General features: G+C 65.0%; 46 protein-coding genes and 1 pseudogene. 15 read left to right on the forward strand and 32 right to left on the reverse strand.

Translation table 11 applies throughout. From position 1 onward, the window contains the following. The 4 genes and pseudogenes from ARC78_RS13890 to ARC78_RS13905 all read right to left on the reverse strand — a co-directional run. Positions 1-928 (reverse strand): annotated as a pseudogene (locus ARC78_RS13890) (endonuclease); the annotation flags it as partial. 12 nt (positions 929-940) lie between these two features. After that, complete coding sequence (locus tag ARC78_RS13895; RefSeq protein WP_199398921.1) at positions 941-2461, reverse strand: ATP-binding protein; 1521 nt, start codon at positions 2459-2461, stop codon at positions 941-943. After that, positions 2458-4461: a sigma-70 family RNA polymerase sigma factor gene (locus tag ARC78_RS13900; protein ID WP_054657533.1), complete on the reverse strand. Its 2004-nt coding sequence runs from the start codon at positions 4459-4461 to the stop codon at positions 2458-2460. The genes ARC78_RS13895 and ARC78_RS13900 overlap by 4 nt, the downstream gene beginning before the upstream one ends. Before the next feature lie 90 nt (positions 4462-4551). Next, on the reverse strand, positions 4552-6192 hold the full coding sequence (locus tag ARC78_RS13905; protein WP_083468385.1) for a DNA cytosine methyltransferase: 1641 nt from the start codon (positions 6190-6192) through the stop codon (positions 4552-4554). Here ARC78_RS13905 and ARC78_RS13910 point away from each other — a divergent pair. Next, on the forward strand, positions 6191-6637 hold the full coding sequence (locus ARC78_RS13910) for a very short patch repair endonuclease (RefSeq protein WP_241772751.1): 447 nt from the start codon (positions 6191-6193) through the stop codon (positions 6635-6637). The two genes, ARC78_RS13905 and ARC78_RS13910, sit on opposite strands and share 2 nt — an antisense overlap. A 325-nt stretch (positions 6638-6962) precedes the next feature. Here ARC78_RS13910 and ARC78_RS13915 read toward each other — a convergent pair whose 3' ends face one another. Then, entirely contained in the window at positions 6963-10526 is a 3564-nt protein-coding gene (locus ARC78_RS13915) for a methylmalonyl-CoA mutase family protein (RefSeq protein WP_057506513.1), read from the reverse strand. 208 nt (positions 10527-10734) lie between these two features. Between ARC78_RS13915 and ARC78_RS13920 the strand changes: the two genes are divergently transcribed. From ARC78_RS13920 to ARC78_RS13940, 5 genes are all read left to right on the forward strand, one after another. Further along, positions 10735-11385 (forward strand): winged helix-turn-helix domain-containing protein, encoded by a 651-nt coding sequence (locus tag ARC78_RS13920; protein ID WP_054657526.1) that lies wholly within the window; start codon positions 10735-10737, stop codon positions 11383-11385. Positions 11386-11388: 3 nt separating this feature from the next. After that, positions 11389-11916: a GTP-binding protein gene (locus tag ARC78_RS13925; protein WP_054657524.1), complete on the forward strand. Its 528-nt coding sequence runs from the start codon at positions 11389-11391 to the stop codon at positions 11914-11916. Further along, on the forward strand, positions 11913-12380 hold the full coding sequence (locus ARC78_RS13930; protein WP_054657522.1) for a roadblock/LC7 domain-containing protein: 468 nt from the start codon (positions 11913-11915) through the stop codon (positions 12378-12380). Before ARC78_RS13925 ends, ARC78_RS13930 begins: the two co-directional genes overlap by 4 nt. A gap of 12 nt (positions 12381-12392) precedes the next feature. Further along, positions 12393-12797, forward strand: coding sequence for a hypothetical protein (locus tag ARC78_RS13935; protein ID WP_054657520.1), 405 nt, complete (start codon positions 12393-12395; stop codon positions 12795-12797). 194 nt (positions 12798-12991) lie between these two features. After that, positions 12992-14089 (forward strand): Glu/Leu/Phe/Val dehydrogenase dimerization domain-containing protein, encoded by a 1098-nt coding sequence (locus ARC78_RS13940; RefSeq protein WP_054657518.1) that lies wholly within the window; start codon positions 12992-12994, stop codon positions 14087-14089. 69 nt (positions 14090-14158) lie between these two features. Here the strand turns inward: ARC78_RS13940 and ARC78_RS13945 are convergent, their stop codons facing one another. Beyond that, positions 14159-17023: a S8 family serine peptidase gene (locus ARC78_RS13945; RefSeq protein WP_057506514.1), complete on the reverse strand. Its 2865-nt coding sequence runs from the start codon at positions 17021-17023 to the stop codon at positions 14159-14161. Positions 17024-17205: 182 nt separating this feature from the next. Here ARC78_RS13945 and ARC78_RS13950 point away from each other — a divergent pair, with 182 nt between their 5' ends. The 4 genes from ARC78_RS13950 to ARC78_RS13965 all read left to right on the forward strand — a co-directional run bounded on the left by ARC78_RS13950 (position 17206) and on the right by ARC78_RS13965 (position 21246). After that, positions 17206-18381, forward strand: a complete 1176-nt coding sequence (locus ARC78_RS13950) for a thiolase family protein (protein WP_054660672.1) — start codon at positions 17206-17208, stop codon at positions 18379-18381. 121 nt (positions 18382-18502) lie between these two features. Continuing rightward, complete coding sequence (locus tag ARC78_RS13955) at positions 18503-18844, forward strand: hypothetical protein (protein ID WP_057506515.1); 342 nt, start codon at positions 18503-18505, stop codon at positions 18842-18844. A 147-nt stretch (positions 18845-18991) separates the two neighbouring features. Further along, positions 18992-19387 (forward strand): hypothetical protein, encoded by a 396-nt coding sequence (locus tag ARC78_RS13960; protein ID WP_057506516.1) that lies wholly within the window; start codon positions 18992-18994, stop codon positions 19385-19387. 161 nt (positions 19388-19548) lie between these two features. Beyond that, the gene (locus ARC78_RS13965) at positions 19549-21246 is read left to right on the forward strand and encodes a diguanylate cyclase (protein WP_057506517.1); all 1698 of its coding nucleotides are present in this window, start codon (positions 19549-19551) and stop codon (positions 21244-21246) included. Here the strand turns inward: ARC78_RS13965 and ARC78_RS13970 are convergent, their stop codons facing one another. From ARC78_RS13970 to rlmD, 9 genes are all read right to left on the reverse strand, one after another. Beyond that, positions 21247-22887, reverse strand: coding sequence for an acyl-CoA dehydrogenase family protein (locus ARC78_RS13970; protein ID WP_057506518.1), 1641 nt, complete (start codon positions 22885-22887; stop codon positions 21247-21249). A gap of 57 nt (positions 22888-22944) precedes the next feature. Further along, on the reverse strand, positions 22945-24189 hold the full coding sequence (locus ARC78_RS13975; RefSeq protein WP_083468477.1) for an FAD-dependent oxidoreductase: 1245 nt from the start codon (positions 24187-24189) through the stop codon (positions 22945-22947). 79 nt (positions 24190-24268) lie between these two features. Beyond that, positions 24269-24475 carry a transcription antiterminator/RNA stability regulator CspE gene (cspE, locus tag ARC78_RS13980; RefSeq protein ID WP_057506519.1) on the reverse strand — a complete coding sequence of 69 codons (207 nt, stop codon included), beginning with the start codon at positions 24473-24475 and terminating at the stop codon, positions 24269-24271. A 90-nt stretch (positions 24476-24565) separates the two neighbouring features. Further along, positions 24566-25312, reverse strand: coding sequence for an S-methyl-5'-thioinosine phosphorylase (locus ARC78_RS13985; RefSeq protein WP_054659154.1), 747 nt, complete (start codon positions 25310-25312; stop codon positions 24566-24568). A 127-nt stretch (positions 25313-25439) separates the two neighbouring features. After that, the gene (locus ARC78_RS13990; RefSeq protein ID WP_054659156.1) at positions 25440-25991 is read right to left on the reverse strand and encodes a hypoxanthine-guanine phosphoribosyltransferase; all 552 of its coding nucleotides are present in this window, start codon (positions 25989-25991) and stop codon (positions 25440-25442) included. Next, on the reverse strand, positions 25991-26998 hold the full coding sequence (gene nagZ / locus ARC78_RS13995; protein WP_054659158.1) for a beta-N-acetylhexosaminidase: 1008 nt from the start codon (positions 26996-26998) through the stop codon (positions 25991-25993). Before nagZ ends, ARC78_RS13990 begins: the two co-directional genes overlap by 1 nt. Positions 26999-27077: 79 nt before the next feature. Beyond that, entirely contained in the window at positions 27078-27773 is a 696-nt protein-coding gene (locus ARC78_RS14000; protein ID WP_057506520.1) for a DsbA family oxidoreductase, read from the reverse strand. A 24-nt stretch (positions 27774-27797) separates the two neighbouring features. Continuing rightward, positions 27798-28301, reverse strand: coding sequence for a CYTH domain-containing protein (locus ARC78_RS14005; protein WP_054658665.1), 504 nt, complete (start codon positions 28299-28301; stop codon positions 27798-27800). 3 nt (positions 28302-28304) lie between these two features. Continuing rightward, the gene (gene rlmD / locus ARC78_RS14010; RefSeq protein ID WP_054658663.1) at positions 28305-29645 is read right to left on the reverse strand and encodes a 23S rRNA (uracil(1939)-C(5))-methyltransferase RlmD; all 1341 of its coding nucleotides are present in this window, start codon (positions 29643-29645) and stop codon (positions 28305-28307) included. A gap of 125 nt (positions 29646-29770) precedes the next feature. On the opposite strand from rlmD, the gene ARC78_RS14015 reads away from it, so the two are divergent. Next, a complete protein-coding gene (locus ARC78_RS14015; RefSeq protein WP_054658661.1) occupies positions 29771-30487 on the forward strand; it encodes an Hpt domain-containing response regulator in 717 nt (238 codons plus the stop codon). Between the two features lie 6 nt (positions 30488-30493). Here ARC78_RS14015 and recO read toward each other — a convergent pair whose 3' ends face one another. The 9 genes from recO to rpoE form a co-directional block, all read right to left on the reverse strand. Beyond that, a complete protein-coding gene (gene recO, locus ARC78_RS14020) occupies positions 30494-31219 on the reverse strand; it encodes a DNA repair protein RecO (RefSeq protein WP_057506521.1) in 726 nt (241 codons plus the stop codon). 33 nt (positions 31220-31252) lie between these two features. Then, complete coding sequence (gene era / locus ARC78_RS14025) at positions 31253-32155, reverse strand: GTPase Era (RefSeq protein ID WP_054658659.1); 903 nt, start codon at positions 32153-32155, stop codon at positions 31253-31255. Beyond that, positions 32152-32829 carry a ribonuclease III gene (rnc, locus tag ARC78_RS14030; protein ID WP_057506522.1) on the reverse strand — a complete coding sequence of 226 codons (678 nt, stop codon included), beginning with the start codon at positions 32827-32829 and terminating at the stop codon, positions 32152-32154. The genes era and rnc overlap by 4 nt, the downstream gene beginning before the upstream one ends. Continuing rightward, positions 32819-33196 carry a DUF4845 domain-containing protein gene (locus ARC78_RS14035; protein WP_089153148.1) on the reverse strand — a complete coding sequence of 126 codons (378 nt, stop codon included), beginning with the start codon at positions 33194-33196 and terminating at the stop codon, positions 32819-32821. Before ARC78_RS14035 ends, rnc begins: the two co-directional genes overlap by 11 nt. A gap of 44 nt (positions 33197-33240) precedes the next feature. Next, complete coding sequence (gene lepB, locus ARC78_RS14040) at positions 33241-34044, reverse strand: signal peptidase I (protein WP_057506523.1); 804 nt, start codon at positions 34042-34044, stop codon at positions 33241-33243. A 46-nt stretch (positions 34045-34090) separates the two neighbouring features. Continuing rightward, positions 34091-35884 carry a translation elongation factor 4 gene (gene lepA / locus ARC78_RS14045; RefSeq protein ID WP_054658655.1) on the reverse strand — a complete coding sequence of 598 codons (1794 nt, stop codon included), beginning with the start codon at positions 35882-35884 and terminating at the stop codon, positions 34091-34093. Between the two features lie 161 nt (positions 35885-36045). After that, positions 36046-37563: a DegQ family serine endoprotease gene (locus tag ARC78_RS14050; protein ID WP_057506524.1), complete on the reverse strand. Its 1518-nt coding sequence runs from the start codon at positions 37561-37563 to the stop codon at positions 36046-36048. Positions 37564-37689: 126 nt separating this feature from the next. Next, the gene (locus ARC78_RS14055) at positions 37690-38592 is read right to left on the reverse strand and encodes a sigma-E factor negative regulatory protein (RefSeq protein ID WP_096144983.1); all 903 of its coding nucleotides are present in this window, start codon (positions 38590-38592) and stop codon (positions 37690-37692) included. After that, complete coding sequence (gene rpoE / locus ARC78_RS14060; RefSeq protein WP_054660742.1) at positions 38589-39209, reverse strand: RNA polymerase sigma factor RpoE; 621 nt, start codon at positions 39207-39209, stop codon at positions 38589-38591. Before rpoE ends, ARC78_RS14055 begins: the two co-directional genes overlap by 4 nt. A gap of 239 nt (positions 39210-39448) precedes the next feature. Between rpoE and ARC78_RS14065 the strand changes: the two genes are divergently transcribed. Further along, complete coding sequence (locus ARC78_RS14065) at positions 39449-41512, forward strand: 3-hydroxyacyl-CoA dehydrogenase NAD-binding domain-containing protein (RefSeq protein WP_057506525.1); 2064 nt, start codon at positions 39449-39451, stop codon at positions 41510-41512. A 168-nt stretch (positions 41513-41680) separates the two neighbouring features. Here the strand turns inward: ARC78_RS14065 and ARC78_RS14070 are convergent, their stop codons facing one another. From ARC78_RS14070 to ARC78_RS14085, 4 genes are all read right to left on the reverse strand, one after another. Then, positions 41681-42676: a cation diffusion facilitator family transporter gene (locus ARC78_RS14070; RefSeq protein ID WP_054658482.1), complete on the reverse strand. Its 996-nt coding sequence runs from the start codon at positions 42674-42676 to the stop codon at positions 41681-41683. Positions 42677-42753: 77 nt separating this feature from the next. Further along, positions 42754-43569, reverse strand: coding sequence for a thiol:disulfide interchange protein DsbG (gene dsbG, locus ARC78_RS14075; RefSeq protein ID WP_241772750.1), 816 nt, complete (start codon positions 43567-43569; stop codon positions 42754-42756). A gap of 22 nt (positions 43570-43591) precedes the next feature. After that, positions 43592-44389 (reverse strand): TlpA disulfide reductase family protein, encoded by a 798-nt coding sequence (locus tag ARC78_RS14080; protein WP_054658478.1) that lies wholly within the window; start codon positions 44387-44389, stop codon positions 43592-43594. Positions 44390-45277: 888 nt separating this feature from the next. Continuing rightward, entirely contained in the window at positions 45278-47212 is a 1935-nt protein-coding gene (locus ARC78_RS14085) for a DEAD/DEAH box helicase (RefSeq protein ID WP_054658476.1), read from the reverse strand. Positions 47213-47387: 175 nt separating this feature from the next. Here ARC78_RS14085 and ARC78_RS14090 point away from each other — a divergent pair, with 175 nt between their 5' ends. Further along, positions 47388-47609: an RNA-binding S4 domain-containing protein gene (locus tag ARC78_RS14090; RefSeq protein ID WP_054658474.1), complete on the forward strand. Its 222-nt coding sequence runs from the start codon at positions 47388-47390 to the stop codon at positions 47607-47609. Between the two features lie 15 nt (positions 47610-47624). On the opposite strand, the gene ubiM is transcribed toward ARC78_RS14090, so the two are convergent. The 4 genes from ubiM to ARC78_RS14110 all read right to left on the reverse strand — a co-directional run bounded on the left by ubiM (position 47625) and on the right by ARC78_RS14110 (position 51048). Next, positions 47625-48806 (reverse strand): 5-demethoxyubiquinol-8 5-hydroxylase UbiM, encoded by a 1182-nt coding sequence (gene ubiM / locus ARC78_RS14095; RefSeq protein ID WP_054658471.1) that lies wholly within the window; start codon positions 48804-48806, stop codon positions 47625-47627. Between the two features lie 67 nt (positions 48807-48873). Then, entirely contained in the window at positions 48874-49266 is a 393-nt protein-coding gene (locus ARC78_RS14100) for an MAPEG family protein (protein ID WP_054658469.1), read from the reverse strand. Between the two features lie 68 nt (positions 49267-49334). Continuing rightward, positions 49335-49868, reverse strand: a complete 534-nt coding sequence (locus ARC78_RS14105; RefSeq protein ID WP_096144984.1) for a DUF4019 domain-containing protein — start codon at positions 49866-49868, stop codon at positions 49335-49337. Between the two features lie 67 nt (positions 49869-49935). Beyond that, positions 49936-51048 carry a COG3904 family protein gene (locus tag ARC78_RS14110; RefSeq protein ID WP_054660740.1) on the reverse strand — a complete coding sequence of 371 codons (1113 nt, stop codon included), beginning with the start codon at positions 51046-51048 and terminating at the stop codon, positions 49936-49938. A 166-nt stretch (positions 51049-51214) separates the two neighbouring features. Here ARC78_RS14110 and ARC78_RS14115 point away from each other — a divergent pair, with 166 nt between their 5' ends. Both ARC78_RS14115 and ARC78_RS14120 read left to right on the forward strand, forming a co-directional pair. After that, a complete protein-coding gene (locus ARC78_RS14115) occupies positions 51215-52714 on the forward strand; it encodes a DNA-3-methyladenine glycosylase 2 (protein WP_057506526.1) in 1500 nt (499 codons plus the stop codon). Further along, positions 52711-53223, forward strand: a complete 513-nt coding sequence (locus tag ARC78_RS14120; RefSeq protein ID WP_054661004.1) for a methylated-DNA--[protein]-cysteine S-methyltransferase — start codon at positions 52711-52713, stop codon at positions 53221-53223. Before ARC78_RS14115 ends, ARC78_RS14120 begins: the two co-directional genes overlap by 4 nt. Positions 53224-53460: the final 237 nt, after the last annotated feature.

Consider the following 53460-nt stretch of genomic DNA (forward strand, 5'->3'; position numbering starts at 1 on the left):
GGTTTTGCGGGGGGATTACCTCATCATCGATAATCAGAAGAGGCAGCTTCGTGACTCGCTTCCTGACCAAAGGAAGCTTCCGGTCGTCCAAGATGGGCATTGATTCCGAATCCTGAATCGATTGATCTGCCACATGGTTCTGGATCCATGTAAGCAATCGAGCTAGTACCGACTTGTTTTTCTTGACAACAAACAGCCACGGCCGTTGCTCTGGCGATATGGAAAGCTGCTTGGCTGCACGACCACCAAAATCACCGGCGTTGGCCCGCGTGGTGGCACAGTTGGGCTTGATGGACATATCGGTATCGATGAGACCAACACCCACTCGTCGCAATATACCACTTTCGTTAGTGGCTTCGTACCCAAGAAAACCTTCTTCCAATCGAATTTGCGTTTGCGAACGTAGATTGTTGTGCAGTCCAGCCAGGACAATGATCACCTTGTATTGAGCGTCCGCGGCCTTGCATACCAAACCGGTGTAGCTTGCTGTCTTGCCTGATTGCACATGACCAACAACAAGGCCGCGTCGGCTCCAACTTCCCGACCGGCTGGGATCCTCAAGCATTCCCAGGATCTTATCCGTCGACTTGTCAAGCTTGTCAGCTATATCCCAAGAGAGATCATTTTCGACGAGCTCGCGATAGCGCTGCCAATAGCGCCAATCCTTTTTCCTAGCAGCATCAAGCCATGGCTCATGCCCCGTATCGTCATTGAGGCTGATGTCCTCACCAATCCAGATGCTGAATCTGCGGATCAATTCGTCAGTCACACTGTCCCGATCAAGACCCACCGACCATTTTGGATTCAGCATCAGGGCAATGTCGATCTTCTCGTGGATCAACGCCGAAGTGATGCCACCCTTGTCCTCCTCCTCTTGAAGAAGCATCTGGACAAATCGAATCGTCTTGCTTTCATTTGAGTCGCTCATGCGTATCCCCGGTTACATTCCATTGATTTCAGCAGGCAGCCCATGGACCAGATCGGCATGCAAATCGAAAGGCTCGGTCTTCAACAGCTTCTTTTTGGCCATCTCCGGTGACATCCCGGATTTGAGCACCAAGGTTCGGTACAGCCCCAAGAGGATCTTCTTGACGGATTCATCCGCCTCCCCTGTAAAACCGCCTTTTGCATGCTCACCTGATTCGGCTGCCTCAAGCCAGATTCGTTGGACAGGAATGGTCTCCTCCAACACCCGGAGCAATACTTCGACCCGCTCCCCCAATCCTCCGCCTTCATCCAATAATGACTTTATTACCGGATGGTTCCGATCGACGCGATACCGGCGACCGGATGCGAGCTCTTTGGACATCCACACCGATGCCAGATCCTCGACTCTTCCCGTTGACGAGTTGGATTGGGCACGATGCAGGAATACCTTCCTGGCTCTGTCCCGGGCATCTTCTGCCAATCGGGTCAATTGTTCCCTGAGTATTACAGGGGGATGCGCAGAGGACTTGCGAACGTCGATTTTCCAGTCGGCGTCGGTACTGTTTGGAATATCCAGTCGGATACGTGCGAGCCGATGTGCTTCATCCTTGGACCAGGACCTTCCGCGCCCCAAACCGAGCCAGCTTCCTGCGACCAGAAGCCTACGCCCCCTGTAGACATAGAAGCCCTGCTGTGAGGACCACCCCTCCGGACCACCTGCATCGAGATATGCCTTTTCGCCAAGACGATCCTTGTGGGGCAACACGAATGTCTGGGCAGTAACCTTCCAGCTTCCGCTACCCATCGGAGCTTCAGGAGATCGCCATGTGGCGGCATTCGCAGACAGGAACGGGTCCCATGGCTTCAGCGGACGATCGTTGATAAACAGCTCGAACCGGCCTCCACTTTGATCGAGGAATCTGTGGAACACCATCGACAGATGTGCTTCCACCCTGTCCACCAGATCATGGAAGTCCTGTTCCTTGTACGCCGGAGAAACTATTCGATCCAGCACTTCCCATAGGACAACCGTTCCACTCTCCTTGGCCCCTGACTGGGCCAACTTGGATTCCGAGCCCTCGTGTGCCCCCTCCAAAAGATGCCAGTTGCCCTGCGGATCATTGGCAAGAACATCAAGATCCCATCGCAGACAACTGGCGCTGCCAGTCTTGGTGCTTCCAACGGTGAGCCGCCTTGCCTGGGAGAACGATGCCGTCTTGAGGCCGAGCCCAAATCTCCCCAAATCGGAAGTCGAACGGTGATGAAGCGGATTCCTGTCTCCTAGCTTCATCGCGCTTTCAAGCTCAGCATCCGTCATACCGCACCCATCATCGGCAATCGTGATCCAGCTATCCAATCCAGACCAATGGAAATGGATAAAGACCCTTCCCGCCCCGGCGGAAATGCTGTTATCCACCAGGTCTGCCAGCGCAGTTTCGGTTGTATAGCCAAGGCCACGAAGTGCCTCAACCATCGCCGCCGCCTTGGGAGGTGCATCACGAAATCTCGCCGATCCTGATTGACCCACAGTCATTGGACTTCTGCTCCTACATATCCTCTCAATACCGCAATGATTCTTTGCGGGTGACGCAAGGCACTTAGTGCTTTATTTTCGATCTGACGTATCCGCTCTCTCGTGACGCCATACATCTGCCCGACTTCCTCAAGAGTCATCTCGGAACCATCCAAAAACCCGAATCGGTGCCGAATGACGCCGGCCTGCCTACCTTGAAGTTCATCGATGCCTGACTGGACGATCCGCTCCATCTCTGCTCGTTCCGCGAATGCAAAAGGATCAGCCGCCTCGTCGACAAACGACATCACAGCATCATGGTCTGAAAGTGAATCGCCCCATAGGGAGGCATCATCCACTATCGAGAAGACCTTCCGGATTTCAATTTCCGAGTATCCAGATGCACTCGACAGCTCGGAGATGGGCATTTCGCGCGGGGAATCGAAACCAGCCACCCGCGCCGACTTTGCGACCTTCCACAGTCGTTCCGTCATGTGCACTGGCACCCGAATGAGCCTTCCCTTGTCCGCGATCGAACGGGTTACGGCCTGCTTCAACCACCAGGTTGCATAGGTTGAAAACTTGTACCCGCGATGAAAATCAAATTTTTCGATAGCCCTTAGCAACCCCAGAAAAGCATCTTGGATACGATCCATCTGAGGAAGACTCGACCATCCGTACTTTGCAGAGACCGAAATAGCCAATCGCAGATTGGCCATGAACATCTCACGTTCCAAGCGGACCCCACGCTGAACGATATCGTTCAATTGGCAATTGTCGCTTCCGAGGGCAACTAGCGTGCCGTGTATTACCTTGATGCCAAGCAACGTCAGTTCCAGTTGCTCAAGCGTATCCATAGCCCTCTTGGAACACTCGACATCCCCCTTGTCCGAACATGAAAGGGCGGCTGTTTCCAACAGCGATGTGAACTTCGTTGCAACAAGGGCGTTGTCGCCCTCGCCCCCAACTTCATCCACACCCATACGGCTAATATTGCCAACTAGATAAGGGTTAGCGGCAATCATCCTCTTCAGCTCAAGAAGAGCAGCAACCACCTTGTCGTCACTTGAGATGACCCGGATCGCATCATTTACTGCCAATGAAATCAGCAGTCCGAGCCGCTCCTCGCCATCGCGGTCGAGCAAAACAGAATTCTCCACATCCCGGATCAAGTGAGAGAATGGATCATTCGTCTTGGCGGACAGGTCTCGCAAATACGCCCAATATTCTTCGGAAACATCATCCGGCTCGAATTTCTCGTCGACCAATGGGGCAAAAAGCCACTCGCCCCCCCCCTCATCGTGGAAGACCCCCAAATCACCCATCAACTGTTGCAGGTGTTGAGCGATTTCCTTTTCAGAATTTCCCCCTGCGTCCAGAGAAATCGCTTCGATCTGATTCTGCTCGTAGTAGCCGAGCTCCTCGGCCCGACCAATCAGCGTGGCAAGCAGAGACTGGATATCGTCCCTTTGCAGTTCGATGACTGTGGCCAAGCCACTTGGGTTTGGCAAATCAATTTTGATGTCTTCCCAACTGCCATCTTGGCTCGGGGCCTTGAACTTCAACGATTCTTTTTGCGCTTCGATGACCTGGGATCGGAGCGCTCCATCGTCCATCGGTGCCAAAACAACGGCATCCTCTTCCCATTCACCGAAAAAATCGGAATCCGACTCAGCATCTGGAGTGCAGCCGATGAGCGTCTCTTGCTCTTGCTCTCGCTCCGGTGCAGCGAGCTCTAGGAGCTCAACCACCTTTTGCCTGCCCGCAAGCCTCGCTGCATCAATCGCTGATGACCCGGAATCATCCTTTGCATTCCGGTCCGCGCCATGCTCAAGAAGCAACCGGCACAACTCAAGGTGCCCCTCCTGCGCCGCAAACATCAAGGGAGTGCGCCCGCGTTGGTCCACGGAATTAACGTCCCTACCATCCGCAAGATGGCTGGAAACCCATTCGACATCGCCCCGCTGTATGGCAGCTCGAAACAGGGGGTGCAAGACAGACTTGGGCACTGCTACCCACATCAGCAGCCACCTCCGGATCCGAAAATGGAAATCGAAACTTCCAGCTTCATATGCACAGAAGACCGATCCATGACTCCCCCAAGCCCTGTATCACTTCCTTAGAATCGACCAGACAACTTTGGCGATCTGCCGAGCCACCAAGGGCGGGACCGCATTGCCGACCTGTACGTATTGCTGGGTCCGGTTTCCGAGGAACAAGTAGTCGTCAGGAAAGGATTGCAGACGCGCAGCCTCGCGCACGGTCAGGCTTCTACACTGCCTGTAATCCCAATGAATGAAAGCATGACCATCCTTTGACAGGTGGCTGGTCACCGTATTGGACGGTCTGCCCTGAATCTGCACGCGGAACCGATCAGCAAAAGCGCCCGAATCCCAGTTTTCATGCTCTGGAGCCAGCTTCTTTGGGAACTCGCTGCTCGATGGCGAACAATGCATCGCTTTCGCATAGGCAGCACAGAACATGTAACGCCCGAGATCCGATTGCATGTGACCACGCGTCTCATGATTGAGAACAACAGTCTGCTTCCCTCTCAATCGGTCGGCATACTCGCTTGATGTGTTTCCATACTCGGTTGAACGGCGACCGAGGGTGTGTGCAGGACTGAGCTTCTTCAACCTCTCTGCCACGTCCGGCAGCGAACTACCCAAAGCACGAATCACACGATCTCGCTCGGACAACATGGCTTTGCGCCACTTCTCTTCATCATCTATCTGCCGGCTGAGGCCGCTACGCAGTTTTGGCAGACCAGCCAAGGCATTCTCCACGGATACCCGCTCCTTGACCACATCCAACCCTGGAAGCGTGGCAATCCCTGCGTGCATCAAGTCCTCGCGCACTCCCATGATGATCACCCGATGCCTCGCCTGGGCGGCACCATGATCCTCACAGCGAATAATGAATGCGCTCGGATCCTTTGCGACCAGTTCGCTTGATCGCTCCTGCCCCTCTCCTACGTGGATCGGAAGAAGCACGTATTTTCTGTCGCTTTTCCCTTCCTGTTTTGACCTTTGCAGGGCTGCTGCAGGATTGGACAGGTCGCGCATGATGGCCGAGAACATTTCCTTATTTCCGACCTTTGAGGTTAGTATCCCCTTCACGTTCTCCATGATGAAGATGGCGGGGGAGAAATCAGCCAGGATGCGGAGATACTGTTTGTAAAGAAAATGCTTCTTGTCGCCTTTGGTAAGAAAGCCATCCACATTCATCTGGCGGGAGCGACCAACAAGGGAATAGGCTTGGCAAGGAGGACCGCCGATCAGGATCATTTCATCGTAGTTGTCCCGCACCTTGCTGATGCGATCAAACAGGAGTTGATTGTCCTTCTCTTCTCCCAAAGTCAGGTTGAGCGCCTCCTCTTCAGCCTCCTTCCAAAGATCCTGCCAAGGCCCTACACCGAAATGGATCGCAGGTGGACTTGCATCACCCTTGGCAACTTCAGCCAAATAGTCGTAGTACGCTTGAGGGACGCCCCCCTCTTTCCTGACGAGCAATCGATAGAACGCCCTTAGCCGAAGCGTCGAGTGCGCCGATTTCTCCATTTCTGCGGATACAGCCAGTTCGAATGGATATGTCCCCGCATCCTTGTCGGTGCGGAAACTGCTGAATCCTTCACCCAGCCCACCTGGGCCGGCAAAGATGTCGATTACACCAATTGACTTGCGTGTTGCAGACAAAACGGGATTTCCTGAAATGGTTGATGTAATGGATGCCGGCACGCGCTCTGCGCTCATGTCACGGATCCAGGCCAAGAACACCAAGCCGGAACTGATCGTTCGGCGGCAGCTGTGGCGGTACGGCTATCGCTTCCACCTTCATGGCAGGAAGCTCCCCGGGAAACCAGATATCGTCCTGCCCAAATGGAAAGCAGTCGTCTTCGTGCATGGATGTTTCTGGCATCGGCACGAAGGGTGTCCGCACTTCCGCCTGCCCAAGACGAGAACACAATTCTGGGATGACAAGCTCAGGCGTAACAGGGAAAGAGATACTGCCGCTGTGGTGGCACTTGGAGAAATGCACTGGAGGGTCGCGATCGTCTGGGAGTGTTCGATCAGAGCCAATCATATCGCGGCAGTCGAGCAACTCTCCACCTGGCTTCGAGCCGGAAGCGGAAGCATGCAAATTGAAGTACTTGATGGCGTGATGGTTCAAGAACCAATCCCGACTGCCACCGGCTGAAACATGAAGCCGCTTGGAACCCATCATCCTGCCCCGCACCTTTTTTCGAAAGCGACCTTGGTCGAAGCACGTCTCAATGTCTGCGACTCGCCCCCTAGACCTGCTCATTTTAGTCACAATTCAAGGGATATCTCTTCGGCACAACTTGATTCTGTAACTTCAGATAGCCTTGGTGAAATCGACAGTTGCAGGAAAATGGCGAAACGCGAAAAAAAAGAAGGGCTGGGCTTTACAGCCCAGCCCTTCTTTTTCAACAGGCGTTCAAAGTCAAGAGTCGAACCTATATTTTTCCACGGGCGGCAAATTTCAAGTCTGCGGCCACAACTCACATATTCCGCCGATATTCCCCACCGACGTCATACAGCGCGTGGCTGATCTGACCGAGGCTATGGGTTTTGACCGCTTCGATCAACGCTTCGAAGACATTCTTACGGTCGCGGGCGGTTTTCTGCAGGTAGGCAAGGCCGTGGCCGTCGTGGATTTCACCGGCTGAGTCGCCCTGCCCGACTTCGTGGGCGTGCGAGGTTTCGCCCTTGGGGGCCAGTGCGTTGCGGTTGCGCTGCCAGGTGTGGACGTTTTCGATCTGCTGGCCCTTTTCTTCTTCGGTCGAGCGGATCAGTTCGATTTCGGTGGCCACTTCGCCGGCGTGTTCCTTGGGCAGGAACATGTTGACGCCGACCAGCGGCAGGCTGCCGTCGTGCTTCTTGTGTTCGTAGTAGAGCGACTCTTCCTGGATCTTGCCGCGCTGGTACATGGTGTCCATGGCGCCGAGCACGCCGCCGCGCTCGCTGATGGCTTCGAACTCCTTGTAGACGGCTTCCTCGACGATATCGGTGAGCTGATCGACGATGAAGCTGCCCTGCCAGGGGTTCTCGCAGAAGTTCAGCCCCAGCTCCTTGTTGATGATCATCTGGATAGCCACCGCGCGGCGCACGCTCTCTTCGGTGGGCGTGGTGATGGCCTCGTCGTAGGCGTTGGTGTGCAGGCTGTTGCAGTTGTCGAACAGCGCATACAGCGCCTGCAAGGTGGTGCGGATGTCGTTGAACTGGATTTCCTGCGCGTGCAGGGAACGGCCCGAGGTCTGGATGTGGTACTTCATCATCTGGCTGCGTTCGTTGGCGCCGTAGCGCTCACGCATGGCGCGTGCCCAAATACGGCGGGCGACGCGGCCGATGACGGTGTATTCCGGGTCCATGCCGTTGGAGAAGAAGAACGACAGGTTGGGCGCGAAGTCGTCGATGTGCATGCCACGGGCGAGGTAGTACTCGACGATGGTGAAACCGTTGGACAGGGTGAAAGCCAGCTGGCTGATCGGGTTCGCGCCGGCTTCGGCGATGTGATAGCCGGAGATGGACACCGAGTAGAAGTTGCGCACCTTGTTATCGACAAAGTACTGCTGGATGTCGCCCATCATGCGCAGCGCGAACTCGGTGGAGAAGATGCAGGTGTTCTGCGCCTGGTCTTCCTTGAGGATGTCGGCCTGCACGGTGCCGCGCACGGTGGACAGGGTTTGCGCCTTGATGCGGGCGTAGGTGTCGGCATCGACCAGCTGGTCGCCGGTGACGCCCAGCAGCGCCAGGCCCAGGCCGTTGTTGGTGGGCGGCAGTTCGCCGTGGTACTGCGGACGGGTGCGGCCTTCGAAGATTTTCGCGATCTTCGTCTCGGCTTCGGCCCAGCGCGCGGGATCTTCCTTCAGGTATTTCTCGACCTGCTGGTCGATGGCGGTGTTCATGAACATCGCCAGGATCATCGGCGCCGGGCCGTTGATGGTCATCGACACCGAGGTGGTGGGCGCGCACAGGTCGAAGCCGGAGTACAGCTTCTTCATGTCATCCAGGGTGGGGACGTTGACGCCGGAGTTGCCGATCTTGCCGTAGATGTCCGGGCGCGGCGCCGGGTCTTCGCCGTACAGGGTGACGGAATCGAAGGCGGTGGACAGGCGCGCGGCGGGCTGGCCGACACTCAGGTAATGGAAGCGGCGGTTGGTGCGCTCGGGCGTGCCTTCACCGGCAAACATGCGGATGGGATCTTCGCCGGCACGGCGGTACGGGTAGACGCCGCCGGTGTACGGGTAGGAGCCGGGCAGGTTTTCCTTCTGCAGGAACACCAGCAGCTCGCCCCAGCTGCGGTAGGTGGGCGCGGCGATCTTGGGGATGCGCTGGTGGGACAGCGATTCGCGGTAGTTCTCCACACGGATGGCCTTGCCGCGCACCTGGTATTCGGTGACGTCATCGGTGATGGATTTCAGCCGTGCCGGCCATTCGCGCAGCAGCCGCAGCGCTTCGGAATCCAGTGACTGCACCGCATCGTTGTAGCGCTGGCGCAGGGTGCGCAGGCTGGTATCGGCGTTGGCGTCGGTAAGCGCGTCGGCCGGGAACAGATCCAGCGCGGCCGGCAGTGCGGCATCGCCCAGTTCCTTGAGCGCCTGCCAGCAGCTCTGCGCGCGCTCGGCGATTTCGGCCTGCGAGTCGATGCGGGCGTTGATGCTTCGGCCCTGCTCGGCGATCTCGGCCAGGTAGCGCACGCGGCTGCCGGGAATCAGCACGGTGGCGCGTGGTTCCTTGAGCGTGGTGTCGATGCGGGGAATAAAACCGGGGTCAGAGTCCGGTTTTTCAGAAACAGGACTCTGACCCCGGTTTTTCTTCTCGTTCAACAGCCGGCACAGGTTGGCGAACATCCAGCTGATGCCAGGATCGTTGAACTGGCTGGCGATGGTCGGATAGACCGGCACGTCCTCGTCTTTCATGGTGAAAGCGACGCGGTTGCGCTTCCACTGCTTGCGCACATCACGCAGCGCGTCTTCGGCGCCGCGCTTGTCGTACTTGTTGAGCACCACCAGCTCGGCGTAATCGAGCATGTCGATCTTTTCCAGCTGGCTGGGCGCGCCGAAATCGCTGGTCATCACATACATCGGGAAATCGACCAGATCGACGATTTCCGAATCGCTCTGGCCGATGCCGGCGGTTTCGACGATGACCAGATCAAAATGCTGCGACTTCAGAAAGCCGATGCAGTCGCGCAGCACGGTGTTGATGGCCGCGTGCTGGCGGCGGGTGGCCATCGAGCGCATGTACACGCGCGGTGAGCGCAGCGAGTTCATGCGGATGCGGTCGCCCAGCAGCGCGCCACCGGTGCGGCGGCGGGTGGGATCGACCGAGATCACCGCGATGCGCATGGCCGGGAAGTTGGCCAGGAAGCGGTTGAGCAGTTCATCGGTGACCGAGGACTTGCCGGCGCCGCCGGTGCCGGTGATGCCGATGACCGGCGTCTTGCCGGAGGCGAGCTGCCACTGCTTGCGCAGGTGCGCCAGCTCGGCCTCGCTGTAGTTGCCGTCTTCCAGCTGCGAGAGCACGCGGCCGATGCCGATCTCGTCGCCCTGGGCCGGGGCCTCGTCCACCGCATCGCGGGCGTGGGCATCGCGTGCGCTGCCGGCACGGGCGACCACGTCCTCGATCATCTCCACCAGCCCCATCTTCATGCCGTCGTTGGGATGGTAGATGCGCTCCACACCATAGGCCTGCAGCTCGCGGATCTCTTCCGGGGTGATGGTGCCGCCACCGCCGCCGAACACCTTGATGTGGCCGGCGCCGCGCTCCTTGAGCATGTCCACCATGTACTTGAAGTACTCCACGTGGCCGCCCTGGTAGGACGACAGCGCGATGGCGTCGGCATCTTCCTGCAGTGCGGCCCGTACCACGTCCTCGACACTGCGGTTGTGGCCCAGGTGGATGACCTCCGCGCCCTGCGCCTGGATCAGCCGGCGCATGATGTTGATGGCCGCATCGTGGCCATCGAACAGGCTGGCGGCGGTGACAAAGCGCAGGGGGGTGCGGCCCGGATCGAGCATGGGGGGCTGGACCTGCGGAACGTGGGGGGCGGGAGTACTCATGGGCCGTACGACATCCTGTTTCTGTTGAAACCGATGATAGAACCGGGGGCGTGAGAGGTCAGGTTGCAGCGCAGCGTGACCTTTGCGGTTTTTGCAGGCGCCGGCCGCGCTTGCGCCTGCCCCCGGGGTTCCCCCGATTTGCGGCCCTGGGAGTGCGTGATAACTATCTGCCCCGAAGAACATCTGCCTTCGGGGGAGCAGGCATCGCATGTCACGTTCTACGGCAACACTGCAACTGGCTTCACTGGACGACTACCACCAGCAACTGGTGCGCATGCTGTTGCAGATTCTGGAGCCCCGCCTGCACCACCGTTGGCAGACCCTGGCCGGCGGCGACGCCGACGCCTATCTGGTCGATACCGGGTGCAGCGCCGGGCAGCAGCAGTTGGGGCAGCTGCTGGCCGGGCAACGCGGTGGTTGCGTGATCACCCTGGGCGAGGACACCACCACGGGCGTGTTCTGGCAGCTGCCCAAGCCGCTGCGACTGAATGGGTTGCTGACCGCGCTCAATGCGTTCTCCAGCCAGGCCCCGGTGACGCCCGCCGTCGTGGCGCCCGCCGTCGCGGCCGGCAGCTGCCGGTACCGGCTGATCGAATGGCCGGCGCTGGAGCGCGGCATGGACCACCCCGATGAACTGCGTCTGCTGTCGGTGCTGTCACGCCGTGCGCTGTCGTGCGCGGAGATCGCGAACATGCTGGACCTGTCGGCCAGCCGCGTGACCGCGATCGTGCAGCGGCTGGACGCGGACGGGCTGCTGTCGCGCGAGGCGGCAACACCGGTGATCACAGCGGTTCCTGCGACACCGCCGCCGCGTGACCGCGGCCTGATCTCGCTGCTGCGCCGCCGCTTCGGTCTGTAAGCCATGCACCCTCACAAATTCCTGTTCGTCGGCGCGCCCGGCGCCGGCAAGACCACGGCCATCGCCGCGGTCAGCGACATCGCCCCGCTGTGCACCGATGTGCCCTCCTCCGAGGAGGACCGGCAGACCACGGTAGCGCTGGATTTCGGCGAGACCCGGCTGGGCGAGGACCTGCGCTTGGGCCTGTACGGCGTGCCGGGGCAGCAGCGGTTCGAGTTCCTGTGGCCGGTGCTGGCGCCGGGCACGCTGGGCGTGCTGTTGCTGCTGGACGCGCGCGATGCGCCCGACGGCGAGCGCGTCCAGTGGCTGCTGCAGCGCTGCGGCGAACATCTTTCCCATGCCGAACTGGTGGTGGGCATCACCCATGGCGATCTGCCCGGTGCCCATCCGCCCGCACGTTTCATCCCCCCGCTGGCCGCCTGCGGGATCGACGCCCCGGTGCTGGCCGTGGATACCCGCGTGCCCACGCAGGTGCAGTCGCTGCTGCGCGTGCTGGTGGCCCGCATCGAATCCCAGGCCCTGCTGTCATGACACTGCTTCCTCCTGTCTCCTCGCGTCCTGCGTTCTCCGCCCCCGCCCTGCCCACCGCCGCCTGCCAGCAGCTGTTGCAGGAATTCCTGGACGGCCCCTGCGACGTGCGTGCGGCCCTGGTGGCCACGGCCGATGGCCGCCTGATCGCCGTGGCCAGCCGCATCGAGTTCGAGCCCTCGCGCATTGCCGCCATCGGCGGTTCGATGCTGGCGCTGTCTGAAGCCTGCGCCCGCGAACTGGGCCACGGCACCTGCCGCAACAGCCTGATCGACTGCGAGCTGGGGATGACCGTGATCCTGCGCGTGGGCGCACCGCAGGGCGGCTGGGCGCTGACCACCATCGGTACGCGCGGCAGCAGCCTGGGCCTGCTGTTCAACCATTCCAAACAGCTGGCCGAACAGCTGGCGGTCGTCGCCGCGCAATCGCACTCCCTCACCCCACGCGTTTCCCTCCCTCTTGCCTAAGGAAGTCACCCGATGAGCCTCTCCCAGACCTGCCAGACCATCCTCGAAAAAGTGGACGACGGTTTGGCCTGTGCCCTGATCGACCTGGAGTCCGGCCTGCTGCTGGGTATCCACAACCGCGCCACCCACCTCACCGAGGCCTATCTGGACGCGGTGGCCGCCGCCTCGGTGGAGATGTTCCGCGGCCGCAACGTGCGGGTGGTGGAAGACATGATTTCCCAGCATCGCGGCGACGAATCGATGCGGATGATCCAGGAGATCCAGATGTCCACCGAACGCACCTATCACTTCATGAGCGTGCTGCCGGAAAAGAAGCACATGCTGGCGATGCTGATCACCGGGCGGCGTACCAATCTGGGTATGGGCTGGGCCACGCTGCGCGCCGGCCTGCCGGAGCTGTCGCGTTACTGCCCCTGAGGTGACAGGCCGCCCCGGCCACCGCGGCCGGGGCGGCCTCCCGGAAGGCCCGTAGACATCGCTTCGGAGGGAATGCTTTAGAATGGCGCCCGCGACCAAGTCACTCACCCCGACGACGTCGCATTTTTGTTTTATGGACCGCCATTTGGCTGCACGATCACGGACGTTGCCGCAGTAGCGCAATCGGAGCTTCCATGCTTTTCGAAACCCTCGAGACCTCTGGCCACGAACAGGTCGTGTTCTGCCACAACCGCGACGCCGGCCTGAAGGCCATCATCGCGATCCACAACACCACGCTCGGCCCGGCACTGGGTGGCGTGCGCATGCGCCCCTATGCCAGCTCCGACGATGCGCTGCGTGATGTGCTGCGACTCAGCCGCACCATGACCTACAAGAACGCGCTGGCCGGCTTGAATGTGGGCGGCGGCAAGGCGGTGATCATCGGCGACCCGAAGGTCGACAAGAGCGAGGTGCTGTTGCGCGCGTTCGGCCGCCAGGTCGAGGCGCTGGGCGGGCGTTACATCACCGCCGAAGACGTGGGCACCGACGTCAACGACATGGAGAACATCTACCTGGAAACCGGTTTCGTGACCGGTGTGCACCAGGCCCATGGCGGTTCCGGCGATCCGGCGCCGTTCACCGCCTACGGCGCGCTGCAGGCGCTGATGGCCTCGCTCAACCGCAAGTTCGGCCATGAGGAAGTGGGCAAGGTCAGCATCGCGGTGCAGGGCCTGGGCCATATCGGCATGGAGCTGGTGAAGCTGCTGCGCGAGCGCGGCGCCAAGCTCTACGTGACCGACCTGGACCCGGTGCTGGTGCAGCGCGCGGTGACCGAATACGGCTGCGAGGCGGTCAAGCCCGATGCGATCTACGACGTGGCCGCCGACGTGTTCGCGCCGTGCGCGATGGAAGGTGGCATCGGCCTGGAGACGCTGGATCGGCTCAAGGCCAAGGTGATCTGCGGCACCGCCAACAACCAGCTGGCCAGCCATGCGGTGGGCGATGAACTGTTCAAGCGTGGCGTGCTGTGGGCGCCGGACTACGCGGTCAATGCCGGCGGCGTGATGAATGTGGCGCTGGAGATCGACGGTTACAACCGCGAGCGGGCGATGCGGCAGATCCGCAGCATCTATCACAACCTGGGCAAGATCTTCGACCAGTCCGAGCGCGAGGGCATCTCGCCACAGCGCGCGGCCGACCGCATCGCCGAAGCCCGGATCGAGGCTATTGGCAAGCTGAAGATGCCGATGGGCCGGGCGACGCCACGCATGAACCGCCTGCGCGGCGAGTAGAGCGTGGGCTGATACGGAAAAAGGCGGGCGAGCGATCGCCCGCCTTTTTTGTTGCCCGTTACAGCAACCTCAGAACGCCTGCTGCAGGCGCAGCGACAGCTGCCGGTTGTCGCCGCGCGGGCCGAAGCGCTGGTCATAGCCCCACGACAGCCGGGCGTTGCGCGTCAGCCAGGTGTCAACCGACACCCCGAACAGGCCGCCCGAGCGCGCCGGCTGCAGGCCGTCCAGCGGCGCCCAGGCATCGACCCCGGTAAAGCCGGTGCGCAGGCTCAGGCCCTCGCTCGACACCGCCTGCTGCCATTCGACGTAGCCATTGAGTGCCAAGCCACGCCACTGGTGCTGGCCGCGCAGCCCGGCCAGGGCCTGCGTGCGCTGGCTGCTCCAGTCATTGGCGCGCAGGCCGAACCCGTAGCCGCCCTGCTCGTGGAAGGCATCGCTGTCGATGCGGGTGTATTCGGCCCCCAGATAGGGGGTCAGCGTGGCCGCGCCGTGGCCGAAGCGATAGCCGGCCTCGACGCTGCCGGACAGGAAGCGGCCGCCATAGCGGGCCTGCACGCCGGCGCGTTCGCCACCGAGCAGTAGGCCGCGGTCCAGTTCGCGCTGGTACTGGCCGAAGCCGGCCTGGCCCAGCACATAGGCGCTGTCGTGGTGCCAGCCGGCATAGAGCTGGCTCTGGGTCTGGCGGTCACGGCTGCGGTCCTGCGCGATGCCGGCGGTGGTGTTGGCGCGGGTTTCACCGAAGGCGAAGCCCAGCACCGCGTTGCCGCCCAGTGACGCCTCGCGCCCCAGCATCCAGCCACCGACGCTGTAGTCGCTGCCCAGATAACCGCCCTGCCCGCCATTGCCGAGCGAGCGCATCCACGCCCCGCCGGTTGCCGCAGCGCCGGCCTGCTCGTCGAACTGCGCCGACAGCGCGCGACGGTTCATGTCGATGCTGTCGAAGGTCATCGCCGTGGCGGTGGCATGGGCTTCGCCGGAGATGCTGCGCAGCGTGGCCGCGGCGGCCTGCTCGCTGGGACTGTGCTGGATCGCGCCGGCGCCACGGATGACCCCGTCGGCGATCGGCCCGGTCCCGCGGCCCTGCTGGGCATCGATCTGCTGGAAGGCCGATTCCACGCGCAAGGCCGCACCCAGCGCCTGCGGGGTGATGCTGCGCATCGACAAGGCCGCGGCGGTGACATCCAGCCGGCTGATATCCAGCCATGCCTGGTTCGCGCTGTAGCCCGGCACAGCGGTCAGCAGCACGCCCGGTGCCGAGGTCAGTGCATCGAAGGTGCCGCTCAGTCCGCCATCGGCGGTCAGCACGTACTCGCGCGCCTGATGCACATAACCACTACGCACCCCGAGCACGTGCAGGCCGCCACCCTGCAGCGTGGCCTGGCCCTTGACCAGCAGCTGGCCATAGCCGACGGTCAGGTCCAGCCGGCCGCCGGCCTGCTGGGTGTAATCGCCTTCGATGCGGATACCGCCCTGCGCCGCACCGGCGCTGTCGATTTCCACGATGCCGGCGTTGCTCAGGTTCTTCCCCAGCCATGCGGTGCCGGCCAGGCGACCGCCGTTCTCGACGATGACGTCGGAGGCGCGCAGATCGCCGGCCACCGCCAGCGTGCCCTGCTGGACGCGGGTGGTGCCGGTGTAATCCAGAGGCAGACCCGCGTGCCCCAGCACCAGGCTGCCGCTGCCGCGTTTGATCAGGCCACCGCTGCCGGTGATGGGGTTGCTCCAGGTCGAGCTGCCGGCCAGGTTGACGGTGACATCGCCCCAGTCGAACTTGCCCGGGCCATTGACCGCCTTGCCCACGTTCAACAGCCCATAGCCGAACACCGCGTCGGGCCCGGCCTCACCCAGGTCGGTGGCGGTGCCCAGCAGGGTCTGTCGCACCAGATCGTTGTTGAAATACGGGAAGGCCTGCCACACCAGCGCCGCCGCCCCGGACACCAGCGGCGCCGCATACGAGGTGCCGCTGCCGTAGAAGTACTGCAGGTTGCCGGCGGTGCTTTGGTGGCCGATGAACAGCGCGGTGCCCGGCGCCACCAGACAGTAGCTCTTCGCCACGCCGCAGGCGTTGGAGTAGTAAGCCAGCTTGTCCGGATTGGCCGTATCCACCGCCGCCACCGCCAGCCAGCCGCGCTCCAGGTCGGCCGCCGGCAGCGTGCCATTGGTGCCGGCCTTGCTCGGCAGCGCCGCCATGTCGGAAGGATTGGACCGCGATTCGTTGCCGGTGGCGAACACCACCAGACCGTCGTTGCTGGTGATGAAGGGCCGGTACTCGGCGGCGATCGGCGCGGTGGCGGAAGTGCGGGTCCAGTACAGCCCGCCCCAGGAGTTGTTCATGATGCGCGCGCCGGCGCGGATCAGGTCGTCGTGGATCGGCGCCAGCCCCAGTGCGCCGGTGACCTCGTTGCCCTGGCCGGAGCCGTCATCGACCGGCGCCTTGTCGGCGATGATCCGCGCCGACACGATCTGCGCGCCCGGTGCGATACCCCCGGGCCACTGTCCAGCCGCCGCACCGGCGGCCAGCTGCGCCACCGTGGTGCCATGCCCGACCACGTCGTCGATATTGGCGTTGTTCTTGGCCGGGTCCAGATAGAAATAGTTGGCGACCACGCGCCCGGCCAGCGTCGGGTGGTTGCGCATCACCCCCGAATCGATCACGCCGATCCGGTAGCCGGCACCGGTCAGCCCCATCGCCTGCGCGGCCTTGGCATTGGTCAGGGCCAGATGCGCGTCCATCGCCGGTTGCGGCGTGGGCGGTGGCGGCGCAGGAGGTGTGGGCGGTGGCGGAGTTGTCGGTGGCGGGGTTGTCGGCGGTGGCGCGCTAGGCGGCGGCGATACCGGGGGCGTGGGCTTGGTCCCACCGCCCCCTCCGCAGGCGCCCAGCACCAACGCCAGCGCGCTGGCCAACACATTGCGTCCCCACACCTTGCTGTTCATTCCCAGCCCCACTCCCCAGTTGGTTGCTATTGCCAATTCAGGTCTTGCCGGCCGCCGGCCGCGCGATGGCGAACATCTATACTGCAACGACAATCCGCTGTCTCCCGGGATGTGCCGTTGGTCCAATGGGCGGACATCCGGAGACATTCGATAATTGCCGCAAGGTATAACCGAGATTGCCCATGTCCGACATCGTCATCGCCGCCGCCAAGCGCACCGCTATTGGCTCCTTCCTTGGCCAGTTCAACGGCGTCCCCACCCCGACCCTCGGCGCGACCGCCATCAGCGCCGCGATGGCGCAGTCCGGCATCCCCGCCGCCGATGTCTGCGAAGTGATCATGGGCTGCGTGCTGCCGGCCAACCTGGGCCAGGCACCCGCCCGCCAGGCTTCGCTGGCCGCCGGTCTGCCGACCAGCGCCGGCGCCACCACCCTCAACAAGGTGTGCGGCTCGGGCATGAAGGCGATCATGCTCGGCCATGACCTGATCAAGGCCGGCTCGGCCAGCATCGTGGTCGCCGGCGGCATGGAATCGATGTCCAACGCCCCGCACATGCTGCCGAACTCGCGCACCGGCAACCGCTACGGCAACTTCCAGGCCGTGGATCACATGGCCTGGGACGGTCTGACCAATCCCTACGACGGCCAGTCGATGGGCGTGTTCGCCGAAGCGGCCGTGGCAAAGTTCAGCTTCAGCCGCGAAGAGCAGGACGCCTACGCGATCGAATCGGTCAAGCGCGCCCAGACCGCACAGGCCAGCGGTGCGTTCAACGACGAGATCGTCGCGGTGAAGGTCGCCACCCGCAAGGGTGACGTTGAATTCGACCAGGACGAACAGCCGGGCAAGTCGGACGTCGCCAAGATCCCGACCCTGCGTCCGGCATTCAAGAAGGACGGCAGCGTCACCGCCGCCAGTTCCTCGAGCATTTCCGACGGTGCCGCCGCCGTGGTGCTGCTGTCGGCCGACGACGCCGCCAGGCGGGGTGTGCAGCCGCTGGCCCGCATCGCCGCACATGCCACCTTCTCGCAGGAACCGGAGTGGTTCACCACCGCCCCGATCGGCGCGATCGGCAAAGTGCTGGAAAAAGCCGGCTGGGATATCGCCGAGGTGGACCTGTTCGAGATCAACGAGGCATTCGCCGTTGTGGCCATGGCGCCGATCCGCGAACTGGGCATTCCGCATGCCAAGGTCAACGTCAATGGCGGGGCCTGTGCGCTCGGTCATCCGATCGGTGCATCGGGTGCGCGTCTGGTGGTTACGCTGGTAAACGCCTTGCGCACGCGCGGCCTCAAGCGTGGCGTCGCATCGCTTTGCATTGGTGGTGGCGAAGCAACCGCTATCGCCATCGAATTGATCTGATTGGAAAATTTCAGACTTTCGCAAATATGAATGCGGAGTCGCTTGACAGCCCAAATGGGATTGTCATCATGTTCCCGGCGCGCAATGGCGCGTTGCCTAATTTCACGACGAGGATTCACAAATGAGCATCAACAAGCTGCTGATCGCTATGACCCTGGGCCTGGCTCTGGCTGCCTGCTCGAAGCAGGAACAGGCTGCTGACGCTGCTGCCGACGCAAACCAGGCTGCTGCTGAAGCCCAGGTCGCTGCTGACCAGGCTGCTGCTGCTGGCGACGCCACCGCTGACGCTGCCCAGGCTGCTGCTGACACCGCCGCCCCCGCTGCCGACACCGCCGGTGCCGCCGCTGCCGACGCCGCTGGCGCCGCCACCGACGCTGCTGCCGACGCTGCTGCCGACACCGCCAAGGCTGCTGAAGACGTGGCTGCCCAGGCCAAGGACGCTGCTGAAGAAGCCAAGAAGTAATAACTTCTTCTTCAAAGCGAGTCTGAAAAAAGCCGCTGGTTCGCCAGCGGCTTTTTTTTGCCTGGCGTTCCGGTGCGGATGCATTGACACAATCTGAATCCGCGCTCGCCTAGGCTGACTGCGTCATCCCCGACACAGGAGAGCGCAATGAAGATTCTTGTTCCGCTGCTGGCAGGCAGTCTGGTGCTGGCACTGGCAGCCTGCAACGATCCCAACGCAGAGCAGGCCAAGCGCGAGGCCGCCGCGGCGGCGGATCACGCGGCCGATGCCGCGCGCAGCGCCGGCGAATCGGCTGCGCAAGCAGCGGACAACGCCGCCGACCGCGCCGCCGCCGCTACCCGCGAAGCGGCCGCCGAGTCGAAACAGGCCCTGGATAAAGCCGCCGATGCCACCGCAAGGGCGGCCGATGACGCCAGCATGGCCGCCAAGGAAGCCGCCGCAGATGCTACGGCCGCCACGGCCGAGGCCGCCAAGAAGGCGGCCGACCACGCCGAGGAAGTGGCCAAGGACGCGCGCGAGAAGGCCAACGAGGCCAAGCATTGATAGACTGGCCACGCGTCCATTCCTTCTGGAATGGCGCGTGGCCACCTTGCTGCACGCACCTTCGCTCCACCTGCCGGATACCACGGTATCCGGGCCTGGACCGGTTCGCCGCCTAGTGGATGCCCTGTCGATCCACTTCTTATTTCCCGGTCTAGGTAGCAATGCAGCACAGTAAAGGCAGCAAAGTTGCGCTGGCATTTTCCGCACTGGTTTTCATCGGCATCGGCATTGGCGTTTTTGTCGGCGCACGGCATTTCATCGCCGATGCGGCGCTGGTGGCGCACACCCATGAAGTTATCGGCCGGATCGACGAGATCCAGGCACGCGTGCTGGATGCCGAGTCGGCCGAGCGCGGCTATCTGCTGACCGGCAGCGAAGCGTATCTGCTCGATTACCAGATCAGCGTCGAACGGGTCCCGGTACTGCTGTCGAACCTGATCAAGGCGGTGGCCGACAATCCCCCGCAGGCCCAAAGCGCCCGCACGCTTGAAGCGTTGGTGCAGCGGCGGCTGTCGCAGATCCAGCGCGTGGTGGACATCTACGACCAGCAGGGCCTGGAACCGGCGCGGGCGGCGATCACCCAGAACGCGTTCCGCACCACCAGCGCGATCCGTGAGCAGGCACTGACCATGGTGAACGTGGAGCAGGCGATGCTGGTGCAGCGTGCGGCCAGCTCCCGCCGCAGTGCCGACCTGCTGCTGGGCCTGGCCCTGGCCGGCATTCCGTTCGGCCTGATCGTGGTGGTGTCGGTCTACGGCATCCTGCTTTCGGAATTGAACCGGCGCAGCCGCGCGGAGCAGCGCGCCGCCAGCGCCAGCCTGCAATTGAGTGCCAACCTGGAACAGATGGAACGCGCCAGCACCGACCTGCAGACGCTGGGCCGCTACACGGGCCTGCTGCAGAGCTGCGCCAATCCGGAGGAGGCACTGGAAATCACCGCGCGCACGCTGGAAGCGCTGCTGCCTGACACTGCCGGTTCGGTCTACCTGCTGCGCGCCTCCAATGATCGTGCCGAGAGTATCGTCAGCTGGGGTACCCCGCAGGTGGAGACCGCCGCGTTCCTGGCGCCGGGCGACTGCTGGGCGATCCGCCGCGGCCAGCCCCATCTGGCTGACGATCTGCGCCGCGACGCCAACTGCCCGCACATCGCCCGGCCGGCGGCAAGCGAGTGCGTCGCCACGGCCTGCATTCCGATGTCGGCGCAGGGCGCCCAGATCGGCTTCCTGTTCCTGTGTGGGCCAGGCCCCGGGCCGCTGCCGCGCCTGGCCATCGCCGAATCGGCCATGGAACAGCTGTCGCTGGCATTGAGCAACCTGCGCCTGCGCGAATCGCTGCGGCTGCAGTCCATCCGCGATCCGCTGACCGGGCTGTACAACCGGCGCTATCTGGAAGAATCCCTGACCCGCGAACTGGCCCGTTGCGGACGCCGCGCGCTGCCACTGTCGGTGCTGATGCTGGACGTGGACCACTTCAAGAATTTCAACGACACCCAGGGCCACAGCGGCGGTGATGCCCTGCTGGCGTCACTGGGGCAACTGTTCTCCTCGCGCCTGCGTGGCGAGGACATCGCCTGCCGCTATGGTGGCGAGGAATTCACCCTGATCCTGCCCGAAGCCGATGGCGTGGCCGCCGAGCGGCATGCCGAAGAACTGCGACTGGCGGTGTCCCAGCTGTCGGTGCCGTTCAATGGCAAAACCCTGCCGCCGATCACCATCTCGCTGGGGGTGGCCACGTATCCGGAAGACGGCGTGGCCGGCCTGACGCTGCTGCGCAAGGCCGATGCGGCCTTGTACCGGGCCAAGCGCACCGGCCGCAACCAGGTGGTGCGCTTTGATGGACACCTGGATGGCGCGGGCTGATCAGTCTGCAGGCAAGGCCCGGGCCAGTATCCCGGCAATGGGCAGGTGCGCGGGCAAGGCCCCGTAGCACGGCATCGACACGCCGGCGCCCCAGCGGGTTTCAATGAATGCCGCCGCGAACGGGCTGCCCGCGCGCAGCAACGCGGCCGCTTGCAACAGCGTAGCCAGCATGGCCGACAGCTGCCGCGCGACGCCCTCGCCGGGCAGCGCTTCGACCAGCATCGAACGGACACGCTGCACCGCGCTGTCATAGCCGGCATGGCGTCCCTGCCCCTGCGCCAGTTCGTGCAGCAGCGCCGACCGCGTCGCCGGCTCCCGGCCCAACGCACGCAGGACATCCAGGCATTGCAGGTTGCCGCTGCCCTCCCAGATCGAGTTGAGCGGCGCCTGGCGGTACAGCCGCGGCAGCATCGACTCCTCGACATAGCCCGCGCCGCCCAGGCACTCCTGTGCCTCGTTGATGAAACCCGGCGCGCGCTTGCAGATCCAGAATTTGCCCAGCGCCGTGGCGATGCGCGCCAACGCCGCCTCGGCGGGATCGTGCCCGGCGGCATCCACCGCCCCGGCCACCCGCAGCGCGAAGGTGGTAGCCGCCTCCGATTCCAGCGCCAGATCGGCCAGCACATTGGCCATCAACGGATGCTCGACCAGCCGTTTGCCGAAGCTGCGCCGGTGCCGGGCGTGATGCAGCGCCTGCGCGAGCGCCATGCGCATCTGCGCCGCCGAGCCGAGCATGCAATCCAGCCGTGTCAGCATCACCATCTCGATGATGGTGGCCACGCCGCGTCCCTCACCGCCCACCCGCTGTGCCCACGCGCCGCAGAACTCGACCTCGCTGGAAGCATTGGCCCAGTCACCAAGCTTGTCCTTCAGCCGCATCAGGCGGAAATCGTTGCGCCGCCCGCAGGGCAGCCGGCGTGGCATCAGGAAGCAGCTCAGGCCGCCCGGCGCCTGCGCCAGCACCAGCCAGCCATCGGACATCGGCGCGGAGAAGAACCACTTGTGGCCGACCAGCCGGTACTCGCCGTCGGTCGCCAACGCAGTGGCACGGGTGGTGTTGCTGCGCACGTCCGAGCCGCCCTGCTTCTCGGTCATGCCCATGCCCAGGGTGATGCCGGCCTTGTCACTGACCGGCACATCACGCGGATCGTAGAACGGCGCGGCCGCCTTGGCGGCCCAGTCGGCCAGCGCCGACACCTGCCGCAGTACCGGCACCGCGGCGTGGGTCATCGTCAGCGGACAACTGGTGCCGGCTTCGGCCTGGTGATGCAGATAGCTCAACGCCGCACGCGCCACGTGCGCGCCGGGCTGGGGCGAATGCCAGGACAGCCCCGCCACGCCCTGGGTCTTGGCCACGTCCATCAGCCGGTGATAGGCCGGATGGAACTCGACATGGTCGATCCGATGTCCCTGCGCATCATGCGTACGCAACCGCGGCCGCTGGCCATTGGCATCGAACCCCAGCCGGTACAGCTCACCGCCGGCCAGCGCCCCATAGCCGTCCAGTACCCCGGCAAACGGCGCGGCGCCCTCGCGGGCCACCGCTTCGCGCAACGCCGCATCATCGCGCCAGAGATTGCGCCCTTCGAACGGCGGCGGCTGGTTCTGGACCACGTGGGTCTCAAACGGTGGCGTAGCCATGGCGATGCCCGGGTGACAGTGTCGGCCCGATTCTGCCGCAACGCCGGGGCCGCCGGGTTACGCGGCCGGTTTTCCCGCCGACAGCGCCAGCGCCTGGATGAAGTCCGGCGCCAGCGGCAGCTTGCCGAACAGGCCTTGCTGGGTTCCGCTCAATACCCGCAGCATGTGGCCGCGACCGCCCGGTAGCCGCCCCATCGGCTGGAACAGCACGTCACGGGTGCGGGCCACCCAATCGCGGTCGGACTGGAAGATCGGCGTCAGCCAGCGGCTCCAGAACTGGTACAGCCAGGCGTGCGCCTTGCGCTGGGCCTGGTAGCGGGCCAGCGCGGCATCCACGCCGTGCTCCGCACGCAGCGCATCGCGCAGCGCCACCGCATCGAGCAGGGCCATGTTCACCCCCTGCCCCAGCTGCGGACTCATCGAATGCGCCGCATCACCGGCCAGCACCAGCCGGCCGCGGTACCAGCGCTCCATTACCGCATCGCGATAGCTGGCCCGTGCCAGCTGGGACTGCATCGTGACATGCTGCAAGCGCTCGCGCGCCTCCGGCCACAGCGTGCCGATCTCTTCCAGCCACGGTTCCAGCCCGGCCTGTTCCCAGGCCGGGAACTGCTCGCGCGGCAGGCTCCAGAAGAAACTCAGCCGTGGCTCGGCATCGCCCGGACGGGTGCCCACCGGCAGCAACCCGATCATCTTGCGCGCGGCCACATAGCGCTGGCGCAGCTCATCGCCATGCGGCCAGCCGCCGCGCGGCAACAGGCACCACAGCGCGCCCCACGGATAGACGCGATCCAGCCGGGTGCCCTGCACCTGCGCGCGCAGTGCCGAGGCCGCACCGTCGGTGGCGATCACCAGATCGAATGGGCCATGCCAGCGGCCGTGGTGGTCCTGCACCCGCCGCAGCGAGTCGTCGATCGCGGTGATGCGGCTGTCGACATGCAACGCCTCGCGCCCGGCCCACGCGGCATCCAGCAGCGAGAACAACGCGCCGCGCTGCATGCCGATGCCACACAGGCGTGCATCCAGCCCGGCGTAGCGCATGTCCATCACCGCGCGTCCGCAGGGCGTCTCGCCATACAGGCGGCGCACCACCGCGCCATGTTCCAGCACCTGCGGCAGCAGCTGCATCTGCCACAGCGCCTGCAATCCGCTGGGCTGCAGCAGGAAGCCTGCGCCTACCGGTCCGGGCGCGGCCGCCTGCTCGAACACCTGCACCCGGTGCCCATCGCGGGTGAGCAACACCGCCAGCGCCTGCCCGGCCGTGCCATAACCGACGATGGCGATATCCAACGCTTTACGCATTTCCGTCCTTGTCATCGCCAGCGTGGGCGACTAAAAAAAAACCCCGCCGCAGCGGGGTTTTCCAGCGCAACCGGGTGAATCACTCGGCCGGCGTGATATTCGAAGCCTGGGCACCCTTCGGGCCCTGGGTCACGTCATAGCTGACGCGCTGGCCTTCCTGCAGGCTGCGGAAGCCCTTGGAATTGATCGCGGAGAAATGCGCGAAGACGTCGGCGCTGCCGTCCTCCGGTGAGATGAAGCCAAATCCCTTGGCGTCGTTGAACCACTTGACGGTACCGTTCGGCATGGTGATGCGAGACCTTGTTCGATGAATGGATTGATGCACGCTGAATGAAGCGCACAAACGGAGTATGCAAACCTTAAGGCGGGATGACAATCACCCCCGGGCCAATTCACCCACCAAAGTCGGCAAACCCGCCGAGGCGGCTTCAACGTTGGCCAGCACTTCGGCCATGGTGATTTCCTCGGCCTCGCCGCAACCTGCCGCCCAGTTAGCGACAATGGCCAGGCAGGCGTATTCCAGCCCCAGCTCGCGGGCCAGGCCGGCCTCGGGCATACCGGTCATGCCGACCAGATCGCAGCCATCACGGCGCATCCGCGCGATTTCGGCGTTGGTTTCCAGGCGCGGTCCCTGGGTGGCGCCGTAGCAGCCGCCGTCCTGCATCACCACACCCGTGGCCTTGGCCGCCGCCAGCACCCGGGCACGGAACGAAGGCGTGTACGGATGGCCGAAATCCACGTGCAGCACGTCGCTGCCGTCCTCTTCGCACAGCGTGGAAATACGGCCCCAGGTGTAGTCGATCAGCTGGTCCGGGCAGGCCAGCACGCGCGGCCCGAAGTTGTCGGTGATCCCGCCGACGGTGTTCAACGCCAGCACTCGCGTGGCCCCGAGCTGCTTGAGCGCGGCCAGGTTGGCGCGGTAGTTGATCCTGTGCGGCGGGATCGAATGGCCCTCGCCGTGACGGGCCAGAAATGCCACGCGCTGGCCGTTCAACAGGCCGACCCGGACCGGGCCGGACGGCGCGCCGTAGGCGGTCTGCACCTCGTGGCTGCGCACCTCATCCAGTGCGGCCAGCGTGTAGACACCGGTGCCGCCGATCACCGCCAGGGCGATATGTTCCATGCTTGTTTCCTGATGCATTTCAATCATGACGTCTGGCGCGGCGATGGCGGCCAGACGTCATCTCCGGCAGCGCCACTGCGCCCCTTCCTCGCACGGCGGGCACCCGGGGCGCCCGCACAGCGCGGTCTTATTCCTTCATCGCGTAGATGGCCGGCAGCGGACGCAGCGCTTCGCTGACGTCCATGCCGAAACCGAACACGAAACGGTCCGGCAGTTCGATCCCGGCATAATCGGCCTTGACGTCCGACAGGCAGCGGTCGTGCTTCTTCACCGTCAGCACGGCGATGCGCACGTCGGTGGCGCCCTGCTCGATGCACCACTGGCGCACGCCCTGCAGGGTGAAGCCTTCATCGAGGATGTCATCGACCAGCAGCACGCGACGGCCGAACAGGGCGCTGACCGGGCGGTGCTTCCACACCAGCTCGCCGCCATTCTCGCCGTGATAGCGCGAGGCCTGCATGTAATCGAACTGGGCGTCCTGGCCGCGTGCGCCCAGCTCCAGCGCGAGCTGGCCGGCGAACGGCAGCGCGCCATTCATGATCGACAGGAACACCGGGACTTCGCCCTTGTAGTCGCGGGCGATGGCATCGGCAATGGCGGCGATGGCGGCGTCGATGGTGGGACGGTCGACCAGCAGATCGGCCTGGGCCACGGCTTGTTCAAGAGTGAGTTTGGACATCAGGCGGTTCTTCCAAGGGTTTCAAGCAAACGGTTACGGGTATCGCCATGGCGGGCATCGGCCAGCAGGCCGCCCCAGGCCAGTGCGCCATGGGCGATCAGGCCCAGCAGCGCGGCGGTATTGAGGCTGCGGCCGCTCACGGCCTGCAGTGATTCTTCGACCAGTTCCGGGTGGCAGACCAGCACCACATCGCAACCGGCATCCAGATGGGCATCGACCCGGCCCTTGACGCCACCGGCCGCGAACGAGGCCGCCATGCCGATGTCGTCGGAGAACACCACGCCGCGGAAGCCCATCTGCTCGCGCAGGATCTGGTTGATCCAGCGCGGCGAATAGCCGGCCGGCTCGGGGGCGACCTGCGGGTAGATGACATGGGCCATCATCACCGCATCGGCCCCGGCGTCGATGCCGGCGCGGAACGGCAGCAGGTCGTGGGCTTCGATTTCGTGCAGCGGACGCGGATCGATCGCGGTGTCGACATGGGTGTCTTCGCGCACCGTGCCGTGACCGGGAAAATGCTTGAGCGTGGCGGCCATGCCGGCGGCATGCATGCCGCGCACATAGGCCGCGGTCAGTGCCGCGACCACCTGCGGATCTTCGGCAAAGGCGCGGTTGCCAATGGCCAGATTGCCGTGGCCCACGTCCACCACCGGGGCGAAGCTCAGATCGATGCCGCTGGCGCGGATCTCGCTGGCCATCAGCCAGGCATGCTGCTCGGCCAGCGCCAGCGCGGCCGCCGGATCGGTGGCATGCAGCTTGCCCAGTACGTCCAGTGGCGGCAGATCGCTATAGCCTTCGCGGAAGCGCTGCACCCGGCCGCCCTCCTGGTCCACCGCCAGCAGCAGCGGACGCGTGGTCGCGGCGCGGATGGCCGAGGTCAGCTCGACCACCTGCGCACGCGAGGCGAAATTGCGCTTGAACAGCACCACGCCGGCGACCGCATCATGCTGCAGCCAGCCGCGCTCCTGCGCGGTCAGTTCAGTGCCGGCGACGCCGATCAAAAGCATGCGGGGGCTCCAGTTCGCCGCAAACCGCGGCGTAGCGGCGCATTGTCGCAGATGGCGCCCGCCGCGTCAGACTCCGCGCTCAGATACTGCAGCCGTCCGGCCCGCAACCCGGTTCATCCTGGCCCGGCGCAACGGCGCGGGCCCGCTCGACGGCGACCTTGGCCAGCACCTCGGCGAACGCCTCCGGTGGCTGGGCGCCCTGCACCGCATAGCGGCCATTGATGACGAAGGTCGGCACCGACCGGATACCCAGCGCCTGCGCCTGGCCCAGCCCGGCACGCACTTCGGCCAGCCCCTCGTCCGAATCGAGCAGTTGCTGGACCCGCACGGCGCTGATGCCGCCCGCCGCCGCAGCGCCCGCGAGCACCTGTGGATCGGCCAGATTGCGGCCCTGCGCGAAGTGGGCATGGAACAACGCCTCGCCCACTTGCTCCTGCACGCCTTCGCGGCCCGCCAGCCACAGCAGACGATGGGCCGGCAACGTGGTCACCCGCACCTGGCCCTGCTCGAAATCCATCGGCAACCCTTCGGCACGCGCGGCCGCCTGGGTCTGCGCCAGCATCTGCGCGGTGCGTTCGGCCCCGCCGAACTTGGCCGCATAGGCCTCGCGCAGCGGTACGGGGGTGGCATCGGCATCGGGATCGAGCAGGAACGGGTGCCAGTGCACCTCCACGGACGATGCGTTTTCGCCCATCAGCTCAAGCCCGCGCTGGAAGCGGTGCTTGCCGATCCAGCACCAGGGGCAGACCACGTCGGACCAGATATCGATACGCATGACGGTTTCCTTTGATCGGCGGTATCAGCCGCGCTCTTCAGCGCTCCATTGCGCATACGGACGCGAGGCCAACGCCAGGTTGTAGTAGCGCAGCTCATCGGTGACTTCGGCGCCGGCCCAATCGGGCTTGTCGAACACCTGGTCGGCGCTCTCCAGCTCGACCTCGGCCACCACCAGCCCGGCGTTTTCGCCGAGAAACTCATCCACTTCCCACAACAGGCCGTCGTGACGGACCAGATGCCGGCGCTTGTCGATCAGGCCCCCGACGCACAGCGCCAGCAGCTCGCGCGCCTCACCCACCGGCACCGGGTATTCGAACTCCTGACGGGTGTGGCCCAGCTGGCGCGACTTGATGTTCAGGTAAGCCGCCTCGCCCTGGATGCGCACGCGCACCGAAGCCTTCTGCGCACCACTGTCCATCGCCCCGACGTCGTTGAGGTAGCCCTGCGCCATCGGGATCACCGCATGCGCCGCAGCGCGCCAGCCATCGCCGCGGACCCGGAACTTGCGCTCAATCTCGATGCCCACGGCTTACTTCCTCTCGAACACGGCAATGCTTTCCACATGGGCGGTGTGCGGGAACATGTCCATCGCCCCGGCACTGACCAGGGTGAAGCCCTGTTCGTTGACCAGATAGCCGGCATCACGTGCCAGCGAGCCGGGATGGCAGCTGACATACACGATGCGCTTGAACTGCTTCAGTGGCAGCTGCTGCAGCACATCGATGGCGCCCGAACGCGGCGGGTCCAGCAGCAGCTTGTCAAACCCCTGCTTCATCCACGGCGTATGGCGCTGGTCCTGGGTCAGGTCGGCGGCGTAGAACTGCGCGTTGTCCAGACCGTTGCGCTGCGCGTTTTCCTTGGCGCGTGCGACCAGCCCGGCCTCGCCTTCCACGCCCACCACTTCACGCACCGTGCGCGCCAGCGGCAGGGTGAAGTTGCCCAGCCCGCAGAACAGGTCGAGCACGCGTTCATCCGGCTGCGCATCCAGCAGCGTGAGCGCGTGGGCGATCATCTGCTGGTTCAATTTGGCGTTGACCTGGATGAAATCCAGCGGACGGAACGCCAGTTCCACATCCCACTGCGGCAGCGCGAAAGACAGCGCCACACCGTCGGCCGGCCACAGCGGCTGCACTGTCTCCAGACCGCCGGATTGCAGGTAGATCGCAAAGCCGTGCTCCTGACCGAACGCGATCCACGCCTGCGTGTCAGCGTCGGACAGCGGCTGCAGGTGGCGAATGGTCAGGGCGATGGCGGCATCGCCACCGATGAACTCGATCTGCGGGATATCGCGCTTGACGTCCAGCGTCTCGATGAAGGTCGACAGCGCCGACACCTTGGTGCCGATTTCCGGAATCACCGTCAGGCATTGCTCCAGATCGGCGACAAACCGTGGATCCAGTTCACGGAAACCCACCAGGGTCTTGTCCTTTTTCTCCACCCGCCGCACCGAGAAGCGACCCTTGCGGCGATAGCCCCAGCTGTCGCCGGCCAGCGGCGGCAGCACGGTACCGGGCTTCACATGGCCGATGCGCTCCAGGTTGTCCATCAGCACACGCTGCTTGGCAACGATCTGCTGCGACTCGTCCAGGTGCTGCAGCACGCAGCCGGCACAAACACCGAAATGCGGACAACGGGGCTCAACGCGATGCGGCGATGCCGTCAGCACCTCCACGGTGCGGGCCTCATCGAAGTGCCGGCTTTTGCCGGTCTGCTCGGCCATCACCGTTTCCTGCGGCAACGCGCCGCTGATGAAGGTCACCTTGCCACCCTCGCCTTCACGGCGGGCCACGCCACGGCCATCGTGGCTCAGGTCGAGGATGTCGGTCTGGAACGGCGTTTTGTCTATGCGGGGGGTTCTGGATCGGGCCACGTGGCAAACGGCTGCGCGCAAAAGGGGGCGTATTGTCGCAGATGCGGCACAAACGGACTCCCGTCGCTTGCGGCTGGCTCACGCCTCGCTAAGATGCAACCTGCAGCTGACATGGAGGCAGCCATATGAATACGCATGATCAGGGGACAACCATTCCCCGCTTGCTGCTGGTCGAGGACGACATGACCAGCCAGGGATTTTTCCAGGCCGCACTGGAGTCGTTGCCGGCCCACGTGGATATCGCCGATTCGTTCGCCAGCGCCCTGCAGCGCAGCGCGGCTGTGCGCCACGACCTGTGGCTGATCGATGTGAATCTGCCCGACGGCGACGGTCCGGCCCTGCTCAGGCGCTTGCGTGAAATCCATCCGGGAGTGCCGGCCGTGGCGCATACCGCGGACGCCTCCGCGACGGCCGGCCAGCGGCTGCGCCAAGCAGGATTCTGCGAAACGCTGATCAAACCCATGAGCCGCGAAACGCTGCTCAAAACCGTGCGCCGCACGCTCGCCCGGGGCGGCGACGATGCCAGTTTCGTCAGTGAGGAATCGGCTTCGGACTGGGACGAAACCGCGGCGCTGAGCGCGCTCAACGGTCAGCGCGAACACCTGAACGCGCTGCGCGACCTGTTCCTCAGCGAGCTTCCCACGACCCGGGATGCCGTGGTCTCGGCCTGCCAGCAGCACGATGACGCGATGCTGCGCTCCCAGCTGCATCGCCTGCAGGCCAGCTGCGGTTTTGTCGGTGCATCGCGACTGGGCCGGGCGGTACGCCAGTTGCAGCAGGCCCCTGATTCGCAGGTGGCGCGGCAGCAGTTCGCCACCGCGGTGGACGCGTTGCTGCACTGAGTCAGGTCAATCGCGGCGGGCGTTCAGATCACCGAGCATCTCCCACGATTTCAGGCCACGCCCGCCCAGATGATGCAGCAGCACCGCACGCATCTGCGGGCGCAGGCTCGACAGATCATCTGGCGCCGGGATGCGGTCTTCGGCCAAGGCCAGCAATGCCGCGCCGGTAGCCAGATGGCGCCGCTCGCCGGTACCGCGCTCGCTGAGCAATCGCTGCGGCCCGCCTTGCGGGTCCAGCCGGTAACGGGCAGCCGGATCGATCGGCTGCCCGTCGGCCGTGTACTGCCAGTCAAAGCCGACACCCAGCGCTTCCAGCAGATCCCGCTCAAAGCGCCGCAATGACCACGCCAGTGGCTCGCCGCCTCCCAAGCGGGAGCGCACCATTGCATAGGCCTCATAGAGCTCGGGCAGCGGGTCTTGGCGAGGTGCCAGGCGCAGGACCAGTTCGCTGATATAGAACCCGGCCAACATCGCCGGCCCCAGCAGCCGCGGCGCGGCGTCCTGGCTTTCCGCACGGCGCAACTGCGCCAGCTCGCCCTTCATGACCGCATCGAAATGGATGTATTGCAGAGGCTGCAATGCGGCCCGCAATACCTGCTTGCGCGGACCGTGTACGCCGCGCGCGAGCAGGCCCAGCCGGCCGTGCTCGCGGGTCAGCACCTCGACCAGCAGGCTGGTCTCGCGCCACGGCCGCGCATGCAGCACATGGGCGGGTTCGTCATCGATCCGCATGGACGATCACCGGCGGGCGATCACGCCTGTGCCTCAGTTGTCGCCGTAACCGAATGCCTTGAGCGCGGCCTCGTCATCGGACCAGCCTTCGCGCACGCGCACCCAGGTTTCCAGGAACACCTTGGCATCAAACAGACGCTCCATCTGTTGCCGGGCCTTGGCACCGATGTCCTTCAGGCGCGCGCCGCCCTTGCCGATCACGATGGCCTTCTGCCCTTCGCGCTCGACCCAGATCACCGCACCGATACGCAGCAGATTGCCATCTTCGGCGAAGCGCTCGATTTCCACGGTGGTGGCGTAGGGCAACTCCTCACCGAGCTGACGCATAAGCTGTTCGCGCACCAGCTCACCGGCAAGGAAGCGCTGGCTGCGATCGGTGATTTCATCCTCGCCGAACATTGGCGGCGCTTCCGGGACCAGCTTAAGCAGATCCTTCACCAGCTGCTCGAGCCCATTGCGCTTGAGCGCGGACACCGGGTGCACGGCGGCAAAATCACGGCCTTCGGTGATCTGCTGCAGGAACGGCAGCAGCGCGCCCTTGTCCTTCATCCGGTCGACCTTGTTGACCACCAGCACCACCGGGATACCGGCGTCGCGCAACACGTTGAAGGCCAGCGTGTCCTCTTCGTCCCAGCGCCCGGCCTCGATCACCAGCAAGCCGGCATCGACACCTTCCAGCGAGCTGCGCGCCGCCCGGTTCATCACCCGGTTCATCGCCCGCTTCTGCTGGCGATGCAGGCCTGGGGTATCAACCAGCACCAGCTGCCCTTCCGGGAACGTGGCGATGCCCAGCAACCGATGACGCGTGGTCTGCGGACGGTTGGAGACGATGCTGATCTTGGCCCCGACCAGGGCATTGGTCAGGGTGGATTTGCCCACATTGGGGCGACCGATGACGGCAACACTGCCGCAACGATGGGAGGATGAGTCGTTCACTTCGAATCCAATTGCTCGATCGCGGCCGCGGCCGCCTGTTGTTCGGCCAGCCGCCTGGAAGTGCCTTCGCCTTCAGTCGCCACGGCAGGGTCAGCCACGCTGCAACGCACATGGAAGTGCTTGGCATGGTCGTCGCCGGTCTCCGATACCAGCTCGTATACCGGCAGTGTCTTCTGCCGGGCCTGCAACCACTCCTGCAGGCGGGTCTTGGGATCTTTTTCCGGCTTGTTCACCGGCACGGCGGCCAGCGCGGCCTCGAACCAGGGCAGCACCCGGGTACGGCAGGCCTCGAATCCGGCATCCAGGTAGATAGCGGCCACCACGGCTTCCACGGTGTCTGCCAGGATCGAGTCGCGCCGGTGCCCGCCGGACTTCATTTCACCCGGCCCCAGGGTCAGGCGCTCGCCCAGTTGCAGCGCACGGGCGACAACTGCCAGCGCGCCTTCGCAGACCAGGGTGGCGCGGGCACGGGTCAACGCACCTTCGTCGGCCTTGGGCCAGCGCAGGAACAGCGCTTCGGCGATCAGCATATTGACGATGCTGTCGCCAAGGAACTCCAGACGCTCGTTATGCGGAGCGCCGGCACTGCGATGGGTCAGGGCCTGCTTGAGCAAGCCCTGATCCTTGAACGGGTGACCGATCAGATCACCCCGCTGGAATGGTTTATTCGGCACCGCGTTTTGTCAGATCCTGAGAATTGTCAAAGCGCCCGACGATATCCAGATTGCCGATCAACGCCTTACGCACCTCGTAGTTGACGCTCATGCGCCAGCCGCCTTCGATACGGTCAAACTTGATGTTGTCTCGCTTCACCGTATCGGAATAATTCATATCCATGCGCTTGAAGAACAACTCCTGCGCTTTGCCAGGATCCATGTCCGCGCTGCCGGACTCATTCGCCAGCGACTTCATTGCGACCTTCACCGCGTAAAATTCCTGATACATCGGGAACAGCTTCATGCCGATGTAAAGCGCAAAGCCAACAACGGCCAGCACCATCAGGAACGAAGTCAGCGTCATACCGCGCTGCTTGCGATTCATAGCCTTGTGATTCATAGCGATCTCCCCAGAAACGCGTTGTGAACTCATTGGATTCCCGTCCCGATCCGCGACGGTTCGAAGCTGCCCTTGCAGAACCAGCCCTCACAATTGAGCCAGATCAGGAAGGCCTTGCCGCGCAGATTCTGCTCCGGCAGGAAATGGGTCTGGGTCCAGAAACGGCTGTCTTCGCTGTTGTCGCGATTGTCGCCCATCACGAAGTACTGGCCGTCCGGCACCACCCAGTCCCCCTGTCCCATCGGACTGGCGCGCCCCAGCCATTCCAGAACAGTGTGCGTGCGCCCGGGCAGATTTTCTGTGAGCAAGGCCGCACCGGTCATTTCCGCACCGCGCCCTTTGCCGATGTACTCGCCGAGTGCCTGGTAAGTCACCGGCTCGCCGTTGATCGACAGCGTGTCACCGTGGAAGCCGATGCGATCTCCCGGCAAACCCACCACGCGCTTGATCCAGTTCTGGTCCGGCGCGTGCGGCGGCTTGAACACCACCACATCGCCGCGTTTGGGCTCGCCCACCGGAATGATCTTGGTATTGGTGATCGGCAGCCGGAAACCATAGGAGAACTTGTTGACCAGGATGAAATCGCCGATCAGCAGGTTGGGCATCATCGAGCTGGACGGGATCTTGTACGGCTCGGCAACGAAGCTGCGCAGCACCAGCACCACGGCCAGCACCGGGAAGAAGGCCCGCGAGTAATCGACCAGCGCGGGTTCTTCGCCCTCCAGCAACGAGGCATTGGCGGCCCGCCGCTTGGCCAGAAACCACTTGTCCAGCAACAGCACCAAGCCCGAACCCAGCGTCAATACCACCAGGGCGATTTCAAACCATTTCATCCGTCATCCTTAGCGTTGCAAAGACGCAGCCCGGGGCAAGGCCCGATTACTTGTTGTCCATCTGCAGCACGGCCAGGAAGGCCTCCTGCGGAATTTCCACGCGGCCGACCTGCTTCATGCGCTTCTTGCCTTCCTTCTGCTTCTCCAGCAGCTTCTTCTTGCGCGAAACGTCGCCACCATAGCACTTGGCCAGCACGTTCTTGCGTATCGCCTTGACCGTGGTACGGGCGATGATCTGCGCGCCAACTGCGGCCTGGATGGCCACGTCGAACATCTGCCGCGGGATCAGGTCTTTCATTTTTTCGCACAGTTCACGACCACGGCGGTCCGCATGGCTGCGGTGCACGATCAACGACAACGCGTCGACCTTGTCGCCATTGATCAGCACGTCCAGGCGCACGAACGGACCGGCGTCGAAGCGCACGAAGTGGTAGTCCAGCGAGGCATAGCCACGGCTGACCGACTTGAGCTTGTCGAAGAAGTCCAGCACCACTTCGGCCATCGGCAGCTCATAGCTGATCTGCACCTGGCTGCCCATGTAGTTGATACCGATCTGGCTGCCGCGCTTCTCTTCGCACAGCTTGATGATGCTGCCGATGTGTTCCTCGGGGGTGAGGATGTTGGCGCGGATGATCGGCTCGCGGATCTCTTCCACCTGGTTGATCGGTGGCAGTTTGGCCGGGTTGTCCATCATCACGATGCTGCCATCGCTCTTGAGCACCTCGTAGATCACTGTCGGCGCGGTGCTGATCAGATCGAGGTTGTACTCGCGCTCCAGGCGCTCCTGCACGATTTCCATGTGCAGCATGCCGAGGAAACCGCAGCGGAAGCCGAAGCCCATCGCCTCGGAGCTTTCCGGCTCGAAGCGCAACGCGGCGTCGTTCAGGCGCAGCTTGTCCAGCGCCTCGCGCAGATCCGGGTAATCGTCCGCATCCACCGGGAACAGGCCGGCAAACACGCGCGGCTGCATTTCCTGGAAACCGGGCAGCGGCTCTGGGGCGGGGTCGGCCAGCAGGGTCAACGTGTCGCCGACCGGCGCGCCATGGACGTCCTTGATGCTGGCATTGATCCAACCCACCTCGCCAGCGCGCAGGGCCGGCATTTCCTTGCGCTTGGGAGTGAACACGCCGACCTTGTCGACCAGGTGCCAACGCCCGGTCGACATGACCTGGATCTTGTCACCGGCCTTGATCTGGCCCTGCATCACCCGCACCAGCGAGACCACGCCCAGGTAGTTGTCGAACCACGAGTCGATGATCAGCGCCTGCAACTTGTCGCTGCCGCGGTCGGCCGGTGGCGGAATGCGGTGCACGATGGCTTCCAGCACGTCTTCCATGTTCAGGCCGGTCTTGGCGCTGACCGCCACCGCGTCGGAGGCGTCGATGCCGATCACAGCCTCGATCTCGGCCTTGGCACGATCGATGTCGGCCGTCGGCAGGTCGATCTTGTTCAGCACCGGCACCACTTCCAGGCCCTGCTCGATGGCCGTATAGCAGTTGGCCACCGATTGCGCCTCCACGCCCTGCGCCGCATCCACTACCAGCAGCGCGCCCTCGCAGGCGGCCAGCGAGCGGCTGACTTCATAGGAGAAGTCCACGTGCCCGGGGGTATCGATGAAGTTCAGGAAGTAGGTCTCGCCGTTGCGCGCCGTGTAGGGCACCGACACCGACTGCGACTTGATCGTGATGCCACGTTCGCGCTCGATCGGATTGTTGTCGAGCACCTGCGCTTCCATCTCGCGCGCGGTCAGACCGCCGCACAGCTGGATGATGCGATCGGACAAGGTGGACTTGCCGTGATCGACGTGGGCGATGATGGAGAAGTTGCGGATCATCCGCATTGAATCGTGTGACATAGGTGGCGGCGGCGCGCGGCGTCGTCAGGATAACGCGGCATTATCGCATGCTAGGGCCGGCCCTCGCACAGGGTTTGGCCGGCAGCTGAACGACAGGAGCCGCCCGAGGGCGGCTCCTGTCCGGTACTGCAGGTATTCGGAAGGGATCAATCGCCAGCCCGGACCGCCACAAACGCGCTGTTTGCGCCCGCCCGCACCAGCAACATGACCACATCCCCCTTCTTGTAGCCGGCGAGCTCGCGGTTCAGCGCGGCCACGCTGCCTACCGCGGTGCGCCCCACCTGCAGCACCACCATGCCCGGCACCAGACGCGCCTCACGCGCGGCCTGGCTGTTCACCGCGGTGATCCGCACGCCCTCACCCGCCTCCAGCCCCAGCTGGCGGCGCTCGGCGGCGGTCAGGTCCGCCACTTCCAGCCCCAGCAGGGCGTTGGCGCCGGCCTGCGGCTTGCCCTCGTCGGCACTGCCCGGAGTCGTGGCGGCACGCTGTGCATCCTCGGCCAGCTCGGTCAGGGTCACGGTGATCTCCCGTGGCTTGCCATCACGCAGGATGCCCATGCGCACCTTGCTGCCCGGCGGCATCGCGCCAATCAGCGGCGGCAGCTCGGAGGAGGTGTTGATCTCGGTGCCATTGACCGAACGGATCACATCACCCACCTCGATGCCGGCCTTGGCCGCTGCGCTGTCGGGCACCATCTGGTTGACCAGCGCACCCCGGCTGTCAGGCAGCTTGAAGCCCTGCGCGATATCGCTGGTCACTTCACCCACTATCACGCCCAGCTGGCCACGACTGACTTTGCCGGTCTTCTTGATCTGCTCCACCGCGTTCATCGCCAGATCGATGGGAATCGCGAAGCTGATGCCCATATAGCCGCCCGAGGCGGAGAAAATCTGCGAATTGATCCCGACCACTTCGCCACGCGTATTCAGCAACGGGCCGCCGGAGTTGCCCTGGTTGATCGCCACGTCGGTCTGGATGAATGGCACATAGCGCTGTTCCTGGCCACCGGTATTGCGCCCCAGGGCACTGACGATGCCGGCGGTGACCGAATGGTCCAGGCCAAACGGCGAGCCGATTGCCAGCACCCACTGGCCCGGCTTGAGCGTGTTGGAATCGCCCACGCGCACCGTCGGCAGGCTCTTGCCTTCGATCTTCAGCAGCGCCACATCGTACTGGGCGTCGCTGCCGACCACCTTGGCGGTGAATTCGCGGCGATCACTGAGCTTGACCTTGACCGACTCGGCGCCATCGATGACGTGGTGGTTGGTCAGCACATAGCCGTCGTTGGAAATGATGAACCCCGAGCCCATGCTGCGCCCGCGCGGCCCGTTGTCCGGACCCTGCGGCCCCGGCATCTGGAAGTCCGGACCGAAGAAGCGGCGGAAGAACTCCGGCATCTGCTCCATGTCCGGACCTGAGCCAGCCATCCGCGGGTTGCGTCGCGCGCCGATCACGGTTTCCACGTTGACCACACCCGGCCCGACCTGGTCGACCAGCTGGGTGAAATCAGGCAGGCCACTGACAATCTGCGGCGCAGGGGCTGAGTTGCGGGCTGCCGCCACCTGTTCTGTGGGCGCGACCGGAGCCGGACTCTGCGCACAGGCCACCAGCGGCAAAGTCATCGCCAACAGGCCGAACACCTTGGTAGGAATATGAGGGGTCATAAAAATGCGAGTCTCCGATTCAGTCAAAGCGGCAAGAAACATCTGATCACAGCGCGCCTGCGACGGCACGCCGGCAAGACCTCTGAGCGGCCAGCGGCAGCGATGGTCGCGGCCGCAAACCCGCCCTCATTGGCGCGGCAACAATCGGCGCAATTCGGCCGTATCGGCCCCTTGTTCGGGCAGCCGCGGCTCGAACGGGTAGAACGTTCCACTCCGTTCCTGCTGCGCGGGGAAGCTGGCATTGAGCGCTCCCTGCCCCAGCGATGGCGCCACCGAAGAACGCGGCCAAGGCCGTGCTTGCAAGGTGTTGGCGCTGCTGCCGAACGGATCCTGACGCAGCACCGGTGAGATCGGTGTCACTGCCGGCAGCGACGGTGCCGCGGCGATCGCCCGCTGCGGCGGCTCGGCCATGCGCACCGCACTGGCACGTGCCGATTGCCGGCTGCGCGTGGCGCTGCCGCGACGCGTTGCCTCTTGACGGCGGGCGGCGGCAACGGCGACAGCAGAAGCCGAGGCCACCGAGGCAGCGGCATCGATCACCCCCGGCGCAGGACCGGTCGCCGCCGGTACCGCCGGCGAGGTGATCTGTGCCGTGGTAGCGATGACCGGGTCGGGCATCGCCGTTTCCGGCAGCTGCTCGCGGGCCATGAACAGGGCCACCGCGGCAACCGATGCCGCCAACGCGGCCCCACCGCCCCAGCGCCGCCAGCCGCTGCACGCGGTCTGCCGCGGCGCCATGCTGACCGGGCCGTACTGACCGATGTCGGCCGCGATCGCCTGACGAACCTTGAGGCCAAAATCGCCCGGAGCCGGCGCACAGGCCTGGCCACGCAGCGCATCCCCCAGCAGCTGCCAGCGCTCCTGGCAGCCGGAAAGTTCATCGTCATGCTCGATCCGGCGCAGCATGAAGCGCGCCTCGTCGGGCGCCAACTCGCCATCCACCAGCGCCGACAGCTGCTGCCGGTAGTGGGCGTGGAATTTGTCGACAGGGGTGTCCATCAGCTCGGGAATACGGTTGTCGGGGTTCATGCGCGACTCCGCTCACGGGTGGCGCTGGCGGTATCCAGCAAAGGACGCAGCTGGGCATCGATGGCCTCGCGCGCACGGAAGATCCGCGAACGCACCGTACCGATCGGACATCCCATCTTCTGCGCGATTTCCTCGTAACTCATACCTTCCACCTCTCGCAACGTAATGGCCGAGCGCAGCTCTTCGGGCAACGCATCAACCGCCTTCATCACGGTCTGTTCCAGCTCCTGCCGCATCAGTTCGCGTTCGGGCGTATCGGTATCGCGCAAGCGGGTCCCACTGTCGAACTGTTCGGCATCCCCGATGTCGATGTCGTCCGTCGGCGGTCGCCGGTTGTGCGCGGCCAGATAGTTCTTCGCCGTGTTTACCGCGATCCGGTGCAGCCAGGTGTAGAACTGGGCGTCGCCGCGGAAATTCCCGATGGCGCGATAGGCGCGCACGAAAGTGTCCTGGGCCACGTCCTGACATTCACTCCAGTCGGCGATGTAACGCCCGATCAGCGCGATGACCCGATGCTGGTACTTGCGCACCAGTACATCGAATGCCGCACTCTCGCCGCGCTGCACACGCCGGACCAGTTCCAGATCCAGCTCCTGCGGTGTTTCAACCTCGGCCATAACGGGCCGCACTCCTGTCAGCCCAACCGACGTCGGGCAATGAGACCGCTGCTCGCGGTAAAAGTTCAGTCCCCTCGCCGGAAGGGGGCGCACCGGCTTTTAACTCCCGTTCGGATAGCGTGTACAGGAGTGCCAGACGGCGCGAGCGCATCACATACCCAAGCATTGGGATTTGACGCCGGGGAAACAACCTCTGGATCATAGCGATCTTCTCCATACACAACCGGATGGAACGTCCCATGCTTTCAGGCTTCGATGGGCTCCGCTTCAATCATTGGCACACCGAACTGCGCGAAGACGGCATCGCCGTGCTCAGCCTCGACCGCAAGGACAGTCCGGTCAACGCCATGTCGCAGGACGTGCTGCTGGAACTGGGCGATATCGTCGAACGCCTGGCCATCGATCCACCCAAGGGTGTGGTGGTGCGCTCGACCAAGCCGGCCGGGTTCATCGCCGGCGCCGACCTGAAGGAATTCCAGGAGTTCGACCGCCGCGGTACGGTCAACGACGCCATCCGTCGTGGCCAGAACGTCTACCAGAAGCTGGCCGAGCTGCCCTGCCCGACTGTCGCCGCGATCCACGGCCATTGCCTGGGCGGCGGCACCGAGCTGGCGCTGGCCTGCCGCTACCGCGTGGCGTCCAATGACGCCTCCACCCGCATCGGCCTGCCGGAAACCCAGCTGGGCATCTTCCCGGGCTGGGGCGGCAGTGCGCGCCTGCCGCAGCTGGTCGGTGCGCCGGCGGCGATGGACATGATGCTGACCGGCCGCACCCTGTCGGCCTCGGCCGCGCGCGCGATTGGCCTGGTCGACAAGGTCGCCGCCCCGGCGGTGCTGGTCGATGCGGCCATCGCGCTGCTGCAGACCGGCGTGACCCGCCCGTTCAAGCAGCGCGCCACCGCCTGGGCCACCAATACCTTCCTGGCCCGCAAGCTCCTGGCCCCGCAGATGGCCAAGCAGGTCGCGCGCAAGGCCAAGAAGGACCAGTACCCGGCGCCCTACGCGCTGATCAGCACCTGGGAGCGCAGCGGCGGCAGCCCGATCCAGAAGCGTCTGGACGCCGAGCGCCGCGCCGTGGTCAAACTGGCCAGCAGCCCGACCGCGCGCAATCTGATCCGCATCTTCTTCCTGACCGAACGGCTCAAGGGTCTGGGCGGCAAGGATTCGGGCATCAAGCACGTGCATGTGGTCGGTGCCGGCGTGATGGGCGGCGATATCGCCGCATGGGCGGCCTACAAGGGCTTCAACGTCACCCTGCAGGACCGCGAGCAACGCTTCATCGACCCGGCCATGACCCGCGCGCAGGCGCTGTTCGATAAGAAAGTGAAAGACCCGGCCAAACGCCCGGAAGTCGTCGCGCGGCTGAAGGCCGATCTGGCCGGTGACGGCGTGGCCGTGGCCGATCTGGTGATCGAGGCGATCATCGAGAACCCGGAAGCCAAGCGTGCGCTGTACCAGACGCTGGAGCCGAAGATGAAGGCCGGCGCGCTGTTGAGCACAAATACCTCGTCGATTCCGCTGGTCGAACTACGTGACCACATCCAGCGACCGGCGCAGTTTGCCGGCCTGCACTACTTCAATCCCGTGGCACAGATGCCGCTGGTGGAGATCATCCACCACGACGGCATGGCCCCGGAAACCGAAAGACGCCTGGCTGCGTTCTGCAAGGCGCTGGGCAAGTTCCCGGTGCCCGTGGCCGGCACCCCGGGCTTCCTGGTCAACCGCGTGCTGTTCCCGTACATGCTCGAAGCCGCCACCGCGTATGCCGAAGGCATTCCCGGTCCGGTGATCGACAAGGCAGCGGTCAAGTTCGGCATGCCGATGGGCCCGATTGAACTGCTCGATACGGTGGGTCTGGACGTGGCGGCAGGCGTGGGCAAGGAGCTGGCGCCGTTCCTGGGCCTGCAGATCCCGGCCGCGCTGGCGACCGTCGAGCCGAACAAGCGCGGCAAGAAGGATGGCCAGGGCATCTATAAGTGGGAAAACGGCCGCGCGGTGAAGCCGGAAGTGGCCAAGGACTACCAGGCGCCGTCGGATCTGGAAGATCGCCTGATCCTGCCGTTGCTCAACGAGGCGGTGGCCTGCCTGCACGACGGGGTGGTCGCCGATGCCGACCTGCTCGATGCGGGCGTGATCTTCGGCACCGGCTTTGCCCCCTTCCGCGGCGGCCCGATCCAGCACATCCGCGCCGCCGGTGCCGATGGCTTGGTGGAAAAGCTCAAGACCCTGCAGGGCCGTTATGGCGACCGCTTCGCGCCGCGGCCGGGCTGGGAGCTGCCGGTACTGCGCGAACCGGTGGCCTGATCCGGGGCGGGACCATAAAGAAAAACGGAGCCTGACGGCTCCGTTTTTCTTGCGGATGGACCGCGACGCTAAAAGGCAGGCAATCGACGACGCTGACGTCACTGACCTCGGCGGGAGGCCCGCAACCGGATTGATGCAGGCGTCGCGGCGCCGGCTGCTCTCGCACACTCAGCGATGCACCGCGCCATGATGCCCCTGACGATCCGGCCCATGCGCATGGTCTTTGTGATCGTGATCGTGATCGTGATCGTGATCGTCCGCAGTCTGCGGCTTCACCTGCGCGCAGTCATCGCCGCAGTGGTCCACCTCCACCTGCAGCGTCACATGGTCGATGCCGAAACGCGCGTGCAACAGGGCGGCCAGTTGCCGGCGCAACACGTCCGCCTCCTGCCCGTCACGCATCACCACATGCGCGGTCAACGCCGGCGTGCTGGAAGCCAGCGCCCACACGTGCAGATCGTGGATGTCGGCAACCCCGGGCTGCTCCCGCAGCACCTGTCCCACATCGGCCAGCACCACGCCGTTGGGAACCCCTTCGAGCAACACATTGATCGCATCGCGCAGCAGCACCCAGGTGCGTGGCAGCACCCACAGTCCGATCAGTACCGCCAGGATCGGATCGACCAGGGTCCAGCCGGTGAAATGGATGACCAGACCGCCGGCGATCACCGTCACCGAGCCGAGCATGTCGCTCCATACTTCCAGATAGGCGCCCTTGACGTTCAGGCTCTCGCCACTGCCGGCGCTGAGCAGGCGCATCGCGATCAGATTGACCAGCAGGCCGAACGCGGCCACCCACATCATGCCACTGGAGGCGATGGCCTGCGGCTGCTGGAAGCGCTGCACGGCCTCTACAAGGATGTAGACGCCAACTCCGGCCAGCAACAGGCCGTTGACCACCGCACCGAGCGCCTCCAGCCGGGCGTAACCATAGGTCCGCCGCACATCGGGCGGGCGTCGGCTCAGCCGCACCGCGGTCAGGGCGATCATCAGGCCGATCGCATCGGTGGCCATGTGCGCCGCGTCGGACAGCAGCGCCAGGCTGTTGGTCCAGAACGCCCCGATGACCTCGACCACCAGATAGGAGGTGGTCAGCCCCAACGCCCACCACAGGGGCTTCTCGTGGCGGATCTCGCTGGGCAGGTGATTGTGGTCGTGGCTCATGATCGACTCCGGGAAACCGGGTCAGCTTAGTCAGCCGCCAGCGGCGGAGACTATTACATCGCCGCTGCGGCCATCCCTCAGCGTGGGCCGAGCACCGCTTCCAGATCCTTGCCCTGCGGCATGCCCGAGCGCAGCTGCACGAGGCCGCTGACATCCTTGAACACGATGCCCGGCGTGCCCTGGAAGCCCAGTTCAAGCATCGCCATCTCATTGGCGCGCAGCTTGGCCTGCACCTCGGCCGGGACCGTCGGCGCCGGCTTGATGCCGCCCTTGGCGAAGTTGCGCTCGTTCTCCAGCAACGCATCCACGGGCGACGCGGCACCGAGGATCGCGGCGGCCTTGTTGGCGCTGTCCTCGCGGATCACACCGACCAGGATCTGCCGGATCTGCACTTTGCCCGATTCCACCCACGGTCGCGCCGCCTGCCAGAAGTGGTTGCAGTACGGGCAATTGGGGTCACTGAAGGAATAGATGATGCGCGGCGCATCGGCCTTGCCCTCGGCGATCCAGTGGCTGCCCTCCACTGCGGCCCATGCCTTCTGCCCCATCGGCCCCTGTACCAGCTCCTTGAGTTTGGCAGCGCTCACATCCTCGCCCTTGGCGTTGACCAGCGTGCCGACCACCGCGTACTGGCCATCGGCCGAGACATACACCGCCAACGGTTCCTGCCCGGCCACACCGGCATAGCCGGTCAGGCCGACCGGCGTTTCGAACGTGCCCATGAACTCCACGCCCTGCGCGCGCAGGGTCTTGACCACCGCCGGCTCTGCGGCGGTATCGGCGGATTCCTTCGCGGCAACCGGTACCGCCGCCGGGGCGGCGTCACGGGCGCTGGCGGCCGGAGCCAGCAAGGCGGCCGAGAGCAGAAGCAGCGCGGGACGGGAACGGATCATCATCAACCTCGGAATGGAACGTTTATTGGATCTCGCGCACGCGGGCTTCCAGCGTGGCACGTGAAAGTTCACCCATATGGGCGCGGACCAGACGCCCGTTGGCGTCAAAGAACAAGGTGGTGGGCAGCGCGCGGGCGCCGGTCTGGCGCATGACCTCCGACTCGGCATCCAGCAGCACATTGGCCGGCGACATCTGTTCGGCGTGCAGGTAGTCCAGCACCTCCTGCGCCACTTCGCCCTGGTTGGCGAACACGAAATTCACCGCCGGATGCGCCTGCTGCGCCTGCACCAGCACCGGCATCTCGCGCCGGCACGGGCCGCACCAGGTCGCCCACAGATTCAGCACCAATGGGCGCCCCTTGTAACGGTCAAGCGGAACCGGCGCCCCCTGCAGATCCGCCAGCACCGCCACGGGCATGCTCACCGTAGATCGCTGCACCGCGAACAACACCATGCCGCCGATCAGCCAGAACGCGGCACCGGCCACCAGCCCCAGCAGCACCGGCTTGCGCGGCACCGGATGGCGCGTCTTCCAGAGCGCGTACAGGGCAGCGACCACGATCCCGGCAGTGATGGAGAAACCGCCATCGCCCAAGCGGATAATCGATACCGGATCGGCAAGATAATCGGGCAGATGCCACAGCACATGCACCAGCCGGGCCGCCAGCAATCCGCACAGGAACGCATCCAGCACGATCGCCCCAACACGGCTGCGCAGGCCGCCAGCGTCGGCGGTCACTCCCCGCGCCAAGCCCCAGGCCACTGCCAGCGCCGCCAGTGCGACCAGCGCCATCAAGGGAAATGGACCGGCACTGATCACGACACACGCTCCACAGCGCTGACAGGCCTGTCAGGTAGGAGTCGTGGAAGCGATCGGCCCGCGCCGGCAGGTTGTGCGAGCAGAAAAGCAGAAGTCATGGTTAACAGCATGGACGAAAGCAGCCAATTCAGGCTGAACCAACCCCCGCAGTGGCCCCACCGAATAGCCATGAAGCTCACGCTCGGGACAGTTGGAGATCATGGCGCATCCTCGATCGCCAGTTGGGCGAAACGGATGCAATCGTGCAGACACATTCGAACCTGCACTCCTGCTTGCGGAGTACCGCTCCAGCACACCGCTCAAGGTCTCGCTGCTTCCGCCCAAGGCCTGCCTGGACACGCGAAGCCGCCGCAAGTGCTGAGCACTTGCCTCATGGCCCGATAGCCGCGCACTGCGGGTACACCTGTCCGTATCGCCTTGCTCGAGACCTACATCCTGTCAGGATCCAGACGTCACAGCGCAGATCGACCAGCGCCTTGCCGGGTAAATTCTCGGAAACAGACGCACCGCTTGCATCGTGATCTTCCGAGCCGCCAATACAGACGGATATGCCGATAGATCGCGATGCAGCTCAGACATCGCGCCAGCCCACCGCAGCGTTGTAACGGGCTTCCTATTGATTCTGCTCAGACCAGATTGCAGAGCGTGGGTGATGGGCCGGAATACCGCAACCCGCCACATCAATGCAGACAGCGTGCACGGTGCCGGGCCGGCAAGTCGACAGTAGGCACAATCATCTCGCGCCCGAGTTATCCCTCGGCATGCCTGCTTAACCGTTGCCACCCCGACGACAGGGTTTACGCCGCCACATTGCGAACTCACCGGCCAAAACAGGACAGCCCCGGCGGACCGGGGCTGTCTTGGTGACCGGATACGGCCGGACGCGGCTTAGAAGTTGCGCGGACCGCGCGGCTTGAAGCCACCGTCACGACGCGGGCCGCCCGGGCCACCGGGACGACCGGCCGGCTTCGGCCCGCTCTTGCTGAAGCGCGGCTTGAACGACGGCGCGGCGCCGCCCTGCTCTTCGCCTTCCTCAACCCGGCGCATCTGCAACTGCTGGCCGGACACCCAGACCTTCTTCAGGTGCTGCAGCACATCGCTGGGCATTTCCGCCGGCAGATCCAGTACCGAGTGGTCATCATGGATGTCGATGCGGCCGATGAAACGGCTTTCCAGCCCGGCCTCGTTGGCGATCGCGCCGACGATGTTGGCCGGTTTCACACCGTGCATATGGCCCACTTCGATACGGAAGGTTTCCATGCCGACTTCCGGGGCACTGCGCGGCGCCATTTCACGACGCGGACGCTCACCGAACTCGCCTTCGCCACGCGGCGGACGCGGAGCACGCTCGCCCTCGTCATGCCGCGGAGCACGCTCGAAACGCGGCTCGAACCGGGCCGGACGCTCGCCACGCTCCTCACGACGCGGGAAACCGCCGTCACGCGCCGGACGTTCGTTGCGGCCAGCCGGCTGCTCGCGCATCCCGGTACGCACCGGCGGCGCCAGCAGGAACGGAGTATCGCCCTGCAGCAGCTTGGCCAGCGCGGCAGCGATGTCGATCGCCGGCACGTTGTTTTCACTTTCGTAGCGCTGCACCAGATCACGGTAGAAATCGGTGTCGCCGGAGGCCATCGCCTGGCCGATGCGCTCCAGGAACTTGGTGACGCGGTGATCGTTGACCGCATCCACGCTCGGCAGCTGCATTTCCTCGATCGGCTGGCGCGTGGCGCGCTCGATCGAGCGCAACATGCCCTTTTCGCGCGGAGTGACGAACAGGATCGCCTCGCCGCTGCGACCGGCACGGCCGGTACGGCCGATACGGTGCACGTAGCTTTCCGTGTCGTACGGGATGTCGTAGTTCAGCACGTGACTGATCCGCTCCACGTCCAGGCCACGGGCGGCCACATCGGTGGCGACCAGGATGTCGAGCTTGCCTTCCTTCAACTGCTGGATGGTGCGCTCACGCTGGGCCTGCTGCATGTCGCCATTGATGGCGGCGGCGGCCATGCCACGGGCCTGCAGCTTTTCGGCCAGCTCTTCGGTGGCGGCCTTGGTACGCGCGAAGACGATCATCGCGTCGAAGGGTTCCACTTCCAGGATGCGGGTCAGTGCATCGAGCTTGTGCATGCCGGCCACCCACCAGTAGCGCTGGCGGATGTTGGCCGAGGTGGTGGTCTTGGATTGGATGGTCACTTCCACCGGATTGCGCAGGTAGGTCTGCGCGATGCGACGGATGGCCGACGGCATGGTGGCCGAGAACAGCGCGACCTGGCGCTGCTCCGGCAGCTTCTTGAGCACGGCCTCGACATCGTCGATGAAGCCCATGCGCAGCATTTCGTCGGCTTCGTCGAGCACCAGCGTCTTGAGCTCGGACAGGTCCAGCGTGCCGCGGTTGAGGTGATCGATCACGCGACCGGGGGTGCCGACCACGACGTGCACGCCGCGGCGCAGGGCCGACAGCTGCTGGCCGTAGGGCTGGCCACCGTAGACCGGCAGCACGCGGAAGCCGGGCATGGCGACCGAATAGCTCTGGAACGCTTCGGCGACCTGAATGGCCAGCTCGCGGGTCGGTGCCAGCACCAGGACCTGGGGCTTGGTGGCGGAAAGGTCGATATTGGACAGCACCGGCAGCGCGAAAGCACCGGTCTTGCCGGTACCGGTCTGCGCCTGGCCAAGTACGTCACGGCCTTCCAGCATTGCCGGGATGGTGGCAGCCTGGATGGGGGACGGGGATTCGTAGCCGACTGCGGCTACCGCCTTCATCACAGACTCGGAAAGACCGAGATCTGCGAACAGCAGCGGTGCGGGGGATTCTTGGGACATGGGTAACTCCGGGGGCCACACCGCGAACGGGCGGGCGAAAAGACGCATATTGTGCGCCCAAATGCACTGCGTTGTCGCGGGGCGGGCGCATGGCCGTTCAGCTGGCGCAAGCACTCGGCCGCCCGGGCGGCCTGCAATTGGCGCACAATAACGCCCGTTTTATCGTGGGAACACCATGCAGACCATCGAATTCGAGCTGGACCGTGAATACGTCGAACTGAAGCAGCTGCTGAAGCTGACGGATCTGGTTTCCAGTGGCGGTGAAGCCAAAGTGATTATCGGCGAGGGCCAGGTCCAGGTCGATGGCGCGGTGGAACTGCGCAAGGCGTGCAAGATCCGCGCCGGCCAGCAGGTGCAGCTGGGCGATGTGCTGATCCGGGTGACCGGGGAGGCCTGAGCCGCCCCGCCCTGTTCACAGGGACTGCCGCTGGGTCAGATGGGCGGCAATCATTTTCCGGAAGGGAGCCACGCCATGGGCCGCGCGCAGCGCCGCGCCCCGCAGCAGACGCGCGGGCAGGCGGCTGTCGTTGTAGAGGCTGACAATGGCATTGGTCGCCTCGTACAGCGGCCGCGCTGCCAGCCGATGGCCGCGCTCATACCGGGCTAGCAGCGCCTTTGCACCGATATCGGCACCGGCCTCGGCGGTGCGACGCAGCTGCTGCGCCAGCCGGTGCTGGCTCTGCAGCCCCAGATTGAACCCATGGGCGGTCACCGGGTGCATGCCAACGGCTGCATCGCCGATCAGGGCATAGCGCGGACCGGCGAAACGCTGCGCGTAGACCCCCACCAGCGGATACACATGGCGGGTTCCCGCCAGCTGCATCTGTCCCAGCCGTTGCTCGAAGAAACCGGTGACGGTGCGGCCGAACTGTCCCTCCTCCATCGCCATCAGCGCTTGCAGCTTCTGGGGCGGCAGGGTGATCACGGCCGAAGCCTGATCGCCGGGCAGCGGCAGCATCGCCAGGGTGCGTTCATACCCGAACCACTCCCACGCCTCGTGCCGGTGCGGACGCTCACAGTGCAGCCGGCAAACCAGCATCGACTTGCCGAAATCGCGCATCTGCGCGCCGATGCCCATCATCCGCCGGGTCGCCGAGAAGCGGCTGTCGGCGGCCACCACCAGCCGCGCCGCCAACTGCCGGCCATCGGCCAAGGTGACGGTATTGGCCTCGACGCCGGGCGTGATCGCAGTGACCGAGGTGCCATCGATCACCTCCAGCCCGGCCTGGGCCTGCACGGACTTCCAAGCCGCGCGGCGGATCAGGTGATTGGGCAGCAGCCAGCCCAGCTCGGCCACCCCCTCGCGTTCGGCCGCAAACCCCAGCGCGAACGGCGAGGTGCCGTTCATCACCCGGGCACGACGCAACGGGGAAATCTCGCCCGGCGCGATCCGCTGCCAGATGCCCAGTGTCTGCAGGATCTGCCGGGACGCGTGGGTCAAGGCGATCTCGCGACCGTCGAATGCCGGAGTGGCCAATGCCGTCTGCGGCTGCTGTTCGACCAGCGCCACCGACAACCCACTGCCGGCCAGACTGCGGGTCAAGCACAACCCGGCCGGGCCCGCCCCCACCACCAGCACATCCACGCTCTGCATCACCTGCTCCCTCGTTCCTGTCCCGGTGCAGGCTAAGACCGCCTCCGCCACAAGACATTGATCTGGATCAGGTCAACAACGGCCACACCAGCATTCCGATACCGGCCATCGCCACGCCCCAGACCAGGCTGCGGAGGTAGGGAATACCGGCAGCGTACAGCGGCACGTAGAGCACCCGCGCCCAGAGGTACAGCTGTGCGCCCAGCGCGGTGGAGGGGTTCTGCCTGTGCAGCAGCACCACCGCCAATACCGCTGCGGCGAACAACGGGAAGGTTTCCAGGAAATTGGCCCAGGCCCGCTGCAGGCGCGCCGCCGCCCCGGTCAGGGGAGGCGCCCGGCCATCACGGGCCGACACGTTCCATTTGAGCCCGCGCTGTGATGTGCTGGCAGTGGCTGCCAGCAGCATCTGCAAGATTCCCAGCACCACCGCCCAGCCCAGCGCGCGGATTTCGATATCCATCGTCCCCTCCTCGCATGAATGCGTGGGGCTGGCCGTGGGCCAGGCCCCGCCTGACCTACAACACCGGATCAGCCGGCCGCCGCTCTGACGCTGTAGCCGGACACCCGCCACACCTTGTCTTCGTCCAGCCGGAAGGACACCAGCTCACGCACCGGCTGGGCGTTGTTGGCAAAGCGGGTGGGAAAACTGACGTTGAGGTAGATGCCCTCCGGTACCGGGGCGCCGGCGGGATACTGCACACGGGTGATGGACGGCTTGCCCCGCGCCACCAGTGCCCCGAGCTTGGCCCGGTCGGCGCTCACGCTGCTGGCGAACAGGTCGCGGGAAACGGCCTTGCGGGCGGCCGGGGATGCACCGTCCCAGACCTGGGCGGCCTGGTTGGCATCGATCATCTGCGCCACGCGCTGTGCAGCGCGGGTCATCTCCGCATCCTGCCGGGCCTGTTGCGCCTGCTGGGCGGGCGTCAGCGCCGGGGCGGTCCGCGCAGCCGGTGCAGCGGGCGCAGCCACTGGCCTGGCGGCAGCGGGAGGTGGTGTCTGGGCCAGCAACCCAGCCGCCGGCAAAGTCAGTGACAGCAGTATCAACAGACGACTGGACCGCATGATGCACCCCATGGCGTTGCGTGGAAGAACCGGCAGTCTATGCCGCCCGATGTGATGGGCCTACTGCTCAGTGCACCGCCGCCGGGCCCGGCACCTGCGCGGTGGCTGCCGCCTGCACCGGGGACGAGGGCAGCGCCAGCAGCGCGGTATCTATTTCCGACAACGGGCTCTCGTCCGGGCAGGTCTCATCCGGGAATCCGAACCGCTGCTTCAACGCCTGGCCACAGGTGTTCACCGCGTCCAGATCGGCACCTTCGGCCTTGCAGTCGCGATCGAAGGCGATCAGGAACGCGTCTTTGCGGCGCACGAAATCATCGCCGCACTTGCGCATCTGCTTGATCCGCTCCAGATCGTCCTGCACCGCGTTGGTGCCATCAAGCCCGAACTGCTTGAGTTCCTCGGCACTGAGCAGACGCACGCTGCGGTTGGGCACGGTCATCATCAGGTCGGCCACCCCCACCGCCACGCCGTTGCGCTGCAGGTAGTCCTTCACGTTGTCATAGACCTCGTGCAGCTCCTTGTTCAACTCCGCACGCGAGGTGGCGGTGGAACTGATCCGCATCATCCGGTGGATACCGACCTTGCCGGCGATCAGACGGTTGTCGCCGGCGGCCAGCACGAACACGCAGGCGCTGTGGCAGATCGAGCCCTCCCGCACCCAGATGGTCCAGCCGGACTCGCCGATGCTGTCGCCGGCCACGATCGCCGCTTCCACCTGGCCGCCGCTGGAATCCAGATCCAGGATGCGCCGGTCGATACCCATCGATTCGGCCACGATCGCCAGCCGCGCCATCAGCGCCGCGAACGTCGGGTTGATCTTGCCGGCATAGCGCACGCGCAGCAGGCCACGCTCCTTGCACGGCGCCAGCGCCGTCTCCATGGCCTGGCGTTCCAGGGTTTCCAGGGCCGCGCCATCGCCGTTTTCACCGGCGTAGTCGGTGTCACAGCTGATCCAGACCCGGTCGTTCTCCAGCGCCACCTCCGGCCAGTCACGGTCCTTGGCCGGCACCGCGACCGGGGCCGGCCGCGGCACATCGGTGACGTTGATCGACACCATATGGTCACCGTCGGACGCCTGCGCCACCGCCGGGTCCGGCAGCGGCTGTTTGTCCTGCTCCTGTGGATTGCAGGCCAGCAGCCCGACACACAACAACGGCGACCACCAGAATCTGGGCAACATGGAGAGCAATCAGGTCCGTGCGACGGCGCAACACGCGCCGGAAAGAGCGGACAGTCTAGTGCGCAAAGCCCCCCGCCCCGCAATCGGGCCTAAACGAGGATTCATCCTCGGCAGCGATGTCCGGAAATGGCCAGTGCCGGTCCCCGCCGCGCCCTAGACTGGGGCCATGCACAACCCCGCCCTGCCCAGCTACGAGCAATGCGAACAGGCGCGTCTGGCCCGCGATGCGCGCTTTGACGGCCTGTTCTATACCGCCGTACGCAGCACCGGCATCTACTGCCGGCCGGTCTGTCCGGCGCCGGTGCCGCACCGTCGCAACGTCAGCTACTTCCCCAGTGCCGCCGCCGCCAGCGCGGCCGGCTACCGGCCGTGCCTGCGCTGCCGGCCGGAACTCTCGCCCGACGATGCCAGCCTGCTGCAGGACCACACCCTGCACCGGGCCCTGGCGCTGCTCAACGAAGGCATCCTGCAGGAGCAGCCGGTCTCGGCACTGGCCGCGGCGATGGGGCTGAGCGCGCGCCAGCTGCAGCGGCTGTTCGTCGCCCGGCTCGGCGCCACCCCGGCCCAGCTGCACGCCACCCGGCGGCTGCTGCTGGCCAAGCAGCTGCTCACCGAGACGGCATTGCCGGTGACCGAGGTGGCGCTGGCGGCCGGCTTCAACAGCCTGCGCCGCTTCAACAGTGCGTTTCTGGCCGGCTGCGGCATGCCGCCGGGCGCGTTACGCCGCCAGCACGGTGCCGTGGCCGGCGGCGAGCCGGTGTTGCGGCTGGCCTACCGGCCGCCGCTGGATTTCCCGGCGATGCTCGCGTTCCTGCGCAAACGCGCGATCCCCGGCATCGAGCAGATCGATGCCGACAGCTACCGGCGGGTGCTCGTCATCGACGGCAGTGCCAGCCTGATCCGGGTCAGCGCCGATCCGCGTCGCCACGAACTGCGCCTGCAGCTGGGCGGCACCGATCCGCGGGCGATCCCGGCCATCGTGGCGCGGGTGCGGCGGGTGTTCGATCTGGATGCGGATCTGGCCACCGTGCACGCCTGCCTTGTCCAGGAACCGCTGCTGGCGCGCGCGATCGACCAGCGCCCGGGCCTGCGTGTGCCCGGCGGCTGGGACGGCTTCGAGGTGGCGGTGCGCGCCGTGCTCGGCCAGCAGGTCAGTGTGGCGGCAGCCACGACGTTGGCACGGCGGCTGGTCGAGCGGTTCGGCGGCCATCTCGACGGTCTGCCCGAGGGCCTGGACCGCCAGTTCCCGCTGCCGACGCAGCTGGCCGAGGCGCCCTTGGAAGCCATCGGCCTGCCGCGCAGCCGCGCGGCCACCGTGCGGGCGCTGGCACGCGCCTGCGCCGAGGGCCGGCTGCAGTTCAGCCGCGCGCAGACGCTGGAACATTTCGTCCAGCAGGCCACCGCCCTGCCCGGCATCGGCGCGTGGACCGCGCACTACATGGCACTGCGGGCGCTGGGCATGCCCGATGCCTTCCCGGCCGGTGATCTGGTCCTGCAGCAGGTGCTGGGAGAAGGCCAGCGTCTGGGCGAACGCGCCACCGAGGCCCGCTCGCAGCCATGGCGTCCCTGGCGCGCCTATGCGGTGCTGCATCTTTGGCATCTGGCCGCCGCCCCCGAAAAAACGCCATCCTCCCCCGCCGTGGATTCCCCGGAGAACTGCGCATGAGTCCTGTGTACTTCGACCGCTTCGACAGCCCGATCGGCCCGCTGACGGTGGCCGCCGATGAACAGGGCGTGCGCCACATCCTGTTCGCCGAGAACCGCCACGACGCCCGCGGCCGCGAGCACTGGCAATGCGATCCCGATGCGGTAGCCGAACCACGCCGGCAGTTGCTGCAATACCTGCACGGACAACGGCGCCAGTTCGAACTGGCCCTGGCGCCGGTCGGCACCGACTTCCAGCTGCAGGTCTGGCACACACTGGCGCAGATTCCGTTCGGCGCGACCTGGAGCTACCGGCAACTGGCCGAACGCATCGGCCGCCCCGCCGCGGCCCGTGCGGTCGGCGCCGCCAACGGCCGCAATCCGTTGCCGATCGTGCTGCCGTGCCATCGGGTGATCGGCAACAACGGTGCGCTGACCGGCTTCGGCGGCGGACTGCCGACCAAAGCCGCGTTGCTACGGCTGGAAGGAATCGGCATCGAGGACGCCGTCGCGGCGGATCTTTTCGACTGACCGGGCATACTCCAATACGCCCAACGGCGTATTGGTACGGTCATCCCGTGGACGTATCATGTTGCGATGATTTCGATCCGTTTTCCTGCGGCCGTACTGGCCTGTGCCCTGCTGGCCGCCTGCGCTTCCACGCCGCGCACCGCTTCCGCTCCCTCCCTCCCGCCCACCGTGCTGCTGCTGTCCGTCGATGGCCTGCGCGCCGACAAAGTGGATGCCACCCACACGCCCAACCTGTTC

Origin of the sequence: Stenotrophomonas pictorum JCM 9942 (assembly GCF_001431585.1) — a bacterium.
GTDB lineage: Bacteria > Pseudomonadota > Gammaproteobacteria > Xanthomonadales > Xanthomonadaceae > Stenotrophomonas > Stenotrophomonas pictorum.

What these genes read in the sequence shown, in the direction of transcription:
- ARC78_RS13895 (WP_199398921.1), bottom strand. Translation starts at nt 2,461, where the DNA reads ATGACTGTGGGTCAATCAGGATCGGCGAGATTTCGTGATGCACCTCCC.
- ARC78_RS13900 (WP_054657533.1), bottom strand. Translation starts at nt 4,461, where the DNA reads ATGTGGGTAGCAGTGCCCAAGTCTGTCTTGCACCCCCTGTTTCGAGCT.
- ARC78_RS13910 (WP_241772751.1), top strand. Translation starts at nt 6,191, where the DNA reads ATGTCACGGATCCAGGCCAAGAACACCAAGCCGGAACTGATCGTTCGG.
- ARC78_RS13905 (WP_083468385.1), bottom strand. Translation starts at nt 6,192, where the DNA reads ATGAGCGCAGAGCGCGTGCCGGCATCCATTACATCAACCATTTCAGGA.
- ARC78_RS13915 (WP_057506513.1), bottom strand. Translation starts at nt 10,526, where the DNA reads ATGAGTACTCCCGCCCCCCACGTTCCGCAGGTCCAGCCCCCCATGCTC.
- ARC78_RS13920 (WP_054657526.1), top strand. Translation starts at nt 10,735, where the DNA reads ATGTCACGTTCTACGGCAACACTGCAACTGGCTTCACTGGACGACTAC.
- ARC78_RS13925 (WP_054657524.1), top strand. Translation starts at nt 11,389, where the DNA reads ATGCACCCTCACAAATTCCTGTTCGTCGGCGCGCCCGGCGCCGGCAAG.
- ARC78_RS13930 (WP_054657522.1), top strand. Translation starts at nt 11,913, where the DNA reads ATGACACTGCTTCCTCCTGTCTCCTCGCGTCCTGCGTTCTCCGCCCCC.
- ARC78_RS13935 (WP_054657520.1), top strand. Translation starts at nt 12,393, where the DNA reads ATGAGCCTCTCCCAGACCTGCCAGACCATCCTCGAAAAAGTGGACGAC.
- ARC78_RS13940 (WP_054657518.1), top strand. Translation starts at nt 12,992, where the DNA reads ATGCTTTTCGAAACCCTCGAGACCTCTGGCCACGAACAGGTCGTGTTC.
- ARC78_RS13945 (WP_057506514.1), bottom strand. Translation starts at nt 17,023, where the DNA reads ATGAACAGCAAGGTGTGGGGACGCAATGTGTTGGCCAGCGCGCTGGCG.
- ARC78_RS13950 (WP_054660672.1), top strand. Translation starts at nt 17,206, where the DNA reads ATGTCCGACATCGTCATCGCCGCCGCCAAGCGCACCGCTATTGGCTCC.
- ARC78_RS13955 (WP_057506515.1), top strand. Translation starts at nt 18,503, where the DNA reads ATGAGCATCAACAAGCTGCTGATCGCTATGACCCTGGGCCTGGCTCTG.
- ARC78_RS13960 (WP_057506516.1), top strand. Translation starts at nt 18,992, where the DNA reads ATGAAGATTCTTGTTCCGCTGCTGGCAGGCAGTCTGGTGCTGGCACTG.
- ARC78_RS13965 (WP_057506517.1), top strand. Translation starts at nt 19,549, where the DNA reads ATGCAGCACAGTAAAGGCAGCAAAGTTGCGCTGGCATTTTCCGCACTG.
- ARC78_RS13970 (WP_057506518.1), bottom strand. Translation starts at nt 22,887, where the DNA reads ATGGCTACGCCACCGTTTGAGACCCACGTGGTCCAGAACCAGCCGCCG.
- ARC78_RS13975 (WP_083468477.1), bottom strand. Translation starts at nt 24,189, where the DNA reads ATGCGTAAAGCGTTGGATATCGCCATCGTCGGTTATGGCACGGCCGGG.
- cspE (WP_057506519.1), bottom strand. Translation starts at nt 24,475, where the DNA reads ATGCCGAACGGTACCGTCAAGTGGTTCAACGACGCCAAGGGATTTGGC.
- ARC78_RS13985 (WP_054659154.1), bottom strand. Translation starts at nt 25,312, where the DNA reads ATGGAACATATCGCCCTGGCGGTGATCGGCGGCACCGGTGTCTACACG.
- ARC78_RS13990 (WP_054659156.1), bottom strand. Translation starts at nt 25,991, where the DNA reads ATGTCCAAACTCACTCTTGAACAAGCCGTGGCCCAGGCCGATCTGCTG.
- nagZ (WP_054659158.1), bottom strand. Translation starts at nt 26,998, where the DNA reads ATGCTTTTGATCGGCGTCGCCGGCACTGAACTGACCGCGCAGGAGCGC.
- ARC78_RS14000 (WP_057506520.1), bottom strand. Translation starts at nt 27,773, where the DNA reads ATGCGTATCGATATCTGGTCCGACGTGGTCTGCCCCTGGTGCTGGATC.
- ARC78_RS14015 (WP_054658661.1), top strand. Translation starts at nt 29,771, where the DNA reads ATGAATACGCATGATCAGGGGACAACCATTCCCCGCTTGCTGCTGGTC.
- recO (WP_057506521.1), bottom strand. Translation starts at nt 31,219, where the DNA reads ATGCGGATCGATGACGAACCCGCCCATGTGCTGCATGCGCGGCCGTGG.
- ARC78_RS14035 (WP_089153148.1), bottom strand. Translation starts at nt 33,196, where the DNA reads ATGAATCGCAAGCAGCGCGGTATGACGCTGACTTCGTTCCTGATGGTG.
- lepB (WP_057506523.1), bottom strand. Translation starts at nt 34,044, where the DNA reads ATGAAATGGTTTGAAATCGCCCTGGTGGTATTGACGCTGGGTTCGGGC.
- lepA (WP_054658655.1), bottom strand. Translation starts at nt 35,884, where the DNA reads ATGCGGATGATCCGCAACTTCTCCATCATCGCCCACGTCGATCACGGC.
- ARC78_RS14050 (WP_057506524.1), bottom strand. Translation starts at nt 37,563, where the DNA reads ATGACCCCTCATATTCCTACCAAGGTGTTCGGCCTGTTGGCGATGACT.
- ARC78_RS14055 (WP_096144983.1), bottom strand. Translation starts at nt 38,592, where the DNA reads ATGAACCCCGACAACCGTATTCCCGAGCTGATGGACACCCCTGTCGAC.
- rpoE (WP_054660742.1), bottom strand. Translation starts at nt 39,209, where the DNA reads ATGGCCGAGGTTGAAACACCGCAGGAGCTGGATCTGGAACTGGTCCGG.
- ARC78_RS14065 (WP_057506525.1), top strand. Translation starts at nt 39,449, where the DNA reads ATGCTTTCAGGCTTCGATGGGCTCCGCTTCAATCATTGGCACACCGAA.
- ARC78_RS14070 (WP_054658482.1), bottom strand. Translation starts at nt 42,676, where the DNA reads ATGAGCCACGACCACAATCACCTGCCCAGCGAGATCCGCCACGAGAAG.
- dsbG (WP_241772750.1), bottom strand. Translation starts at nt 43,569, where the DNA reads ATGATCCGTTCCCGTCCCGCGCTGCTTCTGCTCTCGGCCGCCTTGCTG.
- ARC78_RS14085 (WP_054658476.1), bottom strand. Translation starts at nt 47,212, where the DNA reads ATGTCCCAAGAATCCCCCGCACCGCTGCTGTTCGCAGATCTCGGTCTT.
- ARC78_RS14090 (WP_054658474.1), top strand. Translation starts at nt 47,388, where the DNA reads ATGCAGACCATCGAATTCGAGCTGGACCGTGAATACGTCGAACTGAAG.
- ubiM (WP_054658471.1), bottom strand. Translation starts at nt 48,806, where the DNA reads ATGCAGAGCGTGGATGTGCTGGTGGTGGGGGCGGGCCCGGCCGGGTTG.
- ARC78_RS14100 (WP_054658469.1), bottom strand. Translation starts at nt 49,266, where the DNA reads ATGGATATCGAAATCCGCGCGCTGGGCTGGGCGGTGGTGCTGGGAATC.
- ARC78_RS14105 (WP_096144984.1), bottom strand. Translation starts at nt 49,868, where the DNA reads ATGCGGTCCAGTCGTCTGTTGATACTGCTGTCACTGACTTTGCCGGCG.
- ARC78_RS14110 (WP_054660740.1), bottom strand. Translation starts at nt 51,048, where the DNA reads ATGTTGCCCAGATTCTGGTGGTCGCCGTTGTTGTGTGTCGGGCTGCTG.
- ARC78_RS14115 (WP_057506526.1), top strand. Translation starts at nt 51,215, where the DNA reads ATGCACAACCCCGCCCTGCCCAGCTACGAGCAATGCGAACAGGCGCGT.
- ARC78_RS14120 (WP_054661004.1), top strand. Translation starts at nt 52,711, where the DNA reads ATGAGTCCTGTGTACTTCGACCGCTTCGACAGCCCGATCGGCCCGCTG.